Raw genomic sequence first — 57,671 nt, 5'->3', positions numbered from 1 at the left:
GTTCACATACGTTCGCCCCGGGATAGGCGGAATCTGAGGGGTTGGGGTGCGTAGCGGAGTTTTCTTTAATTCCTCTAAGCGTTCTTGATAGCTCTGCTGCTGAGATGAAGAACCATCTTGTTCTTCTGGGCGAGAGCTACCCTCAGGTTCCGTTATCGTTTCGGCATCGAGTTCTTCTAAAAGCGGTTCGTTGAGGGTGCCCTGCTGCGGTGCATCTTCATGTTCTTCAGATAGCTCTTCAAACATTGAACCACTCCATCTTTGGCGAGGTTGTGGTGCCGGCGTATTTTGAGCTTGTCGTTCTTGGTCTTCAGCAACAGCTTGAGTAAACGCCTCTGCATGATTTTCTGTACTGTGGCGGTTACCTTCAGCAATAATACGGCGACCTTCTAACGCTCGTCCAAGGGTAATCTCATCGGCGTATTCGAGGTCTCCGCCCACGGGCAGCCCAGAAGCTAGACGTGAAACTCGAACACCTAAAGGAACAAGTAACCGAGAAAGGTATGTTGCTGTTGCTTCACCTTCGAGGTTTGGATCCATCGCTAAAATAATTTCTTCGATACGTTCGTCAGCAAGGCGCGCAATGAGTTCACGAATACGAAGCTGTTCGGGGGTAAGCCCCGCTAGAGGGTTAATCGCCCCGCCTAAGACATGGTATCGTCCGTGAAAAGAACGAGTACGTTCAATCGAGACCACATCTTTTGATTCTTCAACGACGCATAAAGTCGTTGGGGTGCGACGTTCATCCCGACAGATAGCGCACTGATCTGTTTCGGAGATATTTCCACATACTTGGCAGAAACTCACAGTGTTTTTGACGGTATTAATCGCATTGGTAAGTTTCTGCATTTCTGAAGAATCAGAATTCAAGATATGAAAGGCGATACGTTGGGCAGACTTTGGTCCAACACCTGGCAACCTGCCAAGCTCATCGATGAGGTTCTGCACCGCAGCATCGTACATAGAGAGAGCTCCTTATATATGGGTAGAACGCAAGTAGAAGAATACGTAGTTAGTTTTTGATGTTGTCGATGACAACTCCACCAAGAATTTTTTCGACGGCTCGTTGTCCGATGAGCATAACCTTCTCTAGAGGTTCGTCTTCATCAGAGGGGACGAAGTCTTCTTCTACGGGATTATTATCGTGAACCTCTTGAGCCTTTTCGTGTACGGCGCGGTTTCCTTCAGCCACTTCTTTGGCATATTTTTCGCGGAAGCTTGGTGCTGTATCTTCGTGTTTTTCGTCGTCGTTTTCTACGTTTTGAGTTTCGTCCTCAGCTTCTTCAGGCTGTTCTGGTGCAACGGAGATGTCGGGGCGTTTCCATTGCTGTGAAGTGGGGTGATTCTCTCGTGCGGAGTCGTGTAGGGGTGGTGCCTGTCCGTCGATAACACGTAAATGAGGGTGCTCTTCGACAAAATCGTCTACATCATCGTCCTCTGTGTCATCAGCTGGTTCGTATTCGACGTTAGCGATACTGTTATGTACTGGCTCTGCTATTTCTGGTTCTTCAGTTGGGTCTGGTACGGGGCTAAGAACTGTTGTTTTAGCCTGTTCTGGTGATGAGGATTCTATCGGTTGTTCCTCATCAGGGTGTGAGGGTACAGGCGCTACTTCCCAATCGGTGACGGGGTTATTCCAGTTTTCGGGGCTGAATTCTGGGTCTTTTCCGGTGTGGGGTTGTAGATGCTCGTTCCACTGTTGCTGTGGTTGAGGTTGTTCAACGGCTGGTTTTTGAAGATGCTCTGTTGACGTAGCGGGGGAGGGCTGGTGTGATGGTGTGTTTTGAGGTGTAGTTTTAAGGACTTTTGCGTGAATATCACAGCGAGTGCCAAAGACTTTAAAGAGGGCGTTTTTGAGGAGGGGGAGGAATTCTTTAACGCCTCGTAGTGTTTGAATATCAGCTTCGATATAGAGGGCGTTGTTGGTGAAGTCGCAGGGATTGCATTGGCCAAATCTTTCTTGTGCTTGGCTTTCGGGTATGGCTTCGAGGACTTCTTTCCATCGTGTGGTGATGGCGTTTAAGAGTGCTGCCCCCGTGAGTGGTGCGTAGGGGTTTTTAGATGTGGTGCTAGGTGAGGTATCCTCGGCAGCGGGCTGAGCGGGCTGAGCGGGCTGAGCGGGCTGAGCGGGCTGAGCGGGCTGAGCGGGCTGAGCGGGCTGAGCGGGCTGAGCGGGCTGAGCGGGCTGAGCGGGCTGAGCGGGCTGAGCGGGCTGAGCGGAAGCTAATGGTGGAGCCGACAACGGCGGGCGCTTCATAGACTGTGCACTGCCCTCACCGGCCGATAAGGCATGTTCAGTACGAGCTGTCGAGCGGCTAGAATTGCCGTCATTCTCCTCGACGAGAGAACCGACACGACGTTCAAGGCGATCTAACCGAGCACCTACGGCACCAATAGATTTCTCTGAAGCCGGCAAAAGAATACGAGCACACAACAACTCTAAGTGAAGCTGAGGTGATGTTGCGCCACTCATCTCGTTAAGCGCATGACTGGTTACATCTGCTGCTCGTGAGAGCTCTGCTGGGCCGAAAGCAGAGGCCTGTTGGCGTAAACGTTCAACCTGATCGGCGCTCATATTCTGAAGGACACTCTCAACAGATCCGTGAACTGCCTGAATAATAATCAAATCACGCAGACGTTCTAACAAATCTTCAACAAATCGGCGGGGATCTTGTCCTGTTTGAATAACACGGTCTACTGCATGGAAAACTTCAGCAGCGTTTGCTTGAGCAAAAGCAAAAATAACATCGTCTAAAAGTCCGCTATGGGTAAATCCTAGTAAAGACGTAGCGACATCATAGGAAATATGTTGTTGCTGAGAACCTGCCATCAACTGATCAAGGATAGATAGACTATCGCGAACAGACCCACCACCGGCACGAACTACCAGTGGGATAACGCCGTCTTCAACCTGCACGTTTTCTTCTTGACACAGTTGCAATAGGTAGGAAGAGAGAGTGCTTGGGGGAACAAGTCTGAAAGGGTAGTGATGGGTGCGAGAACGAATTGTTCCGAGGACTTTATTCGGTTCGGTCGTCGCAAAAATAAATTTAATGTGCTCTGGTGGTTCTTCAACGATTTTAAGAAGAGCGTTAAACCCTTCGCGAGTGACCATGTGCGCTTCGTCAATGATGAAGATTTTATAGCGGTCACGAACCGGTGCGAAAGTTGCTCGTTCACGTAAATCTCGAGCATGGTCGACGCCACCGTGTGAGGCAGCGTCCATTTCAATGACGTCCAGCGATCCTCCGCCGTGGCGAGAAAGTTCTTTACACGAGTCACAGGCTCCGCAAGGGTTGGGTGTTGGGCCTTCTGCACAGTTGAGGCAGCGCGCGAGGATACGAGCAGACGTTGTTTTACCGCAGCCACGTGGACCCGAGAACAGGTAGGCATGATTGACGCGGTTATTGGTTAGCGCTGTAATGAGTGGTTCGGTGACGTGTTCCTGACCGATAACCTCGTTAAAGGATTCTGGGCGGTAACGGCGATAAAGTGCAGTGCTCACAGCTCAACCCTATACATTCGTGCAATAAAAAAGAATCTTGCACCCTAGTCTAATGAATAGGTCAGTGTTAAGGGTAATTTATCCACGCAGAGCAGAAGATGCTTTTTGTAAAGCTTGGGCATAAAAAAGGACCCCTTACGCACCCGTCAGAGCTCAGATACCCTTGCTGTCTTCCGACCCTGGGGGAGTTCTCCAAGATAACGCCACGTAAGAGGCTGATACAGAGTCTACCTCATAAAGTCATTGAAAGAAAGCTGACAAGGTGGTGAAGCAAAAAACAGTCAGTGGTGTAGCTAACGAAAAAGTTAGGGGCTAGGAATTGCGAACGTTTAAAAAGTGCGGTAGGCTTTTATCTGTTCGCTTACGTGAAGCTTGAGAAAGCTACGTAGCGTTTGGAGGATTCGCCTAGCGGCCTATGGCGCACGCCTGGAACGCGTGTTGGGTTAACGCCCTCGGGGGTTCAAATCCCCCATCCTCCGCCATAAAAGCAATAAGCTCATCACTACGTATAGTGATGAGCTTATTGCTTTAAATATTTACTGCTTATCTCTTTGGCGTGGAGCGCCGAATGGTAGTCTTCTCTATCCGTTTCACATGTTTATAGGTTTGATTGTGATGACGACAGACTCTGTTGCGCGAGGTTCTAACCCTTTAAGCGTTATGTCTTTTTGTGTCTCATTTTGCGGACAAAGGTAAGTGGTTTACGTAACAATTTTCGATAAGCTCTAGAGCCTTCTAACGTTCTGATATCAAAGTTGTCTGAGAGTTTCTGACCATTTGTCTGATATTTTCGCAAAAAGTGTCGGATAAGCGAAATGTTATCTGTGGGCTGTTTGGGTGACTGGTGTCCACGGCTAAGTTGCTCTTTAAACTTTACTGTTCAAGAATTTTTTCGATGCTTCAACATCCTACTTTTGGATATTTCAACTAGTAAATAGGGTGTATTTTAGATTTTCTCTTGCTTCAAAGAAACACTTAAAAATAGCAATAAAATAATGAAAAGAAACCTTATATTTTTTCTCTAGGTGATAAGTTCGAGAAAACCAAAACTCCCGAAAATAAAAAGTGTCGTTTTTCTCAAAGCTAAGAATTGGTGAGAGTTTCCTCTAGATAACTGAAAAAATACGAAATCTTTATCGTTGCATTGAATTCTTATGTCGTTTATATTCTTGAACGGTTGCTCGGAGTTGTCTATGATTTTACCTGAGCTTCATTTTTGATGAATCCTCACCAACGGAAACCACACAACGTATATAAGAAAAAGGTAATTATGAGTGTCACTCGCCGTAATTTAGTTAAGTCCGCAGCGTGGGCTGCTCCAGTAGTTGTGGCTACTGCTGCTGTCCCCGCTTATGCAGCATCATTTGATGAACCACACACCAACCCTAACCTTCGCTGGAATGGTAGCTCACGCGTAAATCACTTCGTAGAAGATAACTACCATGCGCATGTTTTCCCGAATCCTGGTGGACCTTTTGGTGTGCAGTACCAAAATGTTGTCCCCGAGGATACCGTAAGCGATTTGAGCATCACCTATTGGCTACCTTACGATAACTTCACGTTTACTTCACAGCCTGATTCCAGCCCTTTCTGGACAACCCTTTCTCGTGATAATACCCGTGAGCCTCGTGTTGCAACTCAAAATGGCGCTCCTCAGACTGTCTATCCTTACACAACTTATTGGGTAGGTGGAAGCAATATCTCTGAAACTGGGCAGAACCGTGGTGGCGGAACTTACTGGTTCCCAAAGTATGACTTCTTCTCTAATGAAGGTGATCCAAGCATCTGGAGATCTTATCTCTACCAAATTCGTATGCGTATTAACGGTGGACCTTTGGAAAACAAGAATGGTCTCGCGCGCACTCAGGTATTTACCCGCTAATATGCTTAAAAGCATAAAAAATCTATTATTTAGATAACAGCATTGTTCCCGCACAATAAATCTTTGCGGGAACAATGCATTTAAAAGAATAGTAAATCATAAAATAATATCTTCTTAAAAAATACACGTGGGGTTTGATAAAAAATCTTATCAAACCCCACGTGTATATATAAAAAATATATGTTAAGAAACAGCTACTAAATAAGGGCTCTTTCCGTCCAAACGTACAGGATTTCCAACCTCATCAAAACGAGCGCCTAGACCCATTTGAATAAAACGAATCGTTGAATCAATATGACGTTGACGTGCCTTAGCATCAGGTGTCTCGTCAGTGCGCTCTGCACTAGAAGAGAGAGAACCGTGAATAAGACGAGCCATTTCGCGAATATCGTTCTCTAGAATGTAACCTTGGTCGATAGCTTCTTGAAGTATTTTCCCCAGAACAATCTGCAACGCGGATACGTGCTTGCCTAGTTTTGCGAAAGACTCGGGGGAGAGTACTGAACGCATTGCTGGCCCCGGTGGCATGTGATGTAGGGAAAGACGCTCAATTTCTAGGCGGATATATACGGCAAGTTTGTCAATCGGGTTGGTGATACCCTCAAGGCCCTCGTTAAGATCGGAGAGGAACTTGTCCGTTTCGTCCATTGCGTATGCTACAAGTAGCTCGCCCATATCTGCAAAATAGTTATAGACTGCGGTGCGTCCAATACCAGCGTTTTTTGCGACGTCGGTCATGGTGAGTCCGGGTAGTCCACGCATATAGAGGAGTCGACCAAAAGAGTCGAGAATGGCACGTTTGGTGTTCTCGCGTTGTGCCGCGTTTGAGGCTGCAGAAATTCTAGGCATAACGCTACTGTATACTAACTTTGCTCAGATAGTGACAAAAACCGGAAAACTGTCAGCGTAATCTCAGAATGCAGAGTAGTCTGAATCACAAAAACACGGGTTTAGTGTAAAAAACGAGCGAATATCGCTACCACGCGGTACATTGACGCTATGACAAAACGACCCTACGCGTTAACCATCGCCGGTAACGAGGCAACCGGCGGAGCAGGCGCACAAGCAGACCTCAAAACATTCCAAGCCCTCGGCGTTTATGGTTCCCTCGCACTTACCTGCATTGTTTCATTCGACCCTAAGAACGACTGGGCACACCGCTTCGTTCCCGTGGACGCTCAGACTGTGCACGACCAATTAGAAGTAGTGCACGCAACCTACAATCTTGACGCCGTGAAAATTGGAATGCTCGGCACCGTACCCACCATCGAAACAGTGGCACGCTTCCTTGAAGAACACACCCCTAAAAACCTTGTACTAGACCCCGTACTTATCTGTAAGGGACAAGAACCCGGTGCCGCATTAGATATTGACAACGCTCTTAAAGAAAAAATTTTACCGCTGGCAACTTTCGTCACCCCGAACCACTTTGAATCAATGAGCTTATCTGGTATGGATTCCATCACCACCGTTAAAGAACTAGAGCAAGCAGCGCGCATCATCCACGAAAAGTCTGGCGCAACAGTTCTGGCAAAAGGTTCTATCCGACTCGAAGGTGATAATGCAGTGGACGTCTACTATGACGGAAACACCCTCGAAGTATTAGAAACACCCAAAATTGATGATGGTGCAGTTGTCGCCGGTGCAGGTTGTACCCTTGCCGCTGCCATTACCGGCTACTTGGCGCAAGGAAAAACGCCCCTTGAAGCAGCACAACAGGCGAAAAAGTTTGTGAGTGCCGGTATCGCAGAACGCGTCCGTTCTAACGCGCCCTTTGATGCGCTCTACCAAATCAACCAATAGCACCATCCCTACACAAGCTGCGCTGTAACACTCTTGGAGTGTTTATGACAACGTGCAGTATGAGGGTACATCGTAACTTCTGCGGTGACGAATACTATGTATGACCATAAAATTCGTCACCGCAGAAGTTTATCTTCTACCCTGAAGGCACTATACTTCTTCTAGAGAAAATGCCTGGGTGGCAGACGGGCAGCATATCTCAATGACACTCCCTACCTATTTAAGTTCAAGGAGCGACTTTATGCCCGCCACCGCCTCACAACAACACTATGCCCAGCCTTCTCGTACCTACTACGATCTATTACTGTGTGCCTCGGCTATTATTCTTATCCTCTCTAACATTGCTGCCACGAAAGGTGTTGCTTTCGGCAGTATCCTCACTGACGGCGGTTTCTTCCTCTTTCCCTTGGCTTACATTATTGGGGATGTTCTCTCCGAAATTTATGGTTTTGCGCGCACTCGTAGAGTCATTATTATCTCGTTTCTAGCGGCAGCTTTTGCAAGCCTTAGTTTCTGGATACTCATTAAACTTCCGAGTGCAGACTACTACGAGAACCAACAAGCCTTAGAAGCTGTGCTGGGTCCGGTACCGTTGATTGTTGCTGGCTCTCTTGCTGGATACCTTATTGGCCAGCTACTGAACTCATGGGTTATGGTTGCCATGAAAAAACGTTTTGACGGCAAGTTCCTTGTTGGTCGGCTTGTTGGATCTACCCTAGTAGGCGAACTGGCAGACACTATTATTTTCTGTACTGTTGCTGCACCGATTCTTGGAATTAGTACTTTTGATAATTACCTCAACTATGTTCTTGTCGGCTATTTCTATAAATGTCTTGTCGAACTTGTGCTGATGCCCGTCACTGTTCCGGTGATTTCGTGGTTTAAGAAGAATGAGCCAACTTATCGGAGCGTATCTGAGACGGCTTCTTCGTAGATTCGTAATGCTGTATAGAGAAGATAAGATGTGGCGCATCTAAAAGACCATAATCTGAACAAAACTCCGAAAGAGTGAGCCAAGAGCTGTAGCATATATATCATCCAATATGCATGTATATGCATTACCATCCACACCCATAAGGTACACTCCATGGCTTCTCAACAAGAACCCACCCCAGACGGCGGACTCGAACGCTCACTGAGCCACGGTCAAATGACCATGATTGCCCTCGGACTAGCCGTCGGCACTGGACTATTCCTCGGCTCTGGCGGAGCTATTGCCATTGCCGGCCCAGCCGTCATTATCTCGTACATGATTGGCTCACTCATTGCCGCAATCATCGGCGCTTGTGCCGGCGAAATGGCCGTACGCTATCCCGTTCGTGGTGGCTTTGGCACACTCGCCGGAAAATTCCTCGGCCCCTACGCCGGATACACTACACGATGGGCATATTGGGCGACGACTGTACCTCTCACCGGCGCCGAACTTGTAGCCGTCGGACAATACATGACCTATTGGTACCCCACCGTGCCCCTCTGGATATGGGTTGCCCTCTCAGGGGCAATCATTGTGGGGCTGAACCTCACGAGCGTTAAATCTTTTGGAACACTTGAATTCTTCCTTTCTTCCATCAAAGTTATTGCCGTAATCGTTTTCATTATCTTTGGCTTATTGCTGGTTTTTGTTGGTCTTCCATCAAGCCCCGCAGTTGGTATCCAAAACCTCACCAACGACGGCGGATTCATGCCAAATGGATTGTCCTCAATCTGGCTCGCCTTGGCTATCGTGATGTTCTCCTTCGGCGGTATCGAACTCATCTCTATCTCTGCTGCAGAGGCGAAAGACCCTGTGCGTTCGGTTCGAGCTTCAGCCAAAGCGATGATGTGGCGTCTTGCAACGTTCTATGTACTAGCACTTTTCGTTGTCGTTTCTGTCATTCCTTGGCGTGAAGCTTCCTCCTTGCACGGAGAGATTGAGACTTCTCCTTTTGTGCTCGTCTTCTCTCAACTGAACATCCCCTATATTGCGGGTATCACTAACTTTGTTGTTCTGATTGCTGCTCTTTCTGGAGCTAATGCCGCCCTTTACGCCGCAACACGGCAGCTTCACGCCTTGGGGCACGATCGTATGGCGCCCGCAATTTTTGCGCGAACCACCTCGCAGGGTATTCCGGCACTTGCTTTAGGCGTTTCGATGCTTGGCTCTGTTGTTGCTATTGTGATGGCTATTTCTGGTGTTGGCGGTATTTTCTCGTTGATGATGGCTTTGGTCATTCTCTGCGTCCTTGTTACGTGGACGATGATTCTTCTGAGCTACATCAGCTTTAAACGCGTTGAGGGTAACAGTTCTCCATTCCGTGTATGGGGCGGTTCTGCAACTGCTTTACTAGGTCTAATTGGTGTTTTTGCAACCTTCTTAGCGCTTTTCTTCATTGGTAATATGACCACTTCTGCGATGGTTGGTGTTGGCTTCTTCGCCCTCATCACTGTGGTCTATTTTGCAGGTGTTCGCTCTCGTCAACACGTTGATGACACTGCTTTTGAAGAGGCTCGTTCACATGTTGAGCATTATCAAAACTAGTGGATAACACACTAGACGGTTCGCACCATATTGCACGGTTGATATGAACTATCGCGCATCATATGGTGCGAACCGTAACGTTTTTCTTCTCTTTTTGTTTATCTTCTTCATCTTTTTGAGGGTTCTGTCTATCGTTTGGTAGTTTTGAAAACTCTACGGAGGACGAGGAACTCTCGCATCATAAAGGATATATATTGTGGCAACTTCGGTGACTAGATCTACATTCGAAGATTCTCGAAACCTTAAGCGTTCTTTGACCCATGGTCAGATGACGATGATTGTGTTGGGCTCAGCATTAGGTACGGGGCTTTTCCTTGGCTCTGGTAGCGCTATTGCGTTAGCTGGTCCAGCAGTTATTCTCTCGTATGCTTGTGGCTCTTTGCTTGCTGCCATTATTGGCGGAGCAACGGGGGAGATGGCAGTTCATTCTCCGGTGCGTGGCGGTTTTGGGTCTATCGCTGGTAAGTATCTTGGGCCTTTCGCCGGGTTCTTGACGCGTTGGGCTTATTGGACGTGCACCATGGTTATTACCGGTATTGAGCTCGTTGCGGTGGCCTCTTATCTGAAGTTCTGGTGGCCACAGCTTCCGTTATGGGTTGGCATTGTGGCCTTTGGCGTCCTAATTATCTTGTTGAATATTCGTTCTGTGCATTATTTTGGCGTGATGGAGTTTGCTTTATCGTCGGTGAAAGTGATTGCGCTGAGTGCCTTTATTCTGGTGGGTTTGTGCTTGGTGTTCTTCGGTCTGCCGGGGCATGCTGCTACGGGTATTGCGCATTTGAGTGACGACGGTGGTTTTATGCCGGGCGGTATTAAGTCTGTGTGGCTTTCGTTGGCGATTGTGATGTTTTCTTTTGGCGGTATTGAAATGATTTCTATTTCTGCTGCTGAAGCGAAAAATCCGGCTCGTTCGGTGCGTTCTTCTGCCAAAGCGATGATGTGGCGTCTTGCAACGTTTTATATTCTTTCGTTGTTTGTGGTTGTTTCGGTGATTCCTTGGCGTCAGGCTGCAACGTTTAATGGGGAAGTTGAGGGGTCACCTTTTGTGTTGGTGTTCTCTGAGCTGGGTATTCCTGCGATTGCGACGATTACTAACCTTGTGGTGTTGGTGGCTTCGCTTTCTGCGGCGAATGCAAATCTTTATGCGGGTACTCGTTTGATGCATTCTTTGGCTGCTGATTCTATGGCTCCTCGGATGATGTCTCGTACGAATCGTCAAGGTATTCCTGTTCGGGCGATGTGGCTTTCTACGCTGGGTGTTGTTTTAGCTATTCTTTTGGCAGTGTTTAAACCTGGTGATGCTTTTGGCACGATGATTACGCTGGTTATGGTGAGTGCTTTGACGGTGTGGGTTCTGATTCTTTTGGCGTATCTTGCGTTTAAACGTGTTGAAGGTAATTCGTCTGCGTTTCGTCTTTGGGGTGGTCGTGCGACGGGTGCTCTGGGAATTGTAGGACTTTGTGCCGTATGGTCTGCGCTTTTTGCTACTCAGGGGACGATTGCTCCTGCTACGGTTGGGGTTGCGTATTTTGTGGTTTTGACGATGGTGTATTTTGCGGTGGTACGTAAGGTTCATGTCGTGGATGAGAGCGCGTTTGAGGAGGCTCGGCGTGCTAGTGGGTCTTCTTCAGAGGCTTGATGATTTGTTAAAACTTTTTCTGCACAACTCTTGTATATGAGAATCATTATCGTTTAGACTATAGGTATTAGAACGCGTGATCTTCTCATGCATTCAATGTCTGTGTGTTGCTCAAGGCCCCCGAATCTAAGGGGGCCTTGGCGTTTAATGTCTCGTGTTGAATAACACGCTTCTTCTGAAGTTTACATGAGAACGATTCTCATTTATGCTTGGGTGTATGTCCATCACAGCTATCTCCTCACTGAGCCACTGGGCACGAGACAACGCCCTCAACACCGCACTCAAAGCACTCAAAAATAGCACCGACACTACACCTACCATCCTCAGCTTCGACATCCTCGACCCCGAAGAAAACGCACACCCCGAAAAAATCACCATACGAGTCACCCGAAACCACCACGAGACCACCAAAACCACCGACATCATCCTCAAAAGTAACTGCTCATCCTGCGCAACCACACTCCTCCTCTCCGACTGCCTACAACTATCAGATAACACAGAAGAAACCCTCATCCTCCTACCACCAGGAGTATCCCTCAACACCGTCATCAACGTCGCAGAAAAACTAGAACGCCACATACACAGCGCCATCCTCGCCCTCGACATCAGCACCATCGAAGACGAACTCTGGGACAACAAACCCCTCGAACAACGAGGCCTCAACGGCGGCTGCGAAGACGAACGAACCCCCGGAGAATTCATCATCACCGAAATCGCCTGGGCAGACACCGCCATCACCTCAGAAATACCCTTCACCCACAGCACCGACACCGAAAAACACCGCGCCCAAGAACTCCTCGCACACCTCGGAACACACCTAAAAATCATCTCCTGCACAGAAACAACACAACCCATCTGCGGATGCCACCAACGAGAAGACAGCATTCAACGAGCACAAGCCGGACACCTAGGAATCAACACCCAAGAACTCACCCCCATCACCAACGAAACCCCACAACACACACCTATCAACACCGCCATACGCACCGGAAAAAACTTCACCACCGTCGTCCTCACAACCTCCGGAATCCTCCACCACGACAGATTCGCCTCCGCACTACCACACCTAGCAGAAGGCAACTGCCGACTTCGCGGAACACTCTGCATCAACAGCTACGGTTCAGAACGTATCGCCATCGAAGGCATCGGACCCTTCGTCTGGCTCGAACAACAAGGGCAATGGGAACAACAAGAACCACACAACACCATCGCCATCACCGGAGACGACCTCAACCCCACCGAACTCCAAGAACTTCTCAACCAGTGCATTATCACTGGAGAAGAAATAGCAGAAAACCTCCTCAACAGCACCAGCTAACGAGGAACCAACACCCACCCAGAAAAGGAAAAACATGAAAGTTCGTAAATCACTACGCTCACTCAAAAACCTACCCGGAGCACAAGTCGTCCGCAGACGCGGAAAAACCTACGTCATCAACAAGAAAAACCCACGATACAAAGCCCGCCAAGGCTAAAACCCCACCAAAAAGCCCCTGCTGTACCACCCCCAAAAGAACACCAACGAACCACGAGGACACAGCAGGGGCTTACCACCACCTAAAAATAGGCGCCAACTACGAAGAAAGAACCTCCTCCAACTTCGTCAAAGAACCCTTCCACGTAGCAGCCACATCATCATGAACCTGCTCCGGCAACGGACCTACCTCAACCTTCACCGTAATACCTTCACCAACACCAGAAGACGTAATCACCGTACCCGGAACAAAACCAATACGAATACCCATCAAATGATCCGTCGGCTCACCCATCGGCCCAGCAATAGACTCCACCAACTCCAAACCCTCAAGAGAAATCGACTCAAAACGAAGATACACCGGAGCAAAAACATTCAGCTCAGACTCATGCTTCATCGCCAACTGAACACGCCCACCACGCTGAGGCTCAAAAGTCACCGTATCCGGCTGAACTGACCAACCACGCGGCGGATACCACTGCAAAAAGAGATCACGCGAAGTAAACGCAGCCAACAACTCATCAGAACTGACCACAAAATCATGAGAAACACTCACAACCTCATTCTCAGAAACATGATCTAACGGAAAACCCGACACAAAACCTCCAAAAATCAAAAAAAGAATAAACCCTACTCAGGGCGACGATCAGAATAATAATTACCGAGAAACTCATCACGATACGCAAAATAATCACCCTGATTAATCGCCTCACGAGCATCATCAACCATCTTCACAATAAAACGCTCATTATGGATAGATGCCAACGTCGCAGACAAACGTTCCTCAGCCTTAAACAAATGATGAAGATACGCACGAGTGTAATGACCGCAGGTATAACAATCACAACCCTCAAAAATCGGACGAAAATCAGTCTTAAAACGAGCATTCGTCAAATTCATACGCCCATCAGGGGTATACACCGCAGAATTACGGGCAACACGAGTCGGCGAAACACAATCAAAAGTATCAACACCATTCTCAATACCGGTAAAAATATCGTCCGGCTCAGAAATACCCAAAAGATGACGAGGCTTATTCTCCGGCAACTCCTCAGTACACCAGCGAACAATCGTCCCCAAATTCTCTTTTTCTAAAGCGCCACCAATACCAAAACCATCAAACGGCATCGCACCCAAATCACGACAAGCCTGCCGACGTAAATCCTCATACTGGGCGCCCTGAATAACACCAAACAAAGCCTGATACGGCTTATCAGAACGCTCAACCGTCAAACGCTCATGCTCAGCAATACAACGCAAAGCCCACAAACGAGTACGCTCTAACGCCTCCTCCTGATAACGACGAGAATTATAAAGCGTCGTCAACTCATCAAAAGCAAACATAATGTCAGCACCAATTTTATGCTGAACCTGCATCGACACCTCAGGCGTAAACCGGTGCATACTGCCATTAATATGAGACTTAAAATTAACGCCATCATCATCAACATGCGCCATACGCTCACGCCCACGAGCAACATCATCATCACCCAACGGGCGCCCATCAACACCGCGAGCCTGCTCAACGGTGCCCATATCAATCACCTTTTTGAACCCAGAACCTAGGCTCATCACCTGAAAACCACCAGAATCGGTAAACGTCGGACCCGACCAATTCATAAAACGGCCAAGACCACCGGCAGCATCAAGAACATCAGGCCCCGGCTGCAAATACAAGTGATACGCATTCGCCAAAAGAGCCTGCGAACCAAGCTCCTTCATCGCCTCAGGTAAAACAGCCTTAACCGTTGCCTTCGTCCCCACCGGAGTAAAAGCAGGAGTATGAATATCACCATGAGGAGTATGAATCACACCAGTTCTACCGCGAAACTCACCACCATTAGCAGCAGTACGCTCAGCAGAAATCTGCTCACGCTCGGCAAGACGCTCACCCAGCTCAAAAGAAAATGTTGGATTAGAAAAATCAGTATTCAGCACGGACACTAGTCTACTCGGTCGCCAGCTACAGACTCCATGACATCTGCATCTGCACACGCTAAGCCGTGCTAACTCACACTCCCCACATCAGACACCAGCACATAACCCTGCTAGGCTTGTTCAAATATTCTGTCACCACACAACCGGCAAAAGAGAGCATGCACACCACACCCCACCCCGCACTAAGCCCCACACAACGTGGAGCAACACTCACCGTCCTCAAACACCCCAAACTCTTACTCATCGAAATACTCGCCGGACTTGTCACCGCGTTAGCGCTCATCCCCGAAGCACTCGCATTCTCCGTCGTCGCCGGAGTAGACCCGCAAGTTGGGCTCTTCGCCTGCTTCACCATGGCAACAACTATCGCCATAACTGGTGGACGTCGCGCCATGATATCCGGCGCAGCAGGATCTACCGCCCTCGTTATCGCACCACTTATGGCAACCCACGGATTGCCCCACCTCATTGCAGCAGTGCTCCTTGCCGGAGTTCTTCAAATACTCCTAGCAGTTTTCGGCGTCGCTAAACTCATGCGTTTTATCCCGCGCCAAGTCATGGTCGGCTTCGTCAACGCGCTCGCTATCCTGATTTTTTCTTCTCAACTGCCACAGCTCATCGACGTGCCTTTTGCTGTCTATCCGCTAGTTGTTGTTGGACTCATCATTGTGTTTGGTCTCCCTAAAATCACCACAACTATTCCAGCGCCTCTCATCGCTATTATTCTTCTCACTGCGGTGACAATATACGCGGGTATTAAAGTGCCTACTGTCGGTGAATATGGTGAGCTTCCACATTCATTGCCGGTATTGAGCGTTATCGACGTACCGCTCACTGTAGAAACTCTTAAAACCATTTTCCCCTTTGCGCTTGCTATGGCATTTGTGGGTCTGGTCGAATCCCTCATGACCGCAAAACTGGTCGATGATATTACGGACACTCATTCCAATAAAACCCGTGAATCATGGGGACAGGGCGTGGCGAATATCGTTACTGCAGCCTTTGGCGGTATGGGAGGATGCGCCATGATTGGGCAAACCATGATTAACGTTAAAACAGGTAACGCTCGTTCACGTGTTTCTACTTTCTGTGCAGGAATTTTTGTTTTGGTGCTCTCTGTTGTTCTTGGAGATATTGTTGCGAGAATTCCTATGGCTGCGCTTGTTGCCGTCATGATTCTTGTTGCTATTAGTACATTTAACTGGCATTCCGTACGCTGGAGCACCCTTAAAGCTATGCCACGAGCAGAGACCGCCGTCATGCTGATGACGGTGCTTGTTACTGTCGGTACACATAATCTTGCTCTTGGTGTTGGTATCGGTATTCTTGTTGCGATGGTTCTTTTTGCGAGACGTGTTGCCCATGTGGTCACGGTGGAGCGTGCTGTGCAGGGCGAAGATACTGTAACGTACAGTGTCAATGGCCCGTTGTTTTTCGCCTCATCAAACGACTTGTACTACCAGTTCTCGTATAGTGATGATCCCAAGAATATTGTGATTGATTTGAGTAATTCTCATGTGTGGGATGCTTCTACTGTTTCAGCATTAGATTCCATTATTTTTAAGTATGAGACTCTTGGAAAAACAGCAACAGTTTTTGGTCTCAATGAGATGAGCCACGGAATGAATAACCGTCTTAGCGGAAAACTTGGCTAAAGAGCTACGTAACACCAACTAAAAATACATCGCAGGACCTATTCCTGCGTATTGTGGTTGAAAGCGTCGCAGTAGAATCTAACTCAACTCTACATTTTTGATGATGCATGCAATACTGCATATCACTGTTTGCCACGGGGCTATAGTCGGTACTGACCGATTATAGCCCCGTTTTATTGTTTAAAATTCTTCTAGTGGTGTTCGCAAACATGTACATAATCCAGAGTATTCCGCACAACACAAGTGATGATCTGAAGAACTCGTAAAATAGTAGTGGTGCACCAACTGATGCAAGATAGTCACCTAAATCTGTTCCTTGGACCATACATACTAGCGACCATGCTACTGCAAGAGGTATCTTAAACAGCTGTCGGGTTGAGCGTAGGAGCCATATGATTGAAGGAACAGCCCAGACCCAATGGTGTAACCACGATACTGGTGAGAGCAGGCATGACGCGACTCCAATGATAGAAGCTACAGCTAGATAATCACCTAATTGTAATAGACGCGATGCTGCTATGAACGATATTGATATTACAAAAAGTGAAAGTAAGGCAACTAGTGCACTGTCGTGATTACCAGTCCATCTAGAGATAACACCTTGTATTGAGCTATTCCCCGACGTTGAAAAGTTTTGGCCTAAGTCTACTACTGAAGAGAGGTTAAAGATTTTAGAGGTAAAATATTCCACCGTATTGTGGGGAGTAAAAAGAAAACCTATAATGACTGTTATCAAAAATGAAATAGAAGAATAAATAAAATATTTCCATCTCTTTGAAAATAAGAAAAATGCGATAAATAGCGCGGGGGTCAGTTTAATTCCTGCAGCTATTCCTATTAATATACCTCGGGGGAGCACCTTTATGTTCTTGCGAAGCAAGTCATAAAGACATAAAAAGCATAGTATTATATTTATTTGCCCAAACATAAAGTGCTGAGCTATGATATTAAACGACGAAAACATTAGTGAAAATAAAAATATTTTTATTCCGCTAATATCATTAATAGATATCTTGACTATATAAAACAGTAAAATTGCGTTTAAAAAAGTCCAAGTAAATACACCTAAAGGCTCTGGGAAATATCCTAAGGGATAGAGTATTATGGCAGAGAAAGGTGTGTATACAAAAGGAAGCCCCTGTTCTACATATGTTCCAATAGCGTCATTGTCGTAGATACTTAAACCGTGTTGCAGGAGACTGCTTACATTTTTATAGACCCCGTAATCTACTGGGCTATACCCAATTTGAAAATGTATAAGAGATATTCTGATAGAGGCTATCAATATCCCGTAAGATACTGCGAGTAAAAATGTTTTATGTTTTATATTTCCCATTTATATTTTTGCTTATTGGTTACTGCAAAAGGTGTGATTTGTGATATATTCTTTACCCATGATAACTCCTTGGGTGGGTTTCGGAAGCAATAAAGATGATACAAGTCACTTTAGCATATTATTTTAATTGCCTCTAGATAGAAATTTAAGAATTTTTATAATAACTCTTAGTGTGAGGCGTTCAAAATAACTTTCATCTTGAGGTGGCTCGCAGAATTTGATGCAAAAGGTATCCGTTCTGAGCTGCTTGCGCGGAAGGGTAAGAATACGTCATATGGCGATATGAGCAACCTTTGATTTTAACGTTTGAACAAAATTAGTATGAAATATATTCAGTCAAGATACCTAGTAAGTTCCATATTTGGTGGGTCCAAACAGGGGTTACTTATAAGAGGGGGTTCTTCTTTTCGGAGTTCGTTCAGGCTTCAGTAGAAGAAGATGAGAAGAGTTAAATCTTAGCTGCCTCATATTCTTCTGGATGCTCCTACTGGAAGAATTGTGAAGACATCTCGAAGAAAACACTCAGCGCGTGACTTCTCAACAAAAGTCACGCGCTGACACTAACGATGCGATGAAAAAATCAACTACTATTTCTGGGTCTTCTTGCCCTTAGCAGAGTGTGAGTCTTTCCAGATGTGCCATGCTAGGCTAGCCAAAAAAGTCACCATACCAAAACAATAGGTAACCCAGAATTCTTTTGAAATTCCTGCCCATCCGCTGGTAAAGAGTTCTCCTCCGCTGAGCACTAACGCAATAGGTAATGGCATGAATAATAAAACTGCTACGGTGACAAGAAAAGCAACGAACTTATCCATGTGTTTATCCCCTTTACTTTAGGCGTCCTCACAACATGCTTTAGAAGCCCATCAAGAAAGACCTTATGAGCAGTATCTCTGCCCATAAAATTGCACCTTTTGAAGCGCAAATCATTAATTTTTTATACTACAGTCTTATACAAAACAAAACAATGGACCATACAAGAAGTTTCTCCTATTTCATCTTGTCAAAATACCCCACATCACACTCTCACCCCACCTTCCTTGAAGATAGAACAAAGCTCAAAGAACGTGATTTACAGAATATCCACACAATGACGTTCACTAAGATGAACTCCACACATAGGCTAATTAGCCGTTTTCAGATAAAACCGGAAGTTTTCTTATCTCGCCTGAAACAATAACCCACAACGGCGATACACACAGCAACAACAGAAATACGATAAATACCGTACCAGCCTGCAAATACGCTAAAAGAAAAGATGAGAGAACAGCACCCAACGGATCAGCTCCCCACGTTAACAACCGCTGAGACATCGAGAACCTTCCCAACACATTATGCGGAACCAAAAGATGCTTAAGCGTCTCCGAAATCGAAATATTAATCATCATAGAGCTAGACCATAAGGCAAGCGAAACTCCCACGATAACAATCGAAAAAATATTATTAAAATACTGAGAAATATAGATTCCAACCCCAGAGACAACCGGAAGCAGAAAAGTCACGATGAGGACATAATACGGTTTTAAGGTATCTATCTTTCGACCAGAAAAATGAGCAAGAATAATTCCAAGGACTCCACCAAGAGAACTCGCAACACCTAAGCTAAGTACCGAAAAATCTGTGTTCCGAAGCAGATAAATAATATAGACTGCCTGAATTCCTGAGGTTATAAAGTTAAAGTAAACGATACTCTTGGTCAGTGGAAACTGGATGTTGTCCCTCACTAAGAAAGTTAACCCTGCCCAATACCCTGTATGGGTATCTTCCGAAACCTTTTGTTCGGTATCAGCGACGCCCCTGTAACTTCTCGCGGCAGATACCGGTCCAATCAACGACAACGCATACAGGACACCAAAAATTATGAAGAGATTTGAACTGTTCATCATGCCAAACGCAACTCCAGCGGCAGCACCAACGACTATATCTGCCACCGAATGAAGGCTGGCAAACCATCGATTTGCCCGAGGAATATACTTTTTATCAATCACCGCAGGAATCAAGGACGAGAACAAGCTGTCGTAGAAAACCGTAATCCCCGAAATAAGAAACGCGAAGAAGAAAAGAAAGACAATCTTGAACTCACCGATAGCCAACAAGTAGCTAACTGAGAAGCACAATAGCGCCCGTATAAGAGAACATAAAGAAAGAAGCATAATCTTCTTGTGAGAATCACCCAGACGCTGCAACAAAAGAAGAAAAGAAAGCGTGCCAACCCCTACCGCAACATTAATGGCAGAGACCTGAGAATTCTCAAGATTAAGTGAAGATATGGCTATGACAGGGAGTATAAATAATATGAACTGTGTCGAGGTGAAGCTGAGCAGCTCTCCAGACCAGAGAGCACGAAAAATATTAGGCATATTTGATTTCTGTGATTCAAAACGTGTTTTAGATATAGATTATCTGGTTGTACAGGTTCCTCATCATTCCTGTACAACTTAATCGCAGAACAATTTAAGCGAGATACCGTTTTGTCTCTATTTTCCCTTTTTATGCTGAGAACATCATGGACTACATTTTAAAGCACCACTACTCAAAATGAGTGTAAAACTTATTGTTCTAACACCCGTGCAGCAGCCTCAAGAATCATCCACCCCTGAAGCTGAGACGACAGCTCCACCGGAGCACCAGGCACTAACGTTTGCGAAGAATGTTGAAGAATATCCGGAGAGAAAAGAACCACCGGCTCCCCACGAATCTCACGAACATCAATTCCCGCCTCATTAACAGGCAGCGTTGGATCAAATTCTCTTCTGCCTTCCCACAAAACTTCTGCCGTATGAACCACTAAATCACCAGCAAGAGAACGAGAAGACTCCCTAACATTGACAGAGAGCGCAACCTGAGCCAAATATCGGACAAGAATACCGGTAAACAGGCCACCATCACCATCTTTGCCTGTGCGAAGAATCCTCAAACGTTCCGTATCAGAAATATCAAAATCCTCTGTAAAATGTTCGACTATTCCCTCAAGCAAAGCGGAAATATGGTCTTGAACTTTATCCGGCAAAGGCATACCCACACCGTGAATTTCAAGAAGAGCCGATAAAATAGGGCCCTGATTATACGAAAAGAGAGAATCTTCTAGTTGAGACTGCTCGGAAAGAATCTTAATACCATCAAGATATGCACGACGCTGTTCATCCCACAAATTCTCTTGAAGCCAATCAACAAGAGCACGCGCCTGATCGTGCTGATGTGCCCGTGCAAAAGCTAGAGCCGCAGGAGCAGTAGCCGGAGTATTTTTAAAATCATGGTCAGTAGACCAAAACATTCCACCACCAAGATGCTCCGTAGCACCTCGACGTAACGCCTTAAAAAGTTGCACCCCTGCATCTTGTGCTGGCATATACCCGCGACCATACAACAACTCAGACAACGCATTCATGCGCCCCACAGCGAGAGCAAGCCACGCCATATCGTCATAGAAAGTATTCGTGTAGAGACCAAAATTTCTAGCCCGAATACCGCGCAAAATCTGTTGAGAACGTTCAAACCATCTCGTCGCCTGTGAAGAATCCATATGTCGATGAGCACGGAATGACGCGTCAAGAGCACAATCCAAGAAATGCGCCTGCCACCAAAAATGCCAATGCGTCAAACGTTCCTTAACCGGACGGCAATCAGGCACCTGAGGAGCCCCCAAAAGAGTACCAGGAATGGATAATGCACGCTGAGCAAAAAAGTGTAATACCGAAGAACCAGCAGTTTCAGCCCGCATGCTCATAGTCTGAGCATACTCAGCTTTTAGCTGGCGACTTTCGGCCTCTGAAATCTCATAACGATGCGACTTGCGACTAGGTGCCTGCTCCATATATCTCCTTCAGTGAGAGAAACCCAATAACCGAGTACGAAGAAAAGTCTAAACCTTTACCGTTCCCTCAGTGCTCACCCTAACTATTGCGCTAAAGCCAAAGTTCGTGAACTCGTGACGACAAGATCTTCTCCCGTTAGCGGGTGTCTAAGAGAAATCCTCTTGGCAAGTAACTGTAGCGGTAAATTCTGCTCATCAGGAAACTCATGACACACCGTAGGGTAGAGAGTATCACCAAGAATAGGGGCACCTAAAAGGAGCATATGGGCACGTAACTGGTGAGTTTTACCACTATGAGGTTTCAATCGATACACCCCATAAAGATTACGCGAGTTAGGGGCTACAAGATGAGGATTATGTTCCAGTCTCAGCTGATGAAGCTGCTCCGTCGAATAGTGAATACTTCGAACTAACTCAACCTCAGAGAGCGCATTAGGCTCAAGTCCTAGACTCAGACACTGCTGTTCAGAATGCTGAATAACTTGAACCTGCTGACGATTCTTAACGATGTGACTACGCACCACCTGCCATGGGGAACCCGAACCCTCCAACTGAGGAATCAGCGGGGCAACTGCCTCATACTCTTTGACAATGCGGCGGCTTTGAAACAACGTCTGAAAAGGGCCACGGCTCTGCGGAATCTTCGAAAAAACCAAAACACCCGCTGTCGCTCTATCTAAACGATGCACCGGCGAAAGTAACGGATTCTGATGCTGAACCCGCAATTTGGTCAACGCTGTTTGCGCAACAAACATCCCACGAGGAGTGGTGGGTAAAAAATGTGGTTTATCAACAACAAGAATCCACTCATCCTCATAAAGAACAGGAATATCATCAGGTAGTTGAGGCTCTTGGGATAGTTCACGGTAATACCAAATCGTTAGGCCACCCTCAAAAGGAGCGTCTAGAGGTAGGGGCGTACCATCTTCTGTGACAACCTCTCCTTGGCAAAAAAGGCGATTAACAACCTCTGGCGTATCAGGATAAAAACGAGCAATAAGATACTGCGCAATGGTGGGGGTAGGGGTATCTACCCGTGCACGTAAATCTTCGGGAAACTCAGTGGGGAGCTTGAGAGAAATAGGATCAATGCCAAGGCGTTGAGGTAGCGGTTTAACAAGAAGACGCCTGCGACTTCGACCAGCCATAAACACCACACTTTAACATACGAGACACACAAAGAAACAAAAAGATAACACCAACGATAACGCAAAGAACCCCAATAACCCCTTTTATGAGAGGAGAAGAAAAGCTTATGCTTAGTAGAAATTAATTCGTTAGTTCAAGAGGACCATCATGACAACAGAACACTTAGATACCGAAACTCTTCATAAAATCTTTGTGCAACCGCGTACTGCACACCAATTCACTCAACAAGACGTTTCTGACGAACAATTACGTGCAATATATGACCTCACCAAAATGGGTCCAACAGCCTTTAACTCTCAACCTTTGCGGCTGACCTTTTTGAGAAGCACCACTGCCCGAGAACGCCTGCTACCTCATGTTGCACCGTCAAACCAGCCGCAGATTCAGCAAGCACCCGTGAGCGCTATTCTCAGTTTTGATACACAATGGGTTGATAAGTTTGAAAAATTTAACCCGTCCATGGCTCATGCTGCACAAAAGTTCTCACGAGAAGAATCACGCCTTCATTCTGCTGAACAATCAGCAACACTTTCTGCAGGGTATCTCATCACAGCTGTTCGTGCCCTTGGGCTATCTGCTGGGCCAATGACCGGCGCAAACTTCTCTGCTATCAATCAGGAATTCTTCCCTGATGGAAACCAACGTGCCTTCATGATCGTCAACATCGGGTATAGTACGCCAACCCCGTACAAACGAAATCCACGTTTTAGCTTTGAAGAAGTAGCCGAGATTCTCTAGAGCGTCATCGGATTGGTAAGAAACAGACGGTGAGCTGTGTAACCTATGAGGAGCCCGCCCCTACCTGACCGATACTGAGCTGAGTAACAGTATTATCTGAACAAGCTTCTGCTGGGAATTTTAAAACTAATGAGTTCGATGTCCCAGGGATGATGACGCGATAGCCTGCAGCTGTTGTGGGCTGGCACATTTGCTCACTGTAAAGTCCTGCACGGGTTTCTCTGAGGATTGCTGTTACAGACTCATGAGAATGTAAGACTTTACCTGAGCTCGTCCATTCTCCCGCGGGCACTGCACTTGCCCCAATCTGGTGACCATTTGCATCTACATAGTTCACACCTGGGTAACCGCTCAGAGAACACGGAGCTGTGCCAGTGTTACTGAACGTCAAACTAATATAGCGAGAGCCAGCAGCACCAGCACCGGGGGCTGCTTGTGCATCGATACGGATATTTCCATAGTCACAGACAGGTGTACTTGCTGTCATTGGAGCTGTTGAAGCTGGTGCCGGAACAACAGGTTCAGGGTGTGATGCTTCAGGCGTCGTCTTTGACTCACGGTGAGGTTCAGTAGCTACGGGAGGTTCTGGCGGAACCGTAATGACCGTTCCACGTGGAACGGGAGGTTCGCTGTATTCGATGACCTGCGGTTGCTGCGTAGGCTCTGGAGAAGGAACTTGTTCCTGTGCAGGTGCTGATGAGGTTGGGGCATGTCGTGTATCTTCGTCAGTTTTTGGTGCAGAAGAACTTGACGCTGGGGTAGGAGCAGAGCCGGACGCTGTGGAAGATTCTGCTGTCGGGCTTGGGGTAACTACTTTTGGTGTGCCTGTTGGTGCAGGGGCAGGAGAGGATGAAGCGGGGGAGGAGACCTCTGTTTGAGGCGTGGGCGCAGAACTCTGTTGCGGACTATGAGAACACGCGTTGAGTGCAAGTAGCCCGATGGTTAGATAGGGGAGAAATCTTGTGGTGGGGGAACTAAAGATTTTCATACTCACATCCCAGGTTTAAGCGTTATCGTCGCGCCGTCCATGCCTTCTGCATATTCTGCTTGGCAGCATAGTCGAGAATATTCGTTGGCGACATCGTCTACCATGTCGAGGAGGTCTTCTTCTGCTTCGGTGCGCTCGCCAGATGCTTCAAAGTGTTCTGGGTCGATGAAGGCGTGGCAGGTTGCGCATGATGCGTTTCCTCCGCAGGTTGCTAGTACTGGGAATTGGTTGGCAAGAAGTGCGTCAAGTAGTGTTTGGTCTTCTTCCCATTCTGCGGAACGGGTTTCTCCGTTTTCGTCGGTGACGTTGATATTGATGCTCATGTGCGGTGTACTCCTTGGGCGTTGTGGGTGAGTTGTGACCTTGTTATCGTGGAACGCTTTTAGGTTAACTATTATTCCTCTTTTATTCTGCACTGTGCGTAGTACGTGTGCGAAAATACGTCATAAATATGATGTGTAGAGTGTTCCTGTATGTTGTTATATGGCAGAAAGCTTGGGATAAAAATAAAACCCGATTCCTAAGAACCGGGTTTTATTTTCTGTGGTGCGCCCGAAGGGATTCGAACCCCCAACCTTCTGATCCGTAGTCAGATGCTCTATCCGTTGAGCTACAGGCGCATGTTTCTCGGCTTGGTTCTGAAACCCTTGCCGTTGCAACAGGTAATACTCTACAGAGTCTTTGGGGTAAAAGACAAATCAAAAATGCGTGACGCTTATCTCATTGCGTGTGAATGGGGTGCTCGAATGGGTGAATGTTTGATTTTTGTCAAAATATTATCAGTTTGACTAGGTTTAACTATTTGGTACGGATAAATCCAACATGCTAAGAGAAAAAACTTGTAATTACACAAACATCACGAAACTCAAACGATACTCTTGGTCTATCACGATGAGGTGAGCAACCTTGGTTGTTTAGCTCCTAAACCTTGCACTGAGCAGTACCGCCTGCACAAAGATTTAGGAGCTTTTGGCGTTTATCACGCAAAAACCAACACAACCAAGGACCGTTGTTTCAGCACATCGAGGTACTGAGACCATTAACACACTAAAAGGGGAAGCTCCTTATGAGCAACAAACAACAAAACACACAGGACAATGTTCTCAACACAGCTGTACTAGAACAGTTAGAGAATGCACCAACAACATACTCCGACATTATCAACTGGGTTCGAGACGTCGCACAGATGACACAACCTAAAAATATCCACTGGGTTGACGGAAGCGAAGAAGAATACAACCGCTTAGCGTCAGAACTCGTCGAATCCGGAACCTTCGTTCGACTCTCCGACCACGAATTCCCCAACTCCTACGCCGCATTCTCTGACCCCGACGACGTTGCTCGCGTCGAAGAGCGAACCTTCATCTGCTCCGAAAATGAACAAGGAGCAGGCGCAACCAACAACTGGCGCGACCCCGCTCAAATGCGAGAACTCATGAGCAAACTATACGCCGGCTCCATGCGCGGACGCACCATGTACGTTATTCCTTTTGTCATGGGTTCACTCGATGCAACCGAACCAAAATACGGTATTGAAATCACCGACTCTGCCTATGTCGTATGCTCCATGCGCATTATGGCAACTATCGGCACAGCAGTCCTCGATAAACTCTCTGCAACACAAGGGTTCTTTGTCAAAGCGCTTCACAGCGTCGGCGCACCCTTAGAGGAAGGCCAAGCAGACGTGCCATGGCCATGCAACCCAGAAAAGTACATCGTCCAGTTCCCTGAAACTCGAGAAATTTGGTCTTTCGGCTCTGGCTACGGTGGAAACGCTCTCCTTGGCAAAAAATGCTACGCGCTACGTATCGCATCGGCGATGGGACGTGATGAAGGATGGATGGCAGAACATATGCTTATCCTCAAAGTCACCAATCCCGAACAAAAAACTCACTATCTGGCGGCTGCTTTCCCATCAGCTTGCGGAAAAACAAACTTTGCCATGATGGAACCAACCATCGAAGGCTGGAAAGCTGAAATGATTGGTGACGACATCTCGTGGATTACCTTCAATGACGAAGGTAAACCCCACGTCGTCAACCCTGAAGCAGGAATGTTTGGTGTTGCACCTGGCACCGGCTGGAGCACGAACCCTAACGCAATGCGAGCTATTGCCAAAGGTAACACCATCTTCACGAACGTTGCTCTCACTGACGATAACTCTGTCTGGTGGGAAGGAAAAACCGAGGACGTGCCAGAACACCTTACGGACTGGCGCGGTGAGTCATGGACTCCTGATTGTGGGCGTCCGGCAGCTCACCCGAACTCTCGTTTCTGCACCCCTATTGAACAGGTTGATATGTTGGCACCTGAATTTAGCGAACCTGACGGTGTTCCGTTGAGCGCTATTATTTTTGGTGGACGACGTAAAACAACGGTGCCACTTGTCTCTCAAGCGCGCACATGGGAAGAAGGTGTCTTCCGCGGTGCAACACTATCCTCAGAAACTACAGCTGCTGCAAAAGGTGCAGTAGGTGTGGTGCGTCGTGATCCTATGGCGATGTTGCCGTTCATTGGCTACAACGTTAATGACTATTTTGCCCATTGGCTTGCTCTAGGAGAAAAGCATGGCGAAGAGAACATGCCAAAGATTTACTACGTGAACTGGTTCCGCCGTACTCCTGATGGAGGGTTCGCGTGGCCTGGTTTTGGTGAGAATTCTCGTGTTGTTAAATGGATTTTCGACCGTCTTGAAGGAAAAGCTCACGGCGAAGAGACCGCTCTGGGTATTGTTCCGGGCGTAGCAGATATCGACACCGATGGTCTGGATATTACAGAAGACCAATTACGTGCAGCCTTGGCTGTTAACCCTGAGGAATGCCGTGAAGAGCTCGAAAGTATCGATCAGTGGTTAGAAAGCCTAGGGGACGGGCTGCCCGAAGCCATTAAGGTTCAACGTCGTGCTTTTGCAGAACGTATTGGCAAATAATATTGGCACTATCTGATACGTCATATCAGGAACGGCAGTAATGTGTATATACACATTACTGCCGTTTTTTGATGTTTTAAGGGACGCAGTGCAATATAATTACCTAATTGATACTAATTACTATTAGTATCTCTATTTGGGGAAAGTATTCTAAGAATCTGATTGGAAGATTCTTGATGCTTTACATAAGTATTGTCGCCGCATTTTCTTTCGGAGGGTAAGCAACGGTGGAGAACCTGCTCAGTGTTAAAGGGTTAACTAAGAAGCATGATCACCTTCTCGCATTGAAGGGCGCCGATTTTGACGTCGCCAGAGGTGAGGTTCTAGGCTTACTCGGTGAGAACGGCGCTGGAAAATCAACATTAATATCTATTCTTGGTGGCTGGGACGTCGCCACCTCTGGCACCATGACACTCGCCGGAGAACCTTATAACCCTAAAACTCCTGATGAAGCACTTGCTTGTGGTGTTGGGTCTATCCGTCAAAAGTTCAAAGTTGACCCTGAACTTACTGTTGCTCAAGCTATTTTCCGTGCAACATTCCACGCTGATAAATCTGAAGAAGAACAGAACGAGCGTGCACAAAAACTTCTTGATGATGCTGGACTATCTATCAGCCCCACCACAAAGATGGGTGAACTGGTTCGCGCTGAGCAAGCTCTTATCGAGGTTGTTCGTATGGAAGCAGAAGAAACTCAGCTGGTGCTCATGGACGAGGTTGCCGCAACCTTTAACGACTACGAAATCTATCAATTCCATGAGATTACCCGTCGTCTGGTAGCAGAAGGCCGTTCTGTCATTTATATTACGCACCGTCTTGACGAGATTCGTTCTCTAGCAGATCGTGCTGTCATCTTGGACAACGGAATTATCTCTCACGAGATTTCCCCTAATATGATGAGCTCTCAAGAAATTGCATTTAAGATGTTCCACCGTGAGATTCCTATGGGGCAACGTCCTGAAGAATTCTCTGGTGAACACGAAAAGCTACAGGTTGAAGGCCTATGCGGTGCATCTGGTTTCTTGAAAGATGTGACATTCTCCGTTAATAAGGGAGAGGTTCTTGGGCTGACAGGTCTTCGTCGTTCTGGTATTAACGAGGTAGCAGCCGCTCTCGTCGGTGTTGATCAAGAAGCTACTTTTAAGACGCTAAAAATTAATGGTGAAGACGTCACCTTAGGAAGCCCCGAAGCCTCTGTCTCCTACGGTATTGGGTATCTTTCAGACGATGATGATGAGCTAGGCATCGCTAATGAGCGTTCTATCGCAAAGACCCTCATGGAATCTGCTGGTATTGAAAGCAACGCAGAGGGCTTCTTGCATGAGGTGTCTGCTCTTCGTGAGGTTGCTGACCAAATCCAGAAGCTACATATTAAGACCACTAATATTCAAAGTGAAGTCGGCAAGCTCTCTGGCGGTGACCAGCAGAAGGTGGCACTCGCTCGGTGGATGACTACTGACTGTGAGATTCTGATTCTTAACCACCCTACTCGTGGTATTGATGTGAGCGCTAAATCTGAAATTTATAAGATGCTCAAAGAACTCACAGAAAAGGGTACTTCAATTATTCTGATTGGTTCGGATATGTCTGAACTGATTGAGCTGTGTAACCGTATTGCTGTGATGCACGATGGCAAGCTGGTATCTATTCAAAATAATGAAGAAGCTACTGAAGATACTCTGATGGAAGCTGCTATCGGAGACGACGAGCTTTAAAATATTTTAGGCGCCCCACCTTATCGAGGTGGGGCGCCTAAAATATTTTAAAGAATAAGGGTGTATCGCTTCGTGACACGAAGCGATACACCCTTATTTGGTGCCTCTAGAAACAAAGAAGTTTAGAGGGAAATGCGTGAAGCAATGCTGTTGAGCTTGTGACGTGCAAGTGCCAAGTTAGCAGTGTTGCGGTCAAGTACGAGGTAAACGAAAAGACCTGAAGTCTCAGAAGCGTTGAGTACGTTCACGAGGTGGTACTGGCTAGAGAGGGTAATCATAATGTCTTCAATGTTGCCACCAAGGCCGAGGTCGGTCATGGTCTTGAGCTTCGCGCGAACTACGTTGGAGTTACCTGCTGCAGCAACGGTCAAGTCAAAACCGGGGGCACCGCCAGAAGCGAGAGCCATACCAGAAGAAATGTCAACAAGTGCTGCACCGGAAGCGCCCTCGATGGAGAGGAGTTCCTGGATTGAGGATTCTAGAGAGGACATTGAAATCCCTTTCTTAGTTTCGAGTGAAAAGTCTATTGCGTTGTGCCGAACACCCTTGATGTATTGGACATACCCGCCACACGAGGCTCGTACAAATAGATTCACAAAGGAATCTTAAAATGCAAATGCTTTATATATATTACCTCTTGCACAACAAATTAGGGGACACGGTGGGAGTGTCGTTGCTTGAGATAGGAAAACTTTTGACATAAAAAAGGACATTTTTTGGGTTTTATCAGGGTAATAAACACTTCTGCGTCTGAGTGTCAGGGAGTTTTATTCGGGTTTTTCTCTTCTAGCAGATACAGTTTTATTGTCGTCTTTTTGCGCAATGTCTATGGGAGGTGAGCGTATGCGACTTACTGCGTTTTCAGATGTTTCTTTGCGTATTATGATGCTGCTTTCTGGCGCTGAGGGGCATCAGCTCTCTACTCAGGCTATTGCTGAAGGAGTAGGAACTCCTTATCACCATGTGACAAAATCTGTTGCTTTTTTGGCTCATCAGGGGTGGGTGCTTTCGAGTCGAGGGCGCTCAGGGGGTGTAAAGCTTTCTGACGAAGGTAAGAATGTGACGATTGGGCAGTTGTTGCGTCATACTGAGCGAGATAGTCCGATTGTTGAGTGTGAGGGTGCAAAAAGCTCTTGTCCTCTCAATACTGAATGCGATGTGCGTGCTCATTTGGCGCGTGCTCGTCAGGCGTTTTATGAGGTATTGGATCCTGTTGTTATTTCTTCTTTGCCGACGCAGAAGCAATTACAACCGGTTTTTGTTCAGCTAGGTTTATCGCCTTCTGGCAAGTGAGGATAGTATTTTTAGTGTGCTGTGGCAGGTTGTCCCGCGGGAGGGATAACCTGCTTTTTGTTTCCCCAATGCGTAATTCTTGCATAAAATATGCTAATTTAATAACGGGTTTACACACAACCTGTCACTAAGGAGACATCACATGCTTTCAGAAAAGTCACGCCCCATCATCGAGGCAACCCTAGCAGTCGTTGCAGAACGAATGCCACACATCACCCCAGAGTTCTACCGTCGAATGTTTGCCGCTCGACCAGACCTCATGGACGGAATGTTCTCACGCTCCTCCCAACTCGAAGGAACCCAACCCCAAGCACTCGCCGGTTCCGTCGTCATCTTCGCAGACTACATCTTCAACAATCCCGACAAATACCCCGACGAAGTCCTCTCACGTGTTGCCCACAAACACGCATCCCTCGGACTCCAAGCCGTAGAATATACCACCGTCTACAAATACCTCTTCGAAGCTATCGCAGCAGACCTCGGAGACGCCTGCACCCCCGAAGTAGCTGAAGCATGGAGCGAAGTATACTGGCTCATGGGTAACGCCCTCATCAACATCGAAAAAGGCCTCTACGCTTCCCAAGCAAATGACGTCATGCACGCCCCCTTCCGCCTCATCAAACGTGTAGAAACCGGCGATAACGTCGTAGATATGACTTTTGAAGCAGCTAACGACGTACCCCTCACCCCCGCAAAAGCAGGACAATACGTCAGCCTCATCGCAAAAGCTGAAGATGGACTCAAACAAGCCCGACAATACACCCTGCTACCAGCCGGAGAAAACCAACGCCGTATCGCCAGCAAACTTGACCCCAACGGCGAAATGACAAAAATTCACCACGCACTCAAAGTCGGCGACATCATCCAGCTTTCCAACCCCTACGGCGACATCACCCTCGGCGGGTTCGGAGACAACGGCACTAGCCCCCTATACCTCTTCTCTGCAGGTATCGGAATCACCCCCATGATTGCTTTCCTCGACGAAATGGTACGCGAAAACTCCACCCGCGAAGTCGTCCTCGTACATAGTGACCGCACCCCCGAAAGCTGGCCACTACGTGAAGAAGCAGAAAAACTCGTCTCTTCACTCCAGAACGGAAAAATTGTGCGATTCTTCGAAGAGTCCCACGACGGAGAACACCAAGGTCGACTAGATATCACCCAACTCGACATCGACCCCAACGCCATGGCATACCTCTGCGGGCCTCTTCCCTTCATGAAGAACGCAAGAAGCCAACTCATCGACGCAGGTATCCCCGGTGTTCGTATCCAATACGAAATCTTTGGACCTGACCAATGGATGCTTCGCGACACCGCCCGCGCAGCACAACACTAATTCTCTTCCCCTAAAAAAGAAGTTGCCCTGACGCTCAAAACGTCAGGGCAACTTCTTCACTTTAATGTGAACAAAACCAACTAATTAGCTAGCACGTACAATGCTAAGAATCTGATCACGAACACGTTCCATCGTCTGCTGATCGGGAGCTTCCAAATTCAAACGCAAGAACGGCTCAGTGTTCGATGGGCGAAGGTTAGCCCACCATCCCTCAGAGCGGTGCTCAAAAGTGGTACCGTCCATGGTTGATACCTCAACAGCATCACCCAACGCTTCAACCACACGAGCAATAGTGGCGTCTTTATCGGCAACCTCAGAGTTAATCTCGCCAGAAGCCACATATGGAGAATACTCCGCCGCAATCTGAGAAAGAGAATTCTCGGAAGAACCAAGAACAGCCAAAACATGCATTGCTGCGAGCATGCCAGTATCAGCGTTGAAGAAATCCTTGAAATAATAGTGAGCAGAATGCTCGCCACCAAAGACACCATTTTCTTCAGCCATAACAGCCTTAATGAAAGAGTGACCCACACGAGTCTTTACGGCGCGAGCGCCCTTCTTCTCCACAAGTTCAGGTACAGCCTTAGACGTAATGAGGTTATAGATAATAACGGGCTCTTCAACGCCTTCAGCTTGAGCACGAGCAATTTCTCGTTCGGCAACAATAGCGGTAATGGCAGAAGGAGAAACCGGTTCACCCTTTTCGTCAACGACGAAGCAACGGTCTGCGTCACCGTCAAAAGCTAGACCAATATCTGCACCGTGTTCTACAACAGCTTTTTGTAAATCAACGAGGTTTGCTGGTTCTAGTGGGTTAGCTGGGTGATTTGGGAAAGTTCCATCGAGCTCAAAATAGAGTGGAACAATTTCTAGAGGTAGACCAGGAAGAATGGAGTTGCCAAGAACTGCTGGGGTGGTCATGCCGCCCATGCCGTTACCTGCATCGACAACAACCTTAAGAGGGCGAATATTCGATAGGTCAACGAGGTTACGTAGATATTCTGAGTAGTCTTTGAGAACATCTTTTTCGCTGACAGAGCCAACATTATCTACTGAAGGAATAGACCCTTCGTTGAGATAGTCTTGGGCGCGGTCACGAACGTCAAAAAGTCCGGTTTCAGAAGAAATAGGTACGGCACCAGCCTTAGACATTTTCATGCCGTTGTATTCTGCTGGGTTATGGCTTGCGGTGAAGGTAACGCCAGCAGCATTTTCTACACCACACGCAAAGTACAGCTCATCGGTAGAAATAAGGCCAATCTTGATGACGTTTGCCCCACGAGCAGTAGCACCTTCAGCGAACGCTTCGGTGAAGCTTTCGCCAGATGGGCGCATGTCGCTACCTACGAGGACATTCTGACCAGAAAGTTCTAGAACATCAACGAATGCAGCTGCCGTAGCACGGACAGTTTCTTCAGTAATAGTTTCCCCAACGATGCCGCGAACATCGTACGCTTTAAAGGATGCGGTTAGATCAATTGTATTCACGGGGTTATTCTAACTGTTTCTCACAGTAATACCGGACTATTTTCTCAGGGTATGGCTATAAACACTGAAAAATGCTTCTGGCTGATGAAACAATCCCGAGAGTATAGATAAGGATATGATGGACTCTATGGGTGAACTAATACGTTTAGAAAACACAATACAGAACTACGCTTGGGGTTCTTTGACCGCCTTAGCAAAAATGCGAGGAGAAGAAACTCCTTCAACACAACCAGAAGCAGAACTTTGGGTCGGTGCACATAACGCTGCCCCATCATATGTGTTAATTGACGGAGAACGTATAGGTCTTAATACCCTCGTTGAACAAGATCCCAAACGTTTCTTACCTTCTGACTATGAGGGCACAACTTTTCCATTTCTTTTTAAGATTCTTGCTATTGACGCCCCTCTTTCTATTCAAGTCCACCCAACGCCTGAACAAGCGCTCGCAGGATACCATGCCGAAAACGAACAGAATATTCCTCTAGACGCCCCGCATCGAAATTACAAAGATGAGCATTCCAAGCCGGAGACCGTTATTGCTCTATCTGATATGACAATTCTGACCGGTGTACGTCCTGTTGAAGAGTTGCAACATATTGCGCAGGTATTTGACCTTCAGTGGCTTCTACCTCTACTAACAGCACCTAACGATAAAGAACTTCTTGCCGCTATTTTACGTATGGATACAGCTGACGCGAAGCGTCACCTAGAGGTGACGCTATCTCATACTGCTCAATGGTTAGAACAGAACCCTACTGTTGTAGAGGGCGTCCTTTACGATGTTGCACAGTTGATGCAACTTCTTCAGCAGAAGCACCCTGCCGATATTGGGGCGCTGGTTGCGATGGTGATGAACCTTTTGCACTTGCACCCTGGCGATTCTGCGTATACTCCAGACGGGCAAGTTCATGCGTACGTATCAGGTACAGCGATTGAACTGATGAACCCTTCCGATAACGTCATGAGAGCAGGGCTCACCCCCAAGCATATTGATGTTGAAGAGCTCATCCGTATTCTTGCGGTGCAACAGGATGCGCCGGTGGTTCAGCGTGCTCAACCTGATGATGACACTCTTGGGGTGTTTAGCATGTGGGATCCACGATTGAGCGTAACACGCGTTAAACTTTCTCAAGGTCAGAGCGTTTCTTATACCTTTAAAGGTGCTGCTGCAGTGATTGGCACAAGCGGAGAACTGGCGATAAGCACCCCTAACGTTCAGCTCACTCTCGGTGCTACAGAATCACTGTTACATGCTGGCAGCGATACCCCCACCACTATGAGCGGTGTTGGCGAAGCCTACATCGCCGCATACATATAGACTCAGCTACTGAGCCAAAAGAAAGACCCCCATGAATATCATTTTGACTGTTACCGGACACGACCATCAAGGAATTGTGGCAGCTGTTGCCACAGAATTGGCAAAGAATCAGGTAAATATTCTCAATATTTCGCAGACTCTTATGGACGATTATTTCACCATGATTTTGCACGGACGTTTCGATGACGAAACTCAAAGTATCCAAGAACTACAAGAGGCTATGCGCAGTGTAGAAGAGGAACAGCGTCTGAAAATTCGTATTCAATCTGAAGCTATTTTCGACGCAATGCACACCCTCTAGGAGTTTGTGATGGTTTTTGATCGTAACGCTAATATCCTCGAAACTCTGCAAATGATTGAGGAGGATAAGCTTGATATTCGTACGGTAACGATGGGTATTTCTCTGCTGGACTGTGCTGATGCGCAGGCCGAGGTTGCCTGCCAAAAGATTTACCAAAAAATTACTCAACGCGCACAAAAACTTGTTGAAGTTGTTGAGGGCATTGAAGCCGAACTGGGCATTCCCATTATTAATAAACGTATCTCTGTGACCCCTATTTCTTTAGTGGCTGGGGCGAGCGACGCAACGGACTACGTGGAATACGCGAAAGCTTTGGACGCTGCAGCGAAAGCCACTGGGGTAGATTTTATCGGTGGTTTCAGCGCCCTTGTCGATAAAGGTATGACTCCTGCAGATAGCCGTTTGCTTGAGAGTATTCCACGAGCTCTCAACGAAACGGACGTTGTGTGCGCGTCGGTTAATATTGGGTCTTCTCGAGCCGGCATTAATATGAGCGCTGTCGCTAAGATGGGCGAGGTTATTCGTCAAACGGCAGAAGGCTCAGCTCATAAACATGGTTTTGCGTGCTCTAAACTTGTGGTTTTTGCGAATGCTGTATCTGATAATCCTTTTATGGCCGGTGCATTCCACGGTGTACAAGAAGCTGACACCGTTATTTCTGTAGGAGTTTCTGGACCCGGTGTTGTCAAACGTGCTCTTGAACGAGTCCGTGGCGAATCTTTTGACGCATGCGCAGAAGCAGTGAAGAAAGCGGCCTTTAAAATTACTCGTGTTGGGCAGCTCGTCGGAAACCTCGCTGCAGAACGTCTAGGAGTTCAGTTCGGCATCGTTGATTTATCCCTTGCCCCTACCGCCGAGGTGGGGGATTCTGTGGCACATATCCTTGAGGAGATGGGCCTAGAGAGTGTTGGCACACACGGCACAATTGCTGCTTTAGCGTTAGTCAATGATGCTGTGAAAAAAGGTGGCATGATGGCGTGCTCTCATGTGGGTGGGCTATCTGGATCTTTCATCCCAGTATCAGAAGATATTGGCATGATTGAAGCAGCTGCCGCACAGAAAATTACTCTTGATAAGCTCGAAGCGATGACAGCCATTTGTTCTGTCGGTTTAGACATGGTCGCTATTCCCGGTGATACGTCAGCATCTACGATTGCTGCCATGATTGCTGATGAAGCTGCAATAGGTGTCATGAATCATAAGACAACTGCGGTGCGTGTTATTCCTGCTATTGGTCTTGAGGTCGGGCAGATGGTGGAGTTTGGTGGGCTTCTAGGGCGGGCCCCTGTGATGCCCATCCACGCTGAATCTTCTGAACTATTTGCGGCTCGCGGTGGAAGAATTCCTTCTCCTGTTCACGGTTTTAGGAACTAATATGTGTTGAGCGGTTTGCTCACTTTCCCCATATTTAAAGCGGTGGTGTTCTCTCAAAAGATGAGAGAACACCACCGCTTCATACTGCTTGTGAAGAGTTATATATCTTCTTAGTTGAGGTAGAAGATTTTGTCCTTATTCTCAGCCATGTGCTGTGCGTTCCAGTCTGCACCGCCGTCAAGGTTTGCAGCGAGGAATACTGGTGCGCTGATACCTTGTGCCACAAGATTCTCGATAATGCCTGCAGATAGTGAATGCAAGATTGCGGTGGAGGTGACTCCAGATGCAGGGGTGAACTTCTGAGGCACGCCCTCTAGGCTCAGCACTGCGTCTCCTGCATCTACTTGGTTGTCGATGAGGATATCTGCATGGTCTTTGAGTTTGGTTCCGTCGGGTACACGTGAGGTGACGGCTTCGGTGTATTTAGAGGAGGTGAGTCCTACGACGAAAATACCGCGAGCGCGTGCTTCACGTGCTAGCTCTACGGGGAGCGCGTTACGTCCGGAGACGGAGACTACGATGAGGACGTCTCCTTCTTTGAGTGGTGCATTGTTGAGCACTACTTCAGCGTATCCGGGCATCTGTTCCATCTGCGACCCGAGGGTGGTTGGGCGTGTGGTGAGTGCTTCAACACCGGGTGCGTAGAGTGGGTTGATGAGCATGAGTCCGCCGGCACGGTAGACGATGTCTTGTACGGGAAGGCTGGAGTGTGAAGCGCCGAAAGCGAAGATGCGTGCGCCTTGTGCTACGCGTTCTGCGATAGCTTGTGCGGCTTTGTCGATGGTGGGGACTTCTTCTTCACGAATTTTTTCGAGAAGTGAGATGATTTGTTGGTAGTAGCTATCCAGTAGCTGTGACATGATGACCATCCTTTACGATGTATGAGTCGAATGGGGGGTATGTGATGTGGATTGGGGGAGTGTTCTTAGGCGAGGATGCCGAGAAGTTGTCCAATCCAGTGGATGATGATGCCCGGTACGATGGCGTCAGGAACAGTGAAGCCTAGTCCTGATGCGCCGAGGGCAGGCAGGTCGCCGAAGGCGTTGATGTGGTAGGCGAAAGAGATGAGAATCCAGCCGAGGAATCCCCAGAGGAAGCCTCCTAGCCATGCTGCGGTTCGTCCGCCGGTAGAGTTTGCGAAGATTGCTGCGGTACCGGATGCGAAGAATGCAACGATCATGGAGGGGATTGGTACTGGCCAACCTAGTGCAACGCAGATAACCATGCCGGTGATTTGGCCGATGAGACCTGAGATGAGGCCGATGAGTAGTGCGTTGGGGGCGAAGGCGAAGAGTACAGGAACGTCCAGCGCGGGGATGGCGTTGGGGATAACTTTTTGGGAGATACCTTCGAATGCGGGAACGATTTCGCCGATGAGCATGCGGACACCGTAGAGGAGGATGAGCATACCTGCGGTGAATTGCATGGCCATCATGAAGGAGAAGATGACCCAGCTTTGTCCGTCGGAGATACCGCCGTCTGCTACGGGTGCTTCGAAGGCGCTTACTCCTGCGGAGCTGACTGCTGCTAGTGCTGAGCCGAGTGAGACAATCATCATGACGATGGAGGTGGATACTGCAACGTCGCGGAAGAATGAGAGTTTCTCGGGGAGTTTGATGTCTTCGGTGGATTTTTCTTTGTTTCCTACGACCATGCCGAGGTATCCGGCGAGGACGTTGAGGAGGGTTTGTCCGTGTGCGAAGCCGACGTCATTTCCGCCGGTGATACGACGGACGAAGGGTTGTGCGATGGCGGGGGCGAATGTCATGTATGCGCCGTCGATGAGGGAGGCGATGATGACGGTCCATACGGGGCCTAGTCCGAGTTGGTAGATGGCGATGGTGAATGCGCCGGCGTGTACCCAGATCATATGTCCGGTGAGGTAGACGTAGTGCCATGGGGTGAATCGTGCGAGGAGTAGGTGCACGATGTAGCCGAAGAGCATGGTGAGACCAATTTGTGAGCCGAGGGCTGCTACTGGTCCGGTTTGTACTGCTGAGACGACGGCTTCGTCGAAGGTGACGAATGTGGTGATGTTGCTGGCGGGGAATGCCATCTCGAACATCTTTTGGATGGGTGCTAGGCCTTGGATGAGGACTGTTGCACCGCCGGCGATGATAAGTAGTGATAGTGCTGTTTTGATGGTGCCGGTGATGACTTCATCGGCTGCTTTTTTCTGTGCGACTAATCCAATGAACGCAATGAATCCGACGATGATTGCGGGGATTTGGATGAGTTGTACGAAAAAGTCAAGGAGAGAGTTCATTGCTTCTACCTCAAGCTATATGGGGAATGGGGAGTGGTGTGGCTAGTTGCCTGCGGTGAAGTCGTTTACTGCGGCGAGTACTTTGGTTTTGACTTCATTTTTGTCGATGAGGTTGTCGATGAGTACGACGATTGCTTTGGTTCCTTCAACGTTTTTTGCCATTCCGGTGGTGGTGACGACGATGTCTGAGGGTTGTGATTTGAAGGAGCCAAGGTCGATGGCTTGTACTTTTGCGTCGATGTTTTCTGCGTTGAGGAGGGTGCGGATTTGGCTTGCGAGCATCATAGAGGTTCCGAGTCCCATGCCGCATACGGTTGCAATTGAAATCATGATGATTATTACCTTTTCTTTGTGTTGTTTTATTGGGTGAAAACTTCCATCAGTTGAACGTCGCTGCTCGCCTGACGGGCCTTTTCGATGAGTTCTTGTTGTCCGAGGACGTCTGCTAGTTCTTGGATTTTTTCCATGTGTCCGTCGGTGCTTTCGGATGCGAAAGAAATGAGGAAGTCGACGGGGTCGTTGTTTTTGCTGCCGAATTTTACGGGGGTAGCTAGTGTGACGACTGCTGTTCCTGCTTTGAGGACTCCGCTGGTTGCTTTTGCGTGGGGCATGGCAATGCCGGGGATGAAGACCATATATGGTCCGAAGTCTTCGACACCTTTGATCATTGCTTCGGTATATTCTTTGGTCGCTATTCCGGCTTCTTCGTAGAGTTCACCAACGATGCTGATGGCTTCTCTCCAGTCTTTTGCTGTGCGTTGGGCTGAAACAACGTCTGGTACGAAGGTCATTGAGACCACCTCATCTTTCTCAACTGTTACACAAGCCATCATAATGATTGAAAATGACTGATGTAAAGCAAGTTGAGTGAACTTTTCGCAAAATAATCAAAATTAGTCACTTTGTTAAATAAAGTGATTTCTGACTTTTAGTAACACGCTTTTCATGTTAAATGCCGATTTTCTAGGGTAATCTTCTTGGTTTCTAGGGTTTTTGGTGGAGTGTTGGCAAGTAAATGTGACTGATTGAAAATTATTCTTGTAGACACCAAAAGAATCATATGTAATCATAATTATGAAAACTTTTGATTAATTGGGTGATGGATTTTGAGAAAAACCCCAACACCAAACACAGAAAGGCCACAACTATGACAACTCCCGGCGCCCACATGAAAGAAGAACTCCTCAGCCAACCACAAACCTGGGCACAAGCACTCGAACTAGACACCTCAGCACTACCCCAAGACGGCACAAAAGTCGCAGCCGTAGGATGCGGAACATCCTGGTTCATGGCACAAAGCTACGCCGCACTACGCGAAAACGAAGGACACGGAATCACCGACGCCTTCACCGCAACCGAAGTACCCACCGAACGCGACTACGACGAATACCTCATCATCTGCCGCTCCGGAACCACCAGCGAAATCATCACCTTCATGGAATCCGTCAAAGGGAAAAAACCTATCACCGTACTTGTCGGAGTCGCAGACTCACCCGTAGCAGAACTAGCAGACCGCGTCATAGACCTCGGCTTCGCCGACGAACAATCCGTCGTACAAACCCGCTTCGCCACCACCGTACTCATGCTCCTCCGCTCCTCCATCCACAGCCGCGACATCTGCCAAAACGCCATCAAAGACTGCGAACGAGCACTATCCGAACCACTAGATCCAGAACTCATCAACGCAGAACAATACTCATTCCTCGGCACCGGCTGGACAGCACCCATCGCCACCGAAGCGGCACTAAAAATGCGTGAATCCTCGCAAAAATGGACAGAATCCTACAACTCCATGGAATACCGACACGGCCCCATCGCTATCGCATCAGAAGGCCGTATCACCTGGCAATTCGGACAAGCACCAGCAGGCCTTCGCGAACAAGTAGAAGCCACCGGCGCACGCTTCGAAAACCAAGACCTAGACCCCATGGCAGACCTTGCACGCCAACACCTCGTAGCACTCGAAACAGCCCTAGCCAACGAGCTAGATCCCGACCAGCCACGCAACCTCACACGCTCAGTCATCCTCAACTAAACACAAACTGAAGGTAGAGGTAAAAGCCATGAACACATCAGCCGTTGTCGCTATCACGCTCAACCCCGCACTAGACATCACCATCACCATCGAGCACCTCAGCGCAGAATCAACACTACGCATTCCCGCCGCTCAACGTCGCCTCGGAGGTAAAGGACTCAACGTCGCCAACGTCGCCGCCGAACAAGGCTATACGGCCGTGGCTCTAGGGCCCATCTGTCACGAATCTCTCCAAGAGCTTCACCAACGACAAACTGAGCAACGCAACACAACGCACCCCCTCAACGACGGTGTGCACACGGCTTTTACCCCTACCCCCACACCTTTACGTAGCACCTACGCAATACACCAAAAACACGACTCCTCTACCACCATCATCAACGAAAACGGTGCAGAACACCCAACCCACGTGTATGAAGGAATCCTCAACACCCTAGAAGACACCCTCAAACACTACGATCACTGTGCCGTAACACTCTCTGGCTCTTTCCCGCCAGCAGCACCCACCACACTCATCAACGACATCAGCACGCTCTGCCAACGCTACGGCAGCACTTTCATCGTAGATACCTCAGGGAAACACCTCCTCGACGCCGCTCAAGCACACGCCGACTACCTCAAACCCAACTACTCTGAACTTCTCGAAGCCACCCAATCAGACGAACTCTTCACCGCTGTCAAAAAACTTCAAAACCTCGGCGCTCAAAACATCATCGTCTCTTGCGCAGAAGACGGACTGTACTTCATCAACCACCATCAGGCATACCGCGCCAAACTCGCCCAACCACTGCAAGGTAACCCCACCGGCGCCGGAGACGCACTCGTCGCAGCACTCGCCACCGGACTCATCGACAAACTTCCCACCGAAGAACTCCTCCGCCGAGCAATCTGCTGGTCTGCCTTAGCGCTCACACAACCTATCGCCGGAGCTATTGGCACCGAATGGGAATCCCTCAACACCAACATCCTGATGGAAAAAATCCGCTAACCCAAACCTTTATCCCCTGAACACAACCACGACAGGAAAGAAAACCATGCCACAAATCAACACCATCGACCTCGTACGCTCCGCCGACCAAAACCGCAGAGGAATCGGAGCTTTCAACGTCGTCCACCTAGAAACAGCAGAAGCCATCGCACAAGCAGCCGAAACAACAGGCTTACCCGTTATCATGCAGCTAAGCCATAACTGCATCAACTTCCACGGCAACCTCACCCCACTGGGGCAAGCCATGATCGACATCGCACAACTCTCCACCGCAAATATCGCAGTACACCTAGACCACTGCGAATCAGTAGACTTAGCCTGCCAAGCTATCGACCTCGGTTTTAACTCCGTCATGTACGACGGCTCCACCCTACCGTATGAAGAAAACCTCGCCGCCACGGTCAAAGTTGTAGAGTACGCCCACCGCAACGGCGCCAGCGTAGAAGCCGAACTTGGAGAAATCGGAGGCAAAAAAGGTGCCCACACCCCTGGTGTACGCACCGACCCCACCGAAGCACACGAGTTTGTACAAGCCACAGGGGTAGACACCCTAGCTGTTGCCGTCGGTAGCGAACACGCCATGACCGAACGTACCGCACGACTAGACCACGAACTCATCACACAATTACGTGAATCTACAGGGGTCCCACTCGTCCTTCACGGATCTTCTGGTGTCAGCGATGAGCAGATTCTCCAAGGAATCCGCTCAGGTATGACTAAAATCAATGTATCAACACACCTTAACAGTTTCTTTACTGAAGCTATTGCACAATACCTTCACCAAAACCCAACAGTTGTGGACTCCCGCAAATACTTGGGTGCTGCACGAGAAGCGTTAAGCGCAGAAGCCGCCCGACTATTGAGCGTCTTCGCCGGTTAAAGTGCGTTGAGAATAACCTCAAATAACTAGCTCATAGTGAATGGAACACGACCGACGATGCGCAGCCAACGACATGCCGAAATACTGGAACTCCTCAACGAACGCCAGTGCCTTAGCGTCAACGAAATTATTGACGCCCTAGACATCTCAGCTGCAACAGCCCGACGAGACCTCGACTACCTCGCCGGCGAAGGTCTTCTGCAACGAACCCGTGGTGGAGCACAAAGTAACCAAAACGTCCTCGCCAGCCCTATGAGCCGTAGAGACTCTTCTCACCTACCACAAAAAACCGCTATCGCACGTGCTGCTATCGAGCATCTACAACCTGGCATGATTATTGGCTTTACAGGAGGTAGCACCGTCGGAGAAGTCGCCCGCGAACTATCACAATGGGTCTACCAACACCAAGATGTTGAACTTACCCCCGCTCAACCTCTTCTGACCGTTGTCACCAACGCCGTAGACATCGCTTATGCGCTCGCCGAGAACTCATGTATCAAAATTGTTCTCATCGGCGGTGAAGTCAACAGCTACTCCTACGAAATCACCGGACCTTTTGCGACCGACATGCTCAAAAACATCTCCCTCGATTTGGCATTTATCGGGGTGAACGGTTTTGACCAGAACGGCCCAGGAACAGTGAACGAATATGAGGCCATGGTGAACTCTGCGATGGCAACACGTGCAGAAAAAACTTTTATTGTTGCTGATTCTTCAAAGTTTGGAAAACGCTCATTCTCTAGTGTGGGCGGAGTCGAAAACATCTCAGAAGTGATTACCGACTCTCAGCTACAACCAGAACTTGCTGAGGAAGTCCAAAACCTCGGCTATAACCTCAAAATTGTTGATTTATAACATTCTAAAGGTGTGAATATATACCATGTCTTCTCTTCTGATTCATTCAGCAACCGTCTACGACGGAACCATTGGCGGCGTTTATCCCGATAGCGCAGTTCTCGTAGAGGACGGAAAAATCACCGATATTCTGAGCACCTCTGAATGGAAGACAAAACAAACCCCTGATACCCGTATTGTTGATGCGCAGGGTGCTCCCGTCGTTCCCGGATATCTTGATATACATCATCATGGCGGGGGAGGGCATGCCTATGATGAGGCAAATCTTGATACTGCACGTGTTGCACTCAACGCCCACCGTCAGCATGGAACAACTCGAAGCGTCTTATCGTTCGTGACGAACTCGATAGAACATATGGCAGGCGCTCTGAACACTTTTCAACAGCTACTCAAAGACGATCAGCAGGTTCTTGGATTCCACGCCGAAGGGCCGTTTCTTCACCCACAACATAAGGGTGCCCACCCCGAAAAACTGCTCAAGGACCCATTAGCTGAAGACGTTGAGAGACTACTTGAAGCTTCAGACGGGCACCTCCGACAGATTACTTTAGCCCCCGAACGTCATGGTGCTTTATCCGCAATACAACGTTTTACGAGTGCTGGAACAGCTGTAGCTGTTGGCCATACAAACGCCACCTATGAGCAAGCTCAGCAAGCTTTTGCTGCAGGCGCTTCACTCCTGACCCACACGTTTAATGGGATGAACGGTATTCACCATCGTGCCCCCGGTCCGGTGATCGCCGCTTTAGAAGAACAATCTGTGTCTCTAGAAGTTATTAATGACGGTATTCATGTCCACCCATCAGTAGTACATACTCTTTTCCGTGAGGCTCCAGAACGTATTGTCTTGGTAACTGATGCGATGTCAGCTGCTTGTAACCCGGATGGTTTGTATATTTTGGGTACTTTAGATGTCAAGGTCGAAAATGGTGTTGCTCGTTTAGTACACGGGGATTCTCTTGCTGGCTCTACTTTGACGATGGACTACGCCGTGCAGCACGCTGTACGTTCTGTTGGTGTGGGATTAGATGTTGCAGTTGCTTCGGCAACGTCTCATGCTGCTCATGCTATTGGTGTGGGGCGAAGCTATGGGCGAATTGCTCCAGGGTATTCGGGAGATATCCTGATTTTGGATGAGCAGACGTTACTTCCAAACCATATTTATGTAGATGGCGTCCCTCAACGATAGTATGTTTGCGTATTTCACCGATGTTTAGCGAACCTCATCGCTGGTAGGTTTGGTAGAAGTCATCGAGATAGTAGCAATTTCTCGTGCTCCTTGACCGAACGCGAAACTGCATATTGTTGAGGTGATAAAAATGACGCCAGCTAAAACCATTGCCCATTGAGGACCTAACCTATCCGATAACGGGCCAACGAGTGAATTTCCGATGAGCATTCCGCCGGTCATGACAACTGTCATAAGAGAAAACAATCGCCCTTGAAACTCTTCTGGTGCAGATTGAACAAATACTAAGTTGCCAACAACTTCTTCTGGGCCATACGCAAGACCCCATATGAACCATAAGATGCAAAACATCAGAAATTGGGGTTCAAAGCCCATCAGCATATTGGTGAGTCCGTATATTGTTCCAGATGCTAGAAGCCAGGATCGTGCTCCTCCTCGGAACTTCATTTTGCCAGCGATTATAGAACTAGAAATCGTTGCTACACCATAGCAAGCTGACGCAATCCCAAACTCAAAACTGGTTAGCCCTAAATTTTCGCTCACGTATGGAACTGCAGAAAGAACACCAATAGGAACTGCTGCCATTGAGAAGAACCAGAAAATATACAGGGTCTTTAATGCTGGGATATTTCTGGCTATCTCAATGCCCGCTTTGACCATGTCGATATTCTTTTGGCCTTGATGTTTTTCGGCCCGATTTTTATAGTCTGTATCAAAATTTTTGATGGTGTATATGAGCAAAGCATATACACCATAGAGAATGCCACAGATGACAAGTGTGTGCGAAGCGCCGATAAAACCTACTAAAGCGCCACCCATCACGGGGCTAACTGATTGCATGAAGAATGAGACACCAGCTCTTTTACCGATAAAATCTTGATAGTTCTCTCCAAAGATCAGAGGCAGGCTAGAGTACATCGCAGGCCGTTCTAATGCACCTACGCTAGAAGAAATAAAAGAGATAACCATCATCGCAAAAACACCGGCAGAAGCCCATGTCAGAGGCAACGTTATTAATAGAATAGATTGCAGAATGTTAGAGTAAGCAATGATTTTTTGCCTGTTGAGCTTCTCAACTTGTGGAGAGCCTAATATTCCTACAAGAATTGCAGGAATAGCACCAGAGACTGCAACTAGAGACGCCGATGAGAGCCTTCCTGTTGCTGTATACACCAGAAACGGAGATGCTATTGTTTTTATTCCCTCAGACGCTTCTGAAAGCATGAGAGCAGATAAAATTCTATACTCTAAAAATTTAGAAGATTTGCATGTAACGGCCATTGGTCTTCACTCGAGACTTCTTTTCCTATAACACGGTTGACTATCGTTGAATAAAGGAACACATCATCGCTTCAAAAGCGAGTTTTGCGCTAGCATTCGTTGAAATACGTTTACGTGTTAGCGTCAAAGTATCTAAATGTCCGAGTGCCTGTTCTGGGCTCATTCGTTGCGCATAATCATGTAATTCTGCGGTGAGGTGAGTATTAATCAGTGCAGAACCAGTACCAAGCTGTATCGTTAGCACATCTCTAAATACTGTCTGTAAATCAATCAGAAAACGGTCTAGCGTGTCGGTAGCCATTCGCCGACTACGACGTTTTTGCTCTTCTTCTAACTGACGAATCTGAGCTTTAACATTGGGTGTTATTTTTTCGTCTTCTGTTATTCCAAGAGTTCTCAAAAGTTCTTGTAATTCTCGTTCATGTCGTTCTTTTGACGTATGATCAGCTTCTTCTTGAGCGATGTTTACTAGCTCTTGAGCAGCATGCATTGCTGCTGGAACAGACGAGAGAAAAATAGGCATACGCACGACCTGCTCACGGCGTTGACGTGCTTTATCTGATTGTGCAAGATGGCGGGCAACCCCAATATGTCCTTGTGCTAATGACGCACAATGACGGGCAAGAGCTTCGGGGTATCCCTCAACACCAGCAAGGAGTTTAACCACTTCTTCCCGATCCGGTACTCGTAGGGTGACAGGCCTACAACGAGAACGAATCGTCACCAGAACATCAACGGGGGAGGGTGCACAAAGAATCCAGATGGTGTGTTCTGGCGGTTCTTCAATAGCTTTGAGAAGAACGTTAGATGTTCTTTCTGGCATCCTATCAGCATCTTCGACGATGATAATGCGCCAGCGACCTACCGCAGGTCTATCTTGAGCTTTGGTGACGAGTTCTCGTGCTTGCTCAATTTTGATGCTGATATTTTCAGTAGAAAAGTGCGTCAAATCTGCGTGGGTGCCACGTAAAACGCTATGGCAGGTTTTGCATACACCACATCCGCGCAGCTGAGTATTGGGTTCTTCGCAGAGTAAGGATGCTGCAAAAGCTCGTGCGGCGGTTGAGCGCCCTGAACCGGGTGGTCCGGTGAAAAGCCAAGCATGTGTAGGGCGTTCTAATTGTGCTTGTTGGCGGAGTTGCTCTACGACTTCTGGCTGACCGATAAGTGTGTCCCAGATACTCATCCTTGCTCCTGAATATGTCGGATGAGGTGGTCATAGATATTTTGGTGCATCTGTTCAATATCTTGTTGCGCATCAATACACACATAATGGTGTGTTTTTGCAGAAGCAGAATGCGGTAAATCGTTGAAAGCTTGCTGTATTTTTTGGTGGAAGCTATCTGGCTCTGCTTCTAGACGGTCTTGCTGCCCGCGACGATGAGTGCGTTGTCGGCTTTTTTCTAAGGGCAGGTCGAGAAGGAACGTAATATCTGGGTGCAGGTTTTCAGTGGCCCAGAGTGAAAGGTTTGTGATGTTTTCTTGGCCAAGTTCTCGCCCGATACCTTGATAGACAGCTGAGGAATCAATGTATCGGTCACATAGCACAATTTTACCTTCTGCTAAGGCTGGACGGATAAGCTGTTGAGCATGCGCAGCACGTGATGCAGCAAAGATGAGCGCTTCGGTCCGTGCGTCAATGGCTGTTTCAGTATGTTCGAGGACAAGCTGACGCAGTTTCTCTCCTATGGGGGTGCCTCCCGGCTCACGGGTGCATATAACATCGTAGTTTTCTTGGCGTAGCCGTTGCTCTAGAAGCTTGACTTGGGTAGATTTACCAGCACCATCGCCACCTTCAAAGACAACGAATATGCCGTTACCTAGATGTCCTGTTGCGTGGTGCTGTGCACTATAGTTTAGAGATTCGCTCACGCTTATAAGAGTATCAAAGCAATAGAAATAGGTACTTAGCTCAAAAGTGTCTTCTGCGGTAAGTAATAGAAATGTTTTCTGCTGTTAAAAAGTGTACGTACTATCGTGGATGGTTATGTTCAGCGTAGTCTAATGGGTATGAGTACAGCAAAAGACATTTCTTCAGCAACATATGTGGTGAGTGCCGGCCGTCCAGCCCCAGAACACGATGCACCGGTAAACCCTCCTGTTATTTTTTCTTCGACGTATCGCGGTGCAGGCACTGTAGACCCTGAACACGACAAAGTGTATGCACGCTTTGACAATCCCACATGGAACGGGTTTGAAGAAGTCGTCGCTGGTATTGAGGGTGCATCTCTGCCTGGGCTTGTCTTTTCGTCAGGAATGGCAGCTATATCTGCGGTTATGGATCTAGTTCCTGCTGGTGCAACAATCCTGATTCCACGTCACGTATACATGAGCTCAGCAACAATCGCTGAAGACTTGCAACGCCGTGGTGTTGCTGAGGTGATTCGCTTAGATATTGAGAATACTCAAGAAGTGATTGATGCTTTAGAGAGAGTCTCTCAAAAATATGATTTAGCTGGAAAAACTCCTCATTATTCTGCTCCTGAAGCGCTTTTATGGTTAGAGAGTCCCACTAACCCGATGCTAGAAGTCGCTGATTTACCCACGATTTTGAGTGCTGCTCAACGGCTTGGCGTACTTTCTGCGGTGGATAATACCTTTTCAACAGGTTTAGTTCAGCAACCTTTAGCTTTGGGCGCTGATGTGGTGGTTCATTCTGCAACGAAGTATTTATCAGGGCATTCTGATGTTCTTTTAGGCATTGCGGTCACTTCTCATCAGCCGTTACGGGAAGCTATTTTGCGTTATCGTACGCTACATGGCGCTATTGCTGGGCCAATGGAAGCATGGCTAGCGTTGAGGGGTATTCGTACATTGTCTTTACGTATGGAACGCTCTATGGATAATGCGCTGGAGCTGGCTCAGCGTTTGAGTGAGCATCCTGTTGTCGCACAGGTGCGTTATCCGGGGCTTCCGGAGGATGCTGGGTATGAGCGCGCTCGCCAGCAGATGAATGGTTTTGGTGCTGTACTGTGTATTGTTCTTGACGCTGATGCGGTGCAGACTCAGCAGGTGGTGGAGCGTTTGCGGTTGTGGACTCCTGCAACGAGTTTGGGTGGTGTGGAGTCCTTGGTGGAGCGTCGCCGTCGTCATCCGTCGGAGCCAGAGAGCATTCCTGAGTCGTTGATTCGTTTATCCGTGGGGATTGAGCATGTTGATGATTTATATGCTGATTTGTGTGAAGCTCTTGATGTTTTAGTCAAATGATAGGCTGTGTTGTATGAGTCCTCTATCTATTGTTGTGTATTTTCAGTGGGGCGTATCTGCTCTTTTCGCTTTAGTCGTTGCTGGTTTGTCTTTATGGGCGTTGTTAGATGCTGTTCGAGCTACGGACTATGCTTATCAAAGCGCTTTTAAGCGGACTAAAACTTTTTGGGTCGCCTTAACGGGTGGTAGTGTCTTGGCTTCTGCTCTGGCTCTTTTGACCTTGTCTCAAGGTGGTGTCCCTAATTTGTTCTTCCAGCTTTTTGCGGCTATTGCGGCTGGCGTGTTTTTGGCTGATGTTCGTCCGGTTGTTACGGTGCGTCGCAATAAAGACTATTAAACACAACTAAACGCAAAAAGATTCTGAGGGGTTTATGGTGTGCTGTTATCGCGCATCATAAACCCCTCTATTGTGCATTGATTAGTGCATTTATAAGATTTCTTGTGTTTTTTCTTGATGTTCGTCGCGTATTTTCCAGAACTTTTAGGGATTTTTAAGTGGGAATACCTTTGCATGTGTGGATAGTAGTGGAACAATGGAGATATGACTTACAAACTAGTATTACTCCGTCACGGCCAGTCCGAATGGAACGAACTCAACCTCTTTACCGGTTGGGTGGATGTTAACCTCACCGAACAGGGCCGAGCAGAAGCTCAACGCGGTGGCCAAATGCTCAAAGAGCGCAATATCCTTCCCGATGTTGTTCACACCTCTCTACAACGTCGCGCTATCAATACCGCAAACCTCGCTCTTGACGCTGCAGATCGTCTGTGGATTCCTGTCAAACGCAACTGGCGTTTGAACGAGCGTCACTACGGTGCTCTACAGGGCAAAAACAAATCCGAAACTCTCGAAAAATACGGCGAAGAGCAGTTCATGACATGGCGTCGTTCTTATGACGTTCCGCCTCCTGCCCTCGACGATAACGACGAGTACTCTCAGGCGAACGATCCTCGTTATGCTGATATCGAGAACGCTCCTCGCACCGAATGCCTCAAGGACGTTCTAGAGCGTATGCTTCCTTACTGGGAATCAGACATTAAACCAGACCTAGCTTCTGGTAAGACTGTCCTCGTTGCAGCTCACGGTAACTCCTTGCGTTCTTTGGTCAAGCATCTTGAAGGTATCTCTGACGAAGACATCGCTGGTTTGAACATTCCTACTGGCATTCCGCTGTACTACGAGTTGGACGAGAATTTCCAACCGCTTAAAGCTGGTGAATATCTTGATCCTGCTGCTGCAGCTGAAGCGATTAAGGCTGTTGCTAACCAAGGCAAAAAATAATATCTAGATTGTTTTCTTCGGCGTCTCTAGCTTGTCTAGGGGCGCCGTCGTTTTATCTGGAAGGGAAATTGCAGGTGAACATTCATCTTTTGATGTTCTTCTAGTTTTCCTTCTACGTCTGTTAAGAATAAGCTGGTGTCTGTGGACCCTATCCTCATTGCTCTAATTTTTATTATGGTTGGTCTTGCAATTGGTGTCTTGAGCATGTGGGCTGTCACTAAAAGTGACCGTGAACGTGCGCAATGGGCAGATATTGAAGAGCCAAGTATTCAAGACGGTGCTGCCGAAGTGCTCGCCGTAATTGGTCGCGCCTATGTGGTGGTTGATGCTGTTGACGGTGTGGTTCAAGCTTCACCCGGTGCATACGCTTTAGGGCTGGTCCGTGGGCACACCATCGTGTGTGAAGAGATGATTGAGATGATTCGTCAGGCTCGTAGCGGTGGTACTATCGCAGAACGTGAAATATCTTTAATCCGTGGAGTAACGACTAAGAGTACTCTTGTCATTGATTTACGTGTTGCTCCTTTGCGTGATGAATATATTTTGGTTCTTGCCGATGACCGCACCGAAATCGCTCGAGTTCAAACCATTCGTAATGACTTTGTTGCCAACGTCTCTCATGAACTTAAAACACCTGTTGGTGCTATTGGGTTGATGGCAGAGGCCATCGAATCGTCTTCAGACGACCCAGAATCAGTAGAGTATTTTTCACAACGGTTACAGAAAGAGTCTCGTCGTTTAGCTTCTTTGGTTCAAGATGTTATTGAGCTTTCTCGGTTGCAGTCTGCTGATGTGGTGCGTCAATCTCAGCTTGTTGACGTCAACGACCTAATAACCGGTGCCATTGATAGAAACCGTATTACGGCTGAGGGTAAAAATATCACGTTGAGTTCTCAGGGGTGGGCTAAGCACTTGGTACATGGAGACCCTGAACTTTTAGGTACTGCGTTACGTAACCTCATCGAGAACGCTATACGTTATTCTCCTGAATCAACGCATGTGACGGTTTCTGTCCGTCAGGATGAAGAGAATATTTATATCTCTGTGACGGACGAGGGCAATGGTATTGCTCGCGAGGAACAAGACCGTATCTTTGAGCGTTTTTATCGTATTGACCCTGCTCGTTCTCGTCAGACCGGTGGTACAGGCTTGGGGCTAAGTATTGTTAAGCACGTGATGGCTCAGCATGGTGGCGAGGTATCTCTTGAGTCAGAGGTTGGGCAAGGATCTACGTTTACGATGTCTTTGCCGATGGTTGATGAACAAACCGAGCATGACTTATTGGGGTCAGAGAGCGTCACCTCCGCGCCGTAGACGAGGTGTGCTCGTACAATTTTTGTAGAGGCTCAAACATTGTTGAGAGCTATATTTTCTGAATGTAAAGGACATAACTATATGGCTAGGATCTTGGTTGTTGAAGATGAAGAAGCCTTGAGCGAGCCTCTGGCCTTTTTGCTAGGCCGTGAGGGGTTCGACGTTCAGGTCGTTGATAACGGTATTGACGCTGTTGTTGAGTTTGAACGTAATGGTGCAGATCTTGTTCTTCTTGATGTCATGCTTCCTGGTCAGTCGGGTATGGAAGTATGCAAGCAACTACGTGCCCAGTCTTCTGTTCCTATCATTATGCTCACTGCTAAAGACAGTGAGATTGATAAGGTACTTGGTTTAGAGCTTGGCGCTGATGATTACGTGACGAAGCCTTATTCTTCTCGTGAGCTTATTGCTCGTGTACGAGCGGTGTTGCGTCGTCAAGGTGACGGTGAGGAGTTAGAAGCTTCTAGCGCTGTCGAAGTTGGCCCTGTGCGTATGGACGTTGAACGGCACATCGTCACTGTTGACGGTGAGACGGTAACAATGCCGTTGAAGGAATTTGAGCTTCTGGAGATGCTCTTACGTAACGCTGGTCGAGTTTTGACACGTTCTCAGCTGATTGACCGTGTATGGGGCTCTAATTATGTGGGAGATACGAAGACTCTTGACGTGCATATTAAGCGTATTCGTTCAAAGATTGAGCCAGATCCTTCAACCCCCCGTTATGTTGTGACGGTGCGTGGCTTGGGCTATAAGTTTGAGTCTTAGGTTTTACGGTTTAATAGGCAGATAAAAAAGCTGGTGGGCACTCACTGTGATGTGAGTGCCCACCAGCTTTTTATGACAGAAGTGGTGCCGTGTTTTAGTGTCCGCTAGATTCTGCTGGTGTTGCGCTTGCGCTAGACATTGTGGCATTGGGAACGAATGGTTTGTACTCTGGTAGTGTTCCGTCAAGTACGGGAATGTTTACCGGTTCGCTATTTCCGTTGGAGCTGACTTTTACATCAAGTAGCATGAGTCCAGGGTTAGCACCAGCTGGGTCGATGATGAGTTTGTGGGATTCATCTTCTAAACGAATTTCTTTGCCTGCTGGTACGGTGATGTTTTCTGCACCGGCAGGGAAGTTGATGGTGACGGTAGCGTCTTCTTTGCCGTTGTTGAGGATAGTTCCGAGAACTCGCCCGTCAGCGTCTGCTGATTCTGCGATTACCATAATGTTACGTACGGCAATGTCTCCTACGTTTGCTGATACGCCGTCAGAGGGTGAGTATTGGAATGTTGTTGGCTGGGTGTAGATGTATCCACAGCCGGTTGTGGTGAGCGCTGCAAGTGCGATGGTGGTGCAAGCGGCTGCACGTTTGAGCGTGGAGGAGACGGCAAACTTCACGGCATGAACTCCTTGATGGTTACGAAGCATTATCGTTGTGCTGAGGTAAATGTGTGTGTCTCAATACAACTGAAAATATTAGGGTCTTTCGTATACAGTCTAACGGTTTAACGACGGAACGTCTGTATCTGCTCAATGGAGGGCGGATGAAAAGGCGGATAAATGCTAAATATAAGGTTTTTGTGGCTTAAAAATTACTTCTGGTGGTTCTTAAATCTTCCCATGATAGACTAGTTAAGCTGAAAGGGGTTTATCCATATGCTTTTTGAGGTTGGCGAAACCGTCGTTTACCCTCACCACGGTGCTGCAACAATCGAAGAAATTAAGATGCGCACTATTCGTGGTGAAGAAAAAATGTATTTAAAACTCAAGGTTGCTCAGGGCGACCTTGTGATTGAGGTACCTGCTGAGAACGTTGATATGGTGGGTATGCGTGATGTCGTTGACGAACGCGGCTTACAAGAAGTTATTGACGTGTTGCAGGCTCAAGATACTGAAGAAGCCGCAAACTGGTCTCGTCGTTATAAAGCGAATGTTGAGAAACTTGCTTCCGGCGACGTGATTAAGGTTGCTGAGGTCGTTCGTGACTTATGGCGTCGTGAGAACGACCGTGGTCTTTCTGCTGGTGAGAAACGTATGCTCGCTAAAGCTCGTCAGATTCTTTCGTCCGAGGTCGCTTTGGCTAAAGATATTGACGAACAATCTGCTGAGAAAGAACTCGATAAAATTCTCGAAGACGTCTAAAAATCTAGAATATTTATTCTTTTCTATCCGGTAGGCTCATGGCTGTGACTAATACCGATAGTTTTTCTCAGATGGCGGACGACGTTACTGGAACATCTCCAGTAGCGTCGTTCGCCGTCGTCATTCTTGCCGCTGGTTCTGGTACTCGTCTTGGATACGGTATCCCTAAAGCTGCTGTTCAACATTCTGGCAAGACCTTATTAGAGTGGGCTCTAGCTGGCGTTGATGCTTCTGGTGTTGCTTCACGTATCGTTGTTACTGTTCCGACCGATGATACTGCTCTGACGAACATTGCTGCTGATTATGGTGCTCTTACAGTGTCTGGCGGGTCAAGCCGTGCTGAGTCTGTTGCTTTAGCATTATCTGCTTTAGACAATGCTCCCGTGCGTTCTGGCTTTTCTTCTGACGCTCCTTCTCACGTGCTCATCCACGATGCGGCACGAAGTTTTACACCTGTTGAGGTGTTTCATCGGGTCTGCCAGTCATTATCTTCAGGGCAGGCTGCCGTCATTCCCGTTCTTCCGGTTGTCGATACGATTAAGACGGTAGATACAGACGGTTACGTGCGTTCTACTGTGCAGCGTTCTGTGTTGCGTTCTGTTCAGACTCCGCAAGGTTTCCATTTCAAAACGTTATTGGGCGCATACCGGCAGGCTGAAGAACAAGGTTTAAGCGATGAGATTACCGATGACGCTTCTGTTGCTGAAATGTGCGGTATCCCCGTAAAAACTGTTCTTGGTGATTTCCGTTCACTAAAAATTACTGTTGCTGAGGATTTGGCGTTAGCTTCAGCGTTAAAACTTGCAGATGAGTTATCTGCTGTTTCAGAGAAAGATTGATGTCTAGAATGATAATTCCTCGTACTGGGATTGGTATTGACGTTCATGCTTTTAGCACAGACCCTCAGACACCACTGTGGATTGCTGGGCTGTTGTGGGATGGAGAAGTTGGGCTATCGGGTCATTCTGATGGTGACGTTGTGGCTCACGCTGCTGCTGACGCTCTTTTTTCTGCTAGCGGTACGGGGGATTTAGGGTCAAATTTTGGGGTCGACCGTCCGGAACTCAAAGGTGCTTCTGGCATTTTCTTGTTGGAGGAAGCTGCACGGATTGTGCGTTCTTCTGGTTTTGAGATTGGCAATATCGCGGTTCAGCTGGTAGGCAACCGTCCCAAGTTTTCTCCTCGTCGTCAGGAGGCTCATGACGTTCTTTCGAAGGCGGTTGGCGCACCGGTAACGGTTACTGCTACGACGACTGATGGCTTGGGGCTAACAGGTCGAGGTGAAGGCATTGCCGCTATTGCTACAGCATTGGTGTATCCGTCTTCTTCCGTTGCAGATAAAGAGTAACGGGTAGTAACTACTCACACTTATCGCGGGGTGTCGTTGGTTAAAACGTGCGCCTTTGCTCAGCTTTGCATAGACTAAGGGAGTGACTTTGCGTTTTTACGATACTGCTACTGCTTCTATTCGAGATTTTGTTCCTGTCCGCCCCGGACATGCGTCGCTTTATTATTGTGGTGCGACGGTTCAGGGCGCCCCTCATATTGGGCATGTGCGTTCTGCCTTGGTTTTTGACCAGCTGTCTCGGTGGCTTCGCTACCGTGGTTATCAGGTGACAACGGTTCGTAATGTCACTGATATTGACGATAAGATTCTTGTGAACTCTGCGCGCTCTTTTGAAGCGGACTATGAGGGCGAGTACCCTTGTGAGCCTTGGTGGGCTTTAGCGTATCGTTATGAAAAGGTTTTTGCGCAGGCCTATGATGCTCTTGGCATTGACCCACCAACCTATGAGCCTCGAGCGACGGGGCATATTCCGCAGATGTTTGCCTTGATTGAGCGGTTGATTGCTGCCGGCCATGCGTATCCTGCGTTGGATGATTCTGGTGACGTATATTTTGATGTTCGTTCGTGGCCTAGCTATGGTGCGTTGACTCATCAGCATATTGATGACATGCAAGATGCGGCTGATGCTGATCCTCGCGGTAAGCGTGACCCTCGTGATTTTGCGCTGTGGAAGGGCTACAAAGCGGGTGAGCCGGAATCTGCTTCGTGGGCTTCTCCGTGGGGCCGTGGTCGTCCAGGCTGGCATTTGGAATGCTCTGCCATGGCTGGCCGTTATCTTGGTTCTCATTTTGATTTTCATGGTGGCGGTTTAGATTTACGTTTCCCTCATCATGAGAATGAGTTGGCGCAGTCTACTGCTGCTGGTGATGCTTTCGCGAATTTCTGGCTTCATAATGGTCTGGTCACTTATGAGGGTGAGAAGATGTCGAAGTCTATCGGCAATACGGTTTCTCCTGAGCAGATGCTTCAGAGTGCGCGGGCTCTTGCTGTTCGTTATTATTTGGGTCAGGCTCATTATCGTTCAGTGCTTGATTATCGTCCGACGTCGTTGGAAGAGGCTACGGCTTCGGTAGAACGTATTGAGGCGTTTCTTGCTGCAACTGTTTCTGAGCATCGTTTGGGTGAGGTTCCTGAAGAGTTTGCTCAGGCAATGGACGATGATTTGAACATTCCTCGTGCACTAGCTGTTGTTCATGAGTATGTTCGTGCCGGTAATTCTGCTCTTGCTCAGGGTGAGGATGTTTCTTCTATCGTTGTTGCTGTTTATACGATGGTTGATGTTTTGGGTCTTCGTTCGTTGATGAGTTTTTCTGCCTCTGGTCAGGGTTTTTCGATTGCTGCTGAGGTTGCGTTGGATTCGTTGATTCAGGGCATGTTGTCTGAGCGTTCTGTTGCTCGGGAACAAAAAGATTGGGCACGCGCTGATGAGATTCGTGATGCTCTTTCTGCTGCTGGTGTGACGATTAAGGATGGGGCTTCAGGTTCTACTTGGTCGTTGTCGTAGTTTTTTAGTTTTGGTATAGATATGTTCTCTGCTTGTCTCAGGGCGCATATATTGGATATATAGATGTGAAGTCGTAGAGGTTTCTACGCAGGATATTGAGGAATAGTTATGGCTAAGGCTGGGCGTCGTCCTGGAGCGACGACAAAGAAAAAGGGTCCTACTAAGGGAACCGGTGGTAAGAACCGTAAGTCTCTTGAGGGTAAGGGGCCTACTCCTAAGGCGGAGGATCGTCCGTATCATAAGGCGTATAAGATGAAGCGTGCGGCTGAGCGTCGGCAGGTTGGTTTGCATTCTCGTCCGCAGCCTCGTTTGGGTGGTAAGCGTACGAGCGAGGAGCTAGTGACTGGTCGTAATGCGGTGTTGGAAGCGTTGAAGACGGATATCCCGGCGAAGCATTTGTATGTGATGAGTCGTATTGATGCTGATGAGCGTGTTCGTGAGATTATGACGTTGGCGAATAAGGCTGATTTGCCGATGCTTGAGATTTCTCGTGGTGAGTTGGATCGTTTGACGGAGGGTTCTGTTCATCAGGGTATTGCTTTGCAGATTCCTCCGTATAAGTATCCTGATGCTACGGATTTGGTTTTGTCGGTGATGGAGTCTCATCATGCTGGTGAGCTTTCTTCTGCTCCTCTTTTTGTTGCGTTGGATGGTATTACTGATCCTCGTAATTTGGGTGCGATTATTCGTAGCGTTTCGGCGTTCTCTGGTGATGGTGTGATTATTCCTGAGCGTCGCTCTGCTGCTGTGACTGCTTCTGCTTGGAAGACTTCTGCTGGTGCTGCTGCTCGTATTCCTGTTGCGATGGCTACGAATTTGACTCGTGTTGTTCAGCAGGCGAAAGATGCTGGTGTTTTTGTCGTTGGTCTTGATGGTGGTGGAGATATTCTTCTTCCTGAGTTGGAGCTTGCTTCTGAGCCGTTGATGATTGTTGTTGGTTCTGAGGGTAAGGGTCTGTCTCGTTTGGTGACGGAGAACTGTGATCAGATTGTTTCTATTCCTATTGATTCTGCGATGGAGTCGTTGAATGCGTCGATGGCGGTGGGTATTTCTTTGTATGAGGTATCTCGTCGTCGTGCGTTGAGCAGCTAGTTGTGAGCTGTTTGAGCCGGTTATTTCTTCTTGTATGAGGGGAGGTAGCCGGCTTTTTTGTGTATTTTGGGTGCTTTGAGAACTTTTTTTAAATCTTTTTTGTGTGTTT

General features: G+C 47.8%; 53 protein-coding genes, 2 tRNA genes and 1 other RNA gene (1 of these 56 running past the window's edge). 32 read left to right on the top strand and 24 right to left on the bottom strand.

The genetic code is table 11. The annotated features are described in order from the left end of the window. The 3 genes from recR to ffs all read right to left on the bottom strand — a co-directional run. On the bottom strand, positions 1 to 963 hold the 5' portion of the coding sequence (gene recR, locus ACN081_RS07915; RefSeq protein WP_419103826.1) for a recombination mediator RecR. It extends 12 nt beyond the left edge of the window; 963 of the gene's 975 nt are visible here — the first part of the coding sequence; the start codon lies at positions 961 to 963; the stop codon falls past the left edge of the window. 49 nt (positions 964 to 1,012) lie between these two features. Next, the gene (locus ACN081_RS07910; RefSeq protein WP_419107459.1) at positions 1,013 to 3,505 is read right to left on the bottom strand and encodes a DNA polymerase III subunit gamma and tau; all 2,493 of its coding nucleotides are present in this window, start codon (positions 3,503 to 3,505) and stop codon (positions 1,013 to 1,015) included. Between the two features lie 123 nt (positions 3,506 to 3,628). Next, positions 3,629 to 3,725, bottom strand: an RNA gene (gene ffs, locus ACN081_RS07905) — signal recognition particle sRNA small type. Between the two features lie 174 nt (positions 3,726 to 3,899). Here ffs and ACN081_RS07900 point away from each other — a divergent pair. After that, positions 3,900 to 3,987 (top strand) — tRNA-Ser (locus ACN081_RS07900). Positions 3,988 to 4,775: 788 nt separating this feature from the next. After that, positions 4,776 to 5,387, top strand: a complete 612-nt coding sequence (locus ACN081_RS07895) for a hypothetical protein (RefSeq protein WP_419107458.1) — start codon at positions 4,776 to 4,778, stop codon at positions 5,385 to 5,387. Between the two features lie 183 nt (positions 5,388 to 5,570). On the opposite strand, the gene ACN081_RS07890 is transcribed toward ACN081_RS07895, so the two are convergent. Then, entirely contained in the window at positions 5,571 to 6,236 is a 666-nt protein-coding gene (locus ACN081_RS07890; RefSeq protein ID WP_419103822.1) for a TetR/AcrR family transcriptional regulator, read from the bottom strand. A gap of 150 nt (positions 6,237 to 6,386) precedes the next feature. Here ACN081_RS07890 and ACN081_RS07885 point away from each other — a divergent pair, with 150 nt between their 5' ends. From ACN081_RS07885 to ykgO, 6 genes are all read left to right on the top strand, one after another. Further along, positions 6,387 to 7,190, top strand: coding sequence for a hydroxymethylpyrimidine/phosphomethylpyrimidine kinase (locus ACN081_RS07885; protein ID WP_419107457.1), 804 nt, complete (start codon positions 6,387 to 6,389; stop codon positions 7,188 to 7,190). A gap of 241 nt (positions 7,191 to 7,431) precedes the next feature. Next, complete coding sequence (locus tag ACN081_RS07880; RefSeq protein ID WP_419103820.1) at positions 7,432 to 8,124, top strand: queuosine precursor transporter; 693 nt, start codon at positions 7,432 to 7,434, stop codon at positions 8,122 to 8,124. 153 nt (positions 8,125 to 8,277) lie between these two features. Next, a complete protein-coding gene (locus tag ACN081_RS07875; protein WP_419103819.1) occupies positions 8,278 to 9,708 on the top strand; it encodes an amino acid permease in 1,431 nt (476 codons plus the stop codon). A gap of 268 nt (positions 9,709 to 9,976) precedes the next feature. Then, entirely contained in the window at positions 9,977 to 11,347 is a 1,371-nt protein-coding gene (locus ACN081_RS07870) for an amino acid permease (RefSeq protein WP_419107468.1), read from the top strand. A 217-nt stretch (positions 11,348 to 11,564) separates the two neighbouring features. Next, on the top strand, positions 11,565 to 12,665 hold the full coding sequence (locus tag ACN081_RS07865; RefSeq protein ID WP_419107456.1) for a GTP-binding protein: 1,101 nt from the start codon (positions 11,565 to 11,567) through the stop codon (positions 12,663 to 12,665). Between the two features lie 34 nt (positions 12,666 to 12,699). Continuing rightward, on the top strand, positions 12,700 to 12,822 hold the full coding sequence (ykgO, locus tag ACN081_RS07860; RefSeq protein WP_419102357.1) for a type B 50S ribosomal protein L36: 123 nt from the start codon (positions 12,700 to 12,702) through the stop codon (positions 12,820 to 12,822). Between the two features lie 99 nt (positions 12,823 to 12,921). Here ykgO and ACN081_RS07855 read toward each other — a convergent pair whose 3' ends face one another. Both ACN081_RS07855 and tgt read right to left on the bottom strand, forming a co-directional pair. After that, positions 12,922 to 13,377, bottom strand: a complete 456-nt coding sequence (locus tag ACN081_RS07855; protein WP_419107455.1) for a hypothetical protein — start codon at positions 13,375 to 13,377, stop codon at positions 12,922 to 12,924. A gap of 74 nt (positions 13,378 to 13,451) precedes the next feature. Continuing rightward, positions 13,452 to 14,756 (bottom strand): tRNA guanosine(34) transglycosylase Tgt, encoded by a 1,305-nt coding sequence (tgt, locus tag ACN081_RS07850; RefSeq protein WP_419103831.1) that lies wholly within the window; start codon positions 14,754 to 14,756, stop codon positions 13,452 to 13,454. A 161-nt stretch (positions 14,757 to 14,917) separates the two neighbouring features. Between tgt and ACN081_RS07845 the strand changes: the two genes are divergently transcribed. Further along, positions 14,918 to 16,414, top strand: a complete 1,497-nt coding sequence (locus ACN081_RS07845; RefSeq protein WP_419103816.1) for a SulP family inorganic anion transporter — start codon at positions 14,918 to 14,920, stop codon at positions 16,412 to 16,414. A gap of 160 nt (positions 16,415 to 16,574) precedes the next feature. On the opposite strand, the gene ACN081_RS07840 is transcribed toward ACN081_RS07845, so the two are convergent. The 5 genes from ACN081_RS07840 to ACN081_RS07820 form a co-directional block, all read right to left on the bottom strand. Further along, complete coding sequence (locus ACN081_RS07840; RefSeq protein ID WP_419107454.1) at positions 16,575 to 17,750, bottom strand: glycosyltransferase 87 family protein; 1,176 nt, start codon at positions 17,748 to 17,750, stop codon at positions 16,575 to 16,577. Between the two features lie 587 nt (positions 17,751 to 18,337). Next, complete coding sequence (locus ACN081_RS07835; protein WP_419107453.1) at positions 18,338 to 18,565, bottom strand: hypothetical protein; 228 nt, start codon at positions 18,563 to 18,565, stop codon at positions 18,338 to 18,340. 312 nt (positions 18,566 to 18,877) lie between these two features. Further along, positions 18,878 to 20,110: an MFS transporter gene (locus ACN081_RS07830; RefSeq protein WP_419107452.1), complete on the bottom strand. Its 1,233-nt coding sequence runs from the start codon at positions 20,108 to 20,110 to the stop codon at positions 18,878 to 18,880. A 191-nt stretch (positions 20,111 to 20,301) separates the two neighbouring features. Further along, positions 20,302 to 21,564 (bottom strand): glycoside hydrolase family 76 protein, encoded by a 1,263-nt coding sequence (locus ACN081_RS07825; protein ID WP_419107451.1) that lies wholly within the window; start codon positions 21,562 to 21,564, stop codon positions 20,302 to 20,304. An 83-nt stretch (positions 21,565 to 21,647) separates the two neighbouring features. Then, positions 21,648 to 22,712, bottom strand: a complete 1,065-nt coding sequence (locus ACN081_RS07820; protein ID WP_419107450.1) for a pseudouridine synthase — start codon at positions 22,710 to 22,712, stop codon at positions 21,648 to 21,650. 148 nt (positions 22,713 to 22,860) lie between these two features. On the opposite strand from ACN081_RS07820, the gene ACN081_RS07815 reads away from it, so the two are divergent. Continuing rightward, on the top strand, positions 22,861 to 23,451 hold the full coding sequence (locus ACN081_RS07815; protein WP_419107449.1) for a malonic semialdehyde reductase: 591 nt from the start codon (positions 22,861 to 22,863) through the stop codon (positions 23,449 to 23,451). Positions 23,452 to 23,494: 43 nt separating this feature from the next. Here ACN081_RS07815 and ACN081_RS07810 read toward each other — a convergent pair whose 3' ends face one another. The 3 genes from ACN081_RS07810 to ACN081_RS07800 form a co-directional block, all read right to left on the bottom strand. Next, the gene (locus ACN081_RS07810) at positions 23,495 to 24,439 is read right to left on the bottom strand and encodes a DUF4232 domain-containing protein (RefSeq protein WP_419107448.1); all 945 of its coding nucleotides are present in this window, start codon (positions 24,437 to 24,439) and stop codon (positions 23,495 to 23,497) included. A gap of 2 nt (positions 24,440 to 24,441) precedes the next feature. Then, the gene (locus ACN081_RS07805) at positions 24,442 to 24,762 is read right to left on the bottom strand and encodes a 2Fe-2S iron-sulfur cluster-binding protein (protein WP_419102365.1); all 321 of its coding nucleotides are present in this window, start codon (positions 24,760 to 24,762) and stop codon (positions 24,442 to 24,444) included. A gap of 221 nt (positions 24,763 to 24,983) precedes the next feature. Next, positions 24,984 to 25,059, bottom strand: a tRNA-Arg gene (locus ACN081_RS07800). Positions 25,060 to 25,505: 446 nt separating this feature from the next. On the opposite strand from ACN081_RS07800, the gene ACN081_RS07795 reads away from it, so the two are divergent. Both ACN081_RS07795 and ACN081_RS07790 read left to right on the top strand, forming a co-directional pair. Further along, complete coding sequence (locus tag ACN081_RS07795) at positions 25,506 to 27,368, top strand: phosphoenolpyruvate carboxykinase (GTP) (RefSeq protein ID WP_419107447.1); 1,863 nt, start codon at positions 25,506 to 25,508, stop codon at positions 27,366 to 27,368. 227 nt (positions 27,369 to 27,595) lie between these two features. Next, positions 27,596 to 29,083 (top strand): sugar ABC transporter ATP-binding protein, encoded by a 1,488-nt coding sequence (locus ACN081_RS07790; RefSeq protein WP_419107446.1) that lies wholly within the window; start codon positions 27,596 to 27,598, stop codon positions 29,081 to 29,083. A gap of 122 nt (positions 29,084 to 29,205) precedes the next feature. Here the strand turns inward: ACN081_RS07790 and ACN081_RS07785 are convergent, their stop codons facing one another. Next, positions 29,206 to 29,574, bottom strand: a complete 369-nt coding sequence (locus ACN081_RS07785) for a hypothetical protein (protein ID WP_419102368.1) — start codon at positions 29,572 to 29,574, stop codon at positions 29,206 to 29,208. Between the two features lie 352 nt (positions 29,575 to 29,926). On the opposite strand from ACN081_RS07785, the gene ACN081_RS07780 reads away from it, so the two are divergent. After that, positions 29,927 to 30,376, top strand: coding sequence for an RrF2 family transcriptional regulator (locus ACN081_RS07780; protein ID WP_419103806.1), 450 nt, complete (start codon positions 29,927 to 29,929; stop codon positions 30,374 to 30,376). A 142-nt stretch (positions 30,377 to 30,518) separates the two neighbouring features. Beyond that, a complete protein-coding gene (locus ACN081_RS07775) occupies positions 30,519 to 31,712 on the top strand; it encodes a globin domain-containing protein (protein WP_419103805.1) in 1,194 nt (397 codons plus the stop codon). A gap of 84 nt (positions 31,713 to 31,796) precedes the next feature. On the opposite strand, the gene ACN081_RS07770 is transcribed toward ACN081_RS07775, so the two are convergent. Beyond that, a complete protein-coding gene (locus ACN081_RS07770; RefSeq protein ID WP_419107445.1) occupies positions 31,797 to 33,200 on the bottom strand; it encodes a phosphomannomutase/phosphoglucomutase in 1,404 nt (467 codons plus the stop codon). Positions 33,201 to 33,315: 115 nt separating this feature from the next. Here ACN081_RS07770 and manA point away from each other — a divergent pair, with 115 nt between their 5' ends. Genes manA through ACN081_RS07755 form a run of 3 tightly spaced genes read left to right on the top strand, consistent with a single transcriptional unit; the run spans position 33,316 to position 36,193 of the window. Next, the gene (gene manA, locus ACN081_RS07765) at positions 33,316 to 34,518 is read left to right on the top strand and encodes a mannose-6-phosphate isomerase, class I (protein WP_419107444.1); all 1,203 of its coding nucleotides are present in this window, start codon (positions 33,316 to 33,318) and stop codon (positions 34,516 to 34,518) included. Between the two features lie 31 nt (positions 34,519 to 34,549). After that, complete coding sequence (locus tag ACN081_RS07760; RefSeq protein ID WP_419103802.1) at positions 34,550 to 34,819, top strand: ACT domain-containing protein; 270 nt, start codon at positions 34,550 to 34,552, stop codon at positions 34,817 to 34,819. Between the two features lie 9 nt (positions 34,820 to 34,828). Then, positions 34,829 to 36,193: a PFL family protein gene (locus ACN081_RS07755; protein ID WP_419107443.1), complete on the top strand. Its 1,365-nt coding sequence runs from the start codon at positions 34,829 to 34,831 to the stop codon at positions 36,191 to 36,193. Positions 36,194 to 36,303: 110 nt separating this feature from the next. Here the strand turns inward: ACN081_RS07755 and ACN081_RS07750 are convergent, their stop codons facing one another. From ACN081_RS07750 to ACN081_RS07735, 4 genes are all read right to left on the bottom strand, one after another. After that, positions 36,304 to 37,053 (bottom strand): sugar isomerase domain-containing protein, encoded by a 750-nt coding sequence (locus ACN081_RS07750; RefSeq protein WP_419107442.1) that lies wholly within the window; start codon positions 37,051 to 37,053, stop codon positions 36,304 to 36,306. A 65-nt stretch (positions 37,054 to 37,118) separates the two neighbouring features. Then, positions 37,119 to 38,459, bottom strand: coding sequence for a PTS ascorbate transporter subunit IIC (locus tag ACN081_RS07745; protein ID WP_419102376.1), 1,341 nt, complete (start codon positions 38,457 to 38,459; stop codon positions 37,119 to 37,121). Positions 38,460 to 38,501: 42 nt separating this feature from the next. Beyond that, positions 38,502 to 38,789, bottom strand: a complete 288-nt coding sequence (locus ACN081_RS07740) for a PTS sugar transporter subunit IIB (protein WP_419103799.1) — start codon at positions 38,787 to 38,789, stop codon at positions 38,502 to 38,504. Between the two features lie 29 nt (positions 38,790 to 38,818). Next, complete coding sequence (locus ACN081_RS07735; RefSeq protein WP_419107441.1) at positions 38,819 to 39,250, bottom strand: PTS sugar transporter subunit IIA; 432 nt, start codon at positions 39,248 to 39,250, stop codon at positions 38,819 to 38,821. 356 nt (positions 39,251 to 39,606) lie between these two features. Here ACN081_RS07735 and ACN081_RS07730 point away from each other — a divergent pair, with 356 nt between their 5' ends. The 5 genes from ACN081_RS07730 to nagA are packed head-to-tail and all read left to right on the top strand — an operon-like array spanning position 39,607 to position 44,406. Beyond that, positions 39,607 to 40,494: an SIS domain-containing protein gene (locus tag ACN081_RS07730; RefSeq protein WP_419107440.1), complete on the top strand. Its 888-nt coding sequence runs from the start codon at positions 39,607 to 39,609 to the stop codon at positions 40,492 to 40,494. Between the two features lie 28 nt (positions 40,495 to 40,522). Further along, positions 40,523 to 41,482, top strand: a complete 960-nt coding sequence (locus ACN081_RS07725) for a 1-phosphofructokinase family hexose kinase (RefSeq protein ID WP_419107439.1) — start codon at positions 40,523 to 40,525, stop codon at positions 41,480 to 41,482. Positions 41,483 to 41,528: 46 nt separating this feature from the next. After that, entirely contained in the window at positions 41,529 to 42,362 is an 834-nt protein-coding gene (locus ACN081_RS07720) for a class II fructose-bisphosphate aldolase (RefSeq protein ID WP_419107438.1), read from the top strand. 57 nt (positions 42,363 to 42,419) lie between these two features. Continuing rightward, positions 42,420 to 43,217 (top strand): DeoR/GlpR family DNA-binding transcription regulator, encoded by a 798-nt coding sequence (locus ACN081_RS07715; protein WP_419107437.1) that lies wholly within the window; start codon positions 42,420 to 42,422, stop codon positions 43,215 to 43,217. A gap of 25 nt (positions 43,218 to 43,242) precedes the next feature. Further along, complete coding sequence (gene nagA / locus ACN081_RS07710) at positions 43,243 to 44,406, top strand: N-acetylglucosamine-6-phosphate deacetylase (RefSeq protein WP_419103793.1); 1,164 nt, start codon at positions 43,243 to 43,245, stop codon at positions 44,404 to 44,406. 24 nt (positions 44,407 to 44,430) lie between these two features. On the opposite strand, the gene ACN081_RS07705 is transcribed toward nagA, so the two are convergent. From ACN081_RS07705 to tmk, 3 genes are all read right to left on the bottom strand, one after another. Continuing rightward, entirely contained in the window at positions 44,431 to 45,630 is a 1,200-nt protein-coding gene (locus ACN081_RS07705) for an MFS transporter (RefSeq protein ID WP_419103792.1), read from the bottom strand. Between the two features lie 97 nt (positions 45,631 to 45,727). Beyond that, on the bottom strand, positions 45,728 to 46,873 hold the full coding sequence (locus tag ACN081_RS07700) for a DNA polymerase III subunit delta' (protein ID WP_419107436.1): 1,146 nt from the start codon (positions 46,871 to 46,873) through the stop codon (positions 45,728 to 45,730). Next, the gene (tmk, locus tag ACN081_RS07695) at positions 46,870 to 47,559 is read right to left on the bottom strand and encodes a dTMP kinase (protein ID WP_419107435.1); all 690 of its coding nucleotides are present in this window, start codon (positions 47,557 to 47,559) and stop codon (positions 46,870 to 46,872) included. Before tmk ends, ACN081_RS07700 begins: the two co-directional genes overlap by 4 nt. 138 nt (positions 47,560 to 47,697) lie before the next feature. Between tmk and ACN081_RS07690 the strand changes: the two genes are divergently transcribed. The 5 genes from ACN081_RS07690 to ACN081_RS07670 all read left to right on the top strand — a co-directional run bounded on the left by ACN081_RS07690 (position 47,698) and on the right by ACN081_RS07670 (position 52,255). Then, positions 47,698 to 48,894, top strand: coding sequence for a trans-sulfuration enzyme family protein (locus tag ACN081_RS07690; RefSeq protein ID WP_419107434.1), 1,197 nt, complete (start codon positions 47,698 to 47,700; stop codon positions 48,892 to 48,894). Positions 48,895 to 48,907: 13 nt separating this feature from the next. After that, on the top strand, positions 48,908 to 49,231 hold the full coding sequence (locus ACN081_RS07685) for a DUF2516 family protein (RefSeq protein WP_419103788.1): 324 nt from the start codon (positions 48,908 to 48,910) through the stop codon (positions 49,229 to 49,231). Positions 49,232 to 49,435: 204 nt separating this feature from the next. Beyond that, on the top strand, positions 49,436 to 50,176 hold the full coding sequence (locus ACN081_RS07680) for a phosphoglyceromutase (protein WP_419103787.1): 741 nt from the start codon (positions 49,436 to 49,438) through the stop codon (positions 50,174 to 50,176). A gap of 141 nt (positions 50,177 to 50,317) precedes the next feature. Then, complete coding sequence (locus tag ACN081_RS07675; RefSeq protein WP_419107467.1) at positions 50,318 to 51,490, top strand: sensor histidine kinase; 1,173 nt, start codon at positions 50,318 to 50,320, stop codon at positions 51,488 to 51,490. 81 nt (positions 51,491 to 51,571) lie between these two features. Continuing rightward, positions 51,572 to 52,255 (top strand): winged helix-turn-helix domain-containing protein, encoded by a 684-nt coding sequence (locus tag ACN081_RS07670; protein ID WP_419103785.1) that lies wholly within the window; start codon positions 51,572 to 51,574, stop codon positions 52,253 to 52,255. 94 nt (positions 52,256 to 52,349) lie between these two features. Here the strand turns inward: ACN081_RS07670 and ACN081_RS07665 are convergent, their stop codons facing one another. Then, positions 52,350 to 52,874, bottom strand: coding sequence for a hypothetical protein (locus ACN081_RS07665; protein ID WP_419107433.1), 525 nt, complete (start codon positions 52,872 to 52,874; stop codon positions 52,350 to 52,352). Between the two features lie 258 nt (positions 52,875 to 53,132). Between ACN081_RS07665 and ACN081_RS07660 the strand changes: the two genes are divergently transcribed. From ACN081_RS07660 to rlmB, 5 genes are all read left to right on the top strand, one after another. Next, a complete protein-coding gene (locus tag ACN081_RS07660; protein WP_419102392.1) occupies positions 53,133 to 53,618 on the top strand; it encodes a CarD family transcriptional regulator in 486 nt (161 codons plus the stop codon). 44 nt (positions 53,619 to 53,662) lie between these two features. Beyond that, on the top strand, positions 53,663 to 54,457 hold the full coding sequence (gene ispD, locus ACN081_RS07655) for a 2-C-methyl-D-erythritol 4-phosphate cytidylyltransferase (RefSeq protein WP_419107432.1): 795 nt from the start codon (positions 53,663 to 53,665) through the stop codon (positions 54,455 to 54,457). Between the two features lie 8 nt (positions 54,458 to 54,465). Next, a complete protein-coding gene (ispF, locus tag ACN081_RS07650) occupies positions 54,466 to 54,966 on the top strand; it encodes a 2-C-methyl-D-erythritol 2,4-cyclodiphosphate synthase (RefSeq protein ID WP_419103830.1) in 501 nt (166 codons plus the stop codon). Between the two features lie 82 nt (positions 54,967 to 55,048). Beyond that, complete coding sequence (gene cysS / locus ACN081_RS07645) at positions 55,049 to 56,470, top strand: cysteine--tRNA ligase (protein WP_419107431.1); 1,422 nt, start codon at positions 55,049 to 55,051, stop codon at positions 56,468 to 56,470. 108 nt (positions 56,471 to 56,578) lie between these two features. Next, positions 56,579 to 57,562, top strand: a complete 984-nt coding sequence (gene rlmB / locus ACN081_RS07640) for a 23S rRNA (guanosine(2251)-2'-O)-methyltransferase RlmB (protein ID WP_419103781.1) — start codon at positions 56,579 to 56,581, stop codon at positions 57,560 to 57,562. The last annotated feature ends 109 nt before the right edge of the window (positions 57,563 to 57,671 follow it).

This window comes from Rothia sp. P13129 (assembly GCF_048512865.1).
Classification (GTDB): domain Bacteria; phylum Actinomycetota; class Actinomycetes; order Actinomycetales; family Micrococcaceae; genus Rothia.
Note: the sequence above shows the minus strand (reverse complement) of the source record. Positions and strands in the feature narration are given on the sequence as shown.

What these genes read in the sequence shown, in the direction of transcription:
- ACN081_RS07895 (WP_419107458.1), top strand. Translation starts at nt 4,776, where the DNA reads ATGAGTGTCACTCGCCGTAATTTAGTTAAGTCCGCAGCGTGGGCTGCT.
- ACN081_RS07890 (WP_419103822.1), bottom strand. Translation starts at nt 6,236, where the DNA reads ATGCCTAGAATTTCTGCAGCCTCAAACGCGGCACAACGCGAGAACACC.
- ACN081_RS07885 (WP_419107457.1), top strand. Translation starts at nt 6,387, where the DNA reads ATGACAAAACGACCCTACGCGTTAACCATCGCCGGTAACGAGGCAACC.
- ACN081_RS07880 (WP_419103820.1), top strand. Translation starts at nt 7,432, where the DNA reads ATGCCCGCCACCGCCTCACAACAACACTATGCCCAGCCTTCTCGTACC.
- ACN081_RS07875 (WP_419103819.1), top strand. Translation starts at nt 8,278, where the DNA reads ATGGCTTCTCAACAAGAACCCACCCCAGACGGCGGACTCGAACGCTCA.
- ACN081_RS07870 (WP_419107468.1), top strand. Translation starts at nt 9,977, where the DNA reads ATGACGATGATTGTGTTGGGCTCAGCATTAGGTACGGGGCTTTTCCTT.
- ACN081_RS07865 (WP_419107456.1), top strand. Translation starts at nt 11,565, where the DNA reads ATGTCCATCACAGCTATCTCCTCACTGAGCCACTGGGCACGAGACAAC.
- ykgO (WP_419102357.1), top strand. Translation starts at nt 12,700, where the DNA reads ATGAAAGTTCGTAAATCACTACGCTCACTCAAAAACCTACCCGGAGCA.
- ACN081_RS07845 (WP_419103816.1), top strand. Translation starts at nt 14,918, where the DNA reads ATGCACACCACACCCCACCCCGCACTAAGCCCCACACAACGTGGAGCA.
- ACN081_RS07840 (WP_419107454.1), bottom strand. Translation starts at nt 17,750, where the DNA reads ATGGGAAATATAAAACATAAAACATTTTTACTCGCAGTATCTTACGGG.
- ACN081_RS07835 (WP_419107453.1), bottom strand. Translation starts at nt 18,565, where the DNA reads ATGGATAAGTTCGTTGCTTTTCTTGTCACCGTAGCAGTTTTATTATTC.
- ACN081_RS07830 (WP_419107452.1), bottom strand. Translation starts at nt 20,110, where the DNA reads ATGCCTAATATTTTTCGTGCTCTCTGGTCTGGAGAGCTGCTCAGCTTC.
- ACN081_RS07825 (WP_419107451.1), bottom strand. Translation starts at nt 21,564, where the DNA reads ATGGAGCAGGCACCTAGTCGCAAGTCGCATCGTTATGAGATTTCAGAG.
- ACN081_RS07820 (WP_419107450.1), bottom strand. Translation starts at nt 22,712, where the DNA reads ATGGCTGGTCGAAGTCGCAGGCGTCTTCTTGTTAAACCGCTACCTCAA.
- ACN081_RS07815 (WP_419107449.1), top strand. Translation starts at nt 22,861, where the DNA reads ATGACAACAGAACACTTAGATACCGAAACTCTTCATAAAATCTTTGTG.
- ACN081_RS07810 (WP_419107448.1), bottom strand. Translation starts at nt 24,439, where the DNA reads ATGAAAATCTTTAGTTCCCCCACCACAAGATTTCTCCCCTATCTAACC.
- ACN081_RS07805 (WP_419102365.1), bottom strand. Translation starts at nt 24,762, where the DNA reads ATGAGCATCAATATCAACGTCACCGACGAAAACGGAGAAACCCGTTCC.
- ACN081_RS07795 (WP_419107447.1), top strand. Translation starts at nt 25,506, where the DNA reads ATGAGCAACAAACAACAAAACACACAGGACAATGTTCTCAACACAGCT.
- ACN081_RS07785 (WP_419102368.1), bottom strand. Translation starts at nt 29,574, where the DNA reads ATGTCCTCTCTAGAATCCTCAATCCAGGAACTCCTCTCCATCGAGGGC.
- ACN081_RS07780 (WP_419103806.1), top strand. Translation starts at nt 29,927, where the DNA reads ATGCGACTTACTGCGTTTTCAGATGTTTCTTTGCGTATTATGATGCTG.
- ACN081_RS07775 (WP_419103805.1), top strand. Translation starts at nt 30,519, where the DNA reads ATGCTTTCAGAAAAGTCACGCCCCATCATCGAGGCAACCCTAGCAGTC.
- manA (WP_419107444.1), top strand. Translation starts at nt 33,316, where the DNA reads ATGATGGACTCTATGGGTGAACTAATACGTTTAGAAAACACAATACAG.
- ACN081_RS07760 (WP_419103802.1), top strand. Translation starts at nt 34,550, where the DNA reads ATGAATATCATTTTGACTGTTACCGGACACGACCATCAAGGAATTGTG.
- ACN081_RS07755 (WP_419107443.1), top strand. Translation starts at nt 34,829, where the DNA reads ATGGTTTTTGATCGTAACGCTAATATCCTCGAAACTCTGCAAATGATT.
- ACN081_RS07750 (WP_419107442.1), bottom strand. Translation starts at nt 37,053, where the DNA reads ATGTCACAGCTACTGGATAGCTACTACCAACAAATCATCTCACTTCTC.
- ACN081_RS07745 (WP_419102376.1), bottom strand. Translation starts at nt 38,459, where the DNA reads ATGAACTCTCTCCTTGACTTTTTCGTACAACTCATCCAAATCCCCGCA.
- ACN081_RS07740 (WP_419103799.1), bottom strand. Translation starts at nt 38,789, where the DNA reads ATGATTTCAATTGCAACCGTATGCGGCATGGGACTCGGAACCTCTATG.
- ACN081_RS07735 (WP_419107441.1), bottom strand. Translation starts at nt 39,250, where the DNA reads ATGACCTTCGTACCAGACGTTGTTTCAGCCCAACGCACAGCAAAAGAC.
- ACN081_RS07730 (WP_419107440.1), top strand. Translation starts at nt 39,607, where the DNA reads ATGACAACTCCCGGCGCCCACATGAAAGAAGAACTCCTCAGCCAACCA.
- ACN081_RS07725 (WP_419107439.1), top strand. Translation starts at nt 40,523, where the DNA reads ATGAACACATCAGCCGTTGTCGCTATCACGCTCAACCCCGCACTAGAC.
- ACN081_RS07720 (WP_419107438.1), top strand. Translation starts at nt 41,529, where the DNA reads ATGCCACAAATCAACACCATCGACCTCGTACGCTCCGCCGACCAAAAC.
- ACN081_RS07715 (WP_419107437.1), top strand. Translation starts at nt 42,420, where the DNA reads ATGCGCAGCCAACGACATGCCGAAATACTGGAACTCCTCAACGAACGC.
- nagA (WP_419103793.1), top strand. Translation starts at nt 43,243, where the DNA reads ATGTCTTCTCTTCTGATTCATTCAGCAACCGTCTACGACGGAACCATT.
- ACN081_RS07705 (WP_419103792.1), bottom strand. Translation starts at nt 45,630, where the DNA reads ATGCTTTCAGAAGCGTCTGAGGGAATAAAAACAATAGCATCTCCGTTT.
- ACN081_RS07700 (WP_419107436.1), bottom strand. Translation starts at nt 46,873, where the DNA reads ATGAGTATCTGGGACACACTTATCGGTCAGCCAGAAGTCGTAGAGCAA.
- ACN081_RS07690 (WP_419107434.1), top strand. Translation starts at nt 47,698, where the DNA reads ATGAGTACAGCAAAAGACATTTCTTCAGCAACATATGTGGTGAGTGCC.
- ACN081_RS07685 (WP_419103788.1), top strand. Translation starts at nt 48,908, where the DNA reads ATGAGTCCTCTATCTATTGTTGTGTATTTTCAGTGGGGCGTATCTGCT.
- ACN081_RS07680 (WP_419103787.1), top strand. Translation starts at nt 49,436, where the DNA reads ATGACTTACAAACTAGTATTACTCCGTCACGGCCAGTCCGAATGGAAC.
- ACN081_RS07670 (WP_419103785.1), top strand. Translation starts at nt 51,572, where the DNA reads ATGGCTAGGATCTTGGTTGTTGAAGATGAAGAAGCCTTGAGCGAGCCT.
- ACN081_RS07660 (WP_419102392.1), top strand. Translation starts at nt 53,133, where the DNA reads ATGCTTTTTGAGGTTGGCGAAACCGTCGTTTACCCTCACCACGGTGCT.
- ispF (WP_419103830.1), top strand. Translation starts at nt 54,466, where the DNA reads ATGATAATTCCTCGTACTGGGATTGGTATTGACGTTCATGCTTTTAGC.
- rlmB (WP_419103781.1), top strand. Translation starts at nt 56,579, where the DNA reads ATGGCTAAGGCTGGGCGTCGTCCTGGAGCGACGACAAAGAAAAAGGGT.